This is a genomic window from Streptomyces sp. NPDC022910, from assembly GCF_055561075.1.
In genome coordinates, this window is record NZ_JBVHHL010000031.1 from 1 (window position 1) to 57671 (window position 57671).

At 69.3% G+C, this 57671-nt stretch carries 41 protein-coding genes and 5 pseudogenes (1 of these 46 running past the window's edge); 24 read left to right on the top strand and 22 right to left on the bottom strand.

What is annotated here, in order from left to right; genetic code table 11:
- The first annotated feature begins 19 nt into the window (after positions 1–19).
- Both ACZ3TS_RS26320 and ACZ3TS_RS26325 read left to right on the top strand, forming a co-directional pair.
- Positions 20–742, top strand: a complete 723-nt coding sequence (locus ACZ3TS_RS26320; protein ID WP_467622558.1) for a zeta toxin family protein — start codon at positions 20–22, stop codon at positions 740–742.
- Between the two features lie 77 nt (positions 743–819).
- Positions 820–2043 carry an RNA-guided endonuclease InsQ/TnpB family protein gene (locus ACZ3TS_RS26325; protein WP_467622410.1) on the top strand — a complete coding sequence of 408 codons (1224 nt, stop codon included), beginning with the start codon at positions 820–822 and terminating at the stop codon, positions 2041–2043.
- Between the two features lie 53 nt (positions 2044–2096).
- On the opposite strand, the gene ACZ3TS_RS26330 is transcribed toward ACZ3TS_RS26325, so the two are convergent.
- Entirely contained in the window at positions 2097–2372 is a 276-nt protein-coding gene (locus tag ACZ3TS_RS26330) for a hypothetical protein (RefSeq protein ID WP_467622412.1), read from the bottom strand.
- Positions 2373–2575: 203 nt separating this feature from the next.
- Here ACZ3TS_RS26330 and ACZ3TS_RS26335 point away from each other — a divergent pair, with 203 nt between their 5' ends.
- Entirely contained in the window at positions 2576–5242 is a 2667-nt protein-coding gene (locus ACZ3TS_RS26335; protein WP_467622561.1) for an ATP/GTP-binding protein, read from the top strand.
- An 81-nt stretch (positions 5243–5323) separates the two neighbouring features.
- Here the strand turns inward: ACZ3TS_RS26335 and ACZ3TS_RS26340 are convergent, their stop codons facing one another.
- From ACZ3TS_RS26340 to ACZ3TS_RS26350, 3 genes are all read right to left on the bottom strand, one after another.
- A complete protein-coding gene (locus tag ACZ3TS_RS26340; protein WP_467622415.1) occupies positions 5324–5707 on the bottom strand; it encodes a PIN domain-containing protein in 384 nt (127 codons plus the stop codon).
- Positions 5704–5958 (bottom strand): hypothetical protein, encoded by a 255-nt coding sequence (locus ACZ3TS_RS26345; protein ID WP_467622418.1) that lies wholly within the window; start codon positions 5956–5958, stop codon positions 5704–5706. The genes ACZ3TS_RS26340 and ACZ3TS_RS26345 overlap by 4 nt, the downstream gene beginning before the upstream one ends.
- A gap of 269 nt (positions 5959–6227) precedes the next feature.
- Entirely contained in the window at positions 6228–6884 is a 657-nt protein-coding gene (locus ACZ3TS_RS26350) for a TIGR02391 family protein (RefSeq protein WP_467622420.1), read from the bottom strand.
- A 254-nt stretch (positions 6885–7138) separates the two neighbouring features.
- On the opposite strand from ACZ3TS_RS26350, the gene ACZ3TS_RS26355 reads away from it, so the two are divergent.
- Positions 7139–8140 carry a hypothetical protein gene (locus ACZ3TS_RS26355; RefSeq protein WP_467622422.1) on the top strand — a complete coding sequence of 334 codons (1002 nt, stop codon included), beginning with the start codon at positions 7139–7141 and terminating at the stop codon, positions 8138–8140.
- A gap of 87 nt (positions 8141–8227) precedes the next feature.
- On the opposite strand, the gene ACZ3TS_RS26360 is transcribed toward ACZ3TS_RS26355, so the two are convergent.
- The 4 genes from ACZ3TS_RS26360 to ACZ3TS_RS26375 all read right to left on the bottom strand — a co-directional run bounded on the left by ACZ3TS_RS26360 (position 8228) and on the right by ACZ3TS_RS26375 (position 18453).
- Complete coding sequence (locus tag ACZ3TS_RS26360; RefSeq protein ID WP_467622425.1) at positions 8228–11602, bottom strand: DUF499 domain-containing protein; 3375 nt, start codon at positions 11600–11602, stop codon at positions 8228–8230.
- Positions 11603–11695: 93 nt separating this feature from the next.
- Positions 11696–14470, bottom strand: a complete 2775-nt coding sequence (locus ACZ3TS_RS26365; protein WP_467622428.1) for a DUF1156 domain-containing protein — start codon at positions 14468–14470, stop codon at positions 11696–11698.
- Positions 14467–18018: a helicase-related protein gene (locus ACZ3TS_RS26370; protein ID WP_467622430.1), complete on the bottom strand. Its 3552-nt coding sequence runs from the start codon at positions 18016–18018 to the stop codon at positions 14467–14469. Before ACZ3TS_RS26370 ends, ACZ3TS_RS26365 begins: the two co-directional genes overlap by 4 nt.
- 69 nt (positions 18019–18087) lie before the next feature.
- A complete protein-coding gene (locus ACZ3TS_RS26375; RefSeq protein WP_467622432.1) occupies positions 18088–18453 on the bottom strand; it encodes a hypothetical protein in 366 nt (121 codons plus the stop codon).
- Between the two features lie 114 nt (positions 18454–18567).
- On the opposite strand from ACZ3TS_RS26375, the gene ACZ3TS_RS26380 reads away from it, so the two are divergent.
- Complete coding sequence (locus ACZ3TS_RS26380; protein ID WP_467622434.1) at positions 18568–18873, top strand: hypothetical protein; 306 nt, start codon at positions 18568–18570, stop codon at positions 18871–18873.
- Between the two features lie 185 nt (positions 18874–19058).
- Positions 19059–19772 (top strand): DUF4145 domain-containing protein, encoded by a 714-nt coding sequence (locus ACZ3TS_RS26385; protein ID WP_467622437.1) that lies wholly within the window; start codon positions 19059–19061, stop codon positions 19770–19772.
- A 395-nt stretch (positions 19773–20167) separates the two neighbouring features.
- On the opposite strand, the gene ACZ3TS_RS26390 is transcribed toward ACZ3TS_RS26385, so the two are convergent.
- Positions 20168–21277 carry a hypothetical protein gene (locus tag ACZ3TS_RS26390; RefSeq protein ID WP_467622439.1) on the bottom strand — a complete coding sequence of 370 codons (1110 nt, stop codon included), beginning with the start codon at positions 21275–21277 and terminating at the stop codon, positions 20168–20170.
- Positions 21277–21405: a hypothetical protein gene (locus ACZ3TS_RS26395; protein WP_467622441.1), complete on the bottom strand. Its 129-nt coding sequence runs from the start codon at positions 21403–21405 to the stop codon at positions 21277–21279. The genes ACZ3TS_RS26390 and ACZ3TS_RS26395 overlap by 1 nt, the downstream gene beginning before the upstream one ends.
- Positions 21406–21864: 459 nt before the next feature.
- Here ACZ3TS_RS26395 and ACZ3TS_RS26400 point away from each other — a divergent pair, with 459 nt between their 5' ends.
- Positions 21865–22668, top strand: coding sequence for a Hachiman antiphage defense system protein HamA (locus ACZ3TS_RS26400; RefSeq protein WP_390858283.1), 804 nt, complete (start codon positions 21865–21867; stop codon positions 22666–22668).
- Positions 22665–26264: a DEAD/DEAH box helicase gene (locus ACZ3TS_RS26405; RefSeq protein ID WP_467622444.1), complete on the top strand. Its 3600-nt coding sequence runs from the start codon at positions 22665–22667 to the stop codon at positions 26262–26264. The genes ACZ3TS_RS26400 and ACZ3TS_RS26405 overlap by 4 nt, the downstream gene beginning before the upstream one ends.
- Positions 26265–26411: 147 nt before the next feature.
- On the opposite strand, the gene ACZ3TS_RS26410 is transcribed toward ACZ3TS_RS26405, so the two are convergent.
- Positions 26412–26798, bottom strand: a complete 387-nt coding sequence (locus ACZ3TS_RS26410) for a hypothetical protein (protein WP_467622447.1) — start codon at positions 26796–26798, stop codon at positions 26412–26414.
- A gap of 251 nt (positions 26799–27049) precedes the next feature.
- Here ACZ3TS_RS26410 and istA point away from each other — a divergent pair.
- A pseudogene (istA, locus tag ACZ3TS_RS26415) lies at positions 27050–27895 on the top strand (IS21 family transposase); the annotation flags it as partial.
- Between the two features lie 75 nt (positions 27896–27970).
- Here istA and ACZ3TS_RS26420 read toward each other — a convergent pair.
- The 6 genes and pseudogenes from ACZ3TS_RS26420 to ACZ3TS_RS26445 form a co-directional block, all read right to left on the bottom strand.
- A pseudogene (locus tag ACZ3TS_RS26420) lies at positions 27971–30295 on the bottom strand (SpoIIE family protein phosphatase); the annotation flags it as partial.
- A gap of 86 nt (positions 30296–30381) precedes the next feature.
- Complete coding sequence (locus ACZ3TS_RS26425; RefSeq protein WP_467622449.1) at positions 30382–32502, bottom strand: SpoIIE family protein phosphatase; 2121 nt, start codon at positions 32500–32502, stop codon at positions 30382–30384.
- Entirely contained in the window at positions 32402–32782 is a 381-nt protein-coding gene (locus ACZ3TS_RS26430) for a PAS domain-containing protein (protein ID WP_467622452.1), read from the bottom strand. Before ACZ3TS_RS26430 ends, ACZ3TS_RS26425 begins: the two co-directional genes overlap by 101 nt.
- A gap of 424 nt (positions 32783–33206) precedes the next feature.
- The gene (locus ACZ3TS_RS26435; RefSeq protein ID WP_467622454.1) at positions 33207–34391 is read right to left on the bottom strand and encodes a cytochrome P450; all 1185 of its coding nucleotides are present in this window, start codon (positions 34389–34391) and stop codon (positions 33207–33209) included.
- A 30-nt stretch (positions 34392–34421) separates the two neighbouring features.
- Entirely contained in the window at positions 34422–35777 is a 1356-nt protein-coding gene (locus tag ACZ3TS_RS26440) for an NAD(P)/FAD-dependent oxidoreductase (RefSeq protein ID WP_467622456.1), read from the bottom strand.
- The gene (locus ACZ3TS_RS26445) at positions 35767–35976 is read right to left on the bottom strand and encodes a ferredoxin (RefSeq protein ID WP_030176846.1); all 210 of its coding nucleotides are present in this window, start codon (positions 35974–35976) and stop codon (positions 35767–35769) included. The genes ACZ3TS_RS26440 and ACZ3TS_RS26445 overlap by 11 nt, the downstream gene beginning before the upstream one ends.
- 372 nt (positions 35977–36348) lie before the next feature.
- Here ACZ3TS_RS26445 and ACZ3TS_RS26450 point away from each other — a divergent pair, with 372 nt between their 5' ends.
- The 6 genes and pseudogenes from ACZ3TS_RS26450 to ACZ3TS_RS26475 all read left to right on the top strand — a co-directional run.
- Complete coding sequence (locus tag ACZ3TS_RS26450) at positions 36349–36786, top strand: hypothetical protein (RefSeq protein WP_467622458.1); 438 nt, start codon at positions 36349–36351, stop codon at positions 36784–36786.
- A gap of 344 nt (positions 36787–37130) precedes the next feature.
- A complete protein-coding gene (locus ACZ3TS_RS26455) occupies positions 37131–37550 on the top strand; it encodes an SsgA family sporulation/cell division regulator (RefSeq protein WP_467622461.1) in 420 nt (139 codons plus the stop codon).
- A 40-nt stretch (positions 37551–37590) separates the two neighbouring features.
- Positions 37591–37719: pseudogene (locus tag ACZ3TS_RS26460) on the top strand (NIPSNAP family protein); the annotation flags it as partial.
- Positions 37713–37922, top strand: coding sequence for an NIPSNAP family protein (locus ACZ3TS_RS26465; protein WP_467622563.1), 210 nt, complete (start codon positions 37713–37715; stop codon positions 37920–37922). The pseudogene ACZ3TS_RS26460 and the gene ACZ3TS_RS26465, both read left to right, overlap by 7 nt.
- A gap of 416 nt (positions 37923–38338) precedes the next feature.
- A complete protein-coding gene (locus ACZ3TS_RS26470; RefSeq protein ID WP_467622462.1) occupies positions 38339–38764 on the top strand; it encodes an SsgA family sporulation/cell division regulator in 426 nt (141 codons plus the stop codon).
- A gap of 721 nt (positions 38765–39485) precedes the next feature.
- A pseudogene (locus tag ACZ3TS_RS26475) lies at positions 39486–39911 on the top strand (RsbRD N-terminal domain-containing protein); the annotation flags it as partial.
- 188 nt (positions 39912–40099) lie between these two features.
- On the opposite strand, the gene ACZ3TS_RS26480 reads toward ACZ3TS_RS26475, so the two are convergent.
- Together ACZ3TS_RS26480 and ACZ3TS_RS26485 are read right to left on the bottom strand one after the other, a co-directional pair.
- Positions 40100–41608, bottom strand: coding sequence for an MFS transporter (locus tag ACZ3TS_RS26480; RefSeq protein WP_467622465.1), 1509 nt, complete (start codon positions 41606–41608; stop codon positions 40100–40102).
- A 400-nt stretch (positions 41609–42008) separates the two neighbouring features.
- Positions 42009–42662, bottom strand: a complete 654-nt coding sequence (locus ACZ3TS_RS26485; protein WP_467622467.1) for a TetR/AcrR family transcriptional regulator — start codon at positions 42660–42662, stop codon at positions 42009–42011.
- Positions 42663–42901: 239 nt separating this feature from the next.
- Between ACZ3TS_RS26485 and ACZ3TS_RS26490 the strand changes: the two genes are divergently transcribed.
- The 4 genes from ACZ3TS_RS26490 to ACZ3TS_RS26505 all read left to right on the top strand — a co-directional run bounded on the left by ACZ3TS_RS26490 (position 42902) and on the right by ACZ3TS_RS26505 (position 49018).
- Complete coding sequence (locus ACZ3TS_RS26490; RefSeq protein ID WP_467622469.1) at positions 42902–46117, top strand: bifunctional cytochrome P450/NADPH--P450 reductase; 3216 nt, start codon at positions 42902–42904, stop codon at positions 46115–46117.
- Between the two features lie 139 nt (positions 46118–46256).
- Positions 46257–47303, top strand: coding sequence for a zinc-binding dehydrogenase (locus ACZ3TS_RS26495; RefSeq protein ID WP_365294296.1), 1047 nt, complete (start codon positions 46257–46259; stop codon positions 47301–47303).
- A gap of 113 nt (positions 47304–47416) precedes the next feature.
- Positions 47417–48067, top strand: coding sequence for a TetR/AcrR family transcriptional regulator (locus ACZ3TS_RS26500; protein WP_467622472.1), 651 nt, complete (start codon positions 47417–47419; stop codon positions 48065–48067).
- A gap of 219 nt (positions 48068–48286) precedes the next feature.
- The gene (locus ACZ3TS_RS26505) at positions 48287–49018 is read left to right on the top strand and encodes an alpha/beta fold hydrolase (RefSeq protein WP_467622475.1); all 732 of its coding nucleotides are present in this window, start codon (positions 48287–48289) and stop codon (positions 49016–49018) included.
- 98 nt (positions 49019–49116) lie between these two features.
- Here ACZ3TS_RS26505 and ACZ3TS_RS26510 read toward each other — a convergent pair.
- Both ACZ3TS_RS26510 and ACZ3TS_RS26515 read right to left on the bottom strand, forming a co-directional pair.
- Positions 49117–49345: pseudogene (locus tag ACZ3TS_RS26510) on the bottom strand (IS5-like element IS4811 family transposase); the annotation flags it as partial.
- Between the two features lie 30 nt (positions 49346–49375).
- Entirely contained in the window at positions 49376–50011 is a 636-nt protein-coding gene (locus ACZ3TS_RS26515) for a TetR/AcrR family transcriptional regulator (protein ID WP_467622477.1), read from the bottom strand.
- 138 nt (positions 50012–50149) lie between these two features.
- Between ACZ3TS_RS26515 and ACZ3TS_RS26520 the strand changes: the two genes are divergently transcribed.
- The 5 genes from ACZ3TS_RS26520 to ACZ3TS_RS26540 are packed head-to-tail and all read left to right on the top strand — an operon-like array spanning position 50150 to position 56612.
- On the top strand, positions 50150–51295 hold the full coding sequence (locus ACZ3TS_RS26520; RefSeq protein ID WP_365294290.1) for a VOC family protein: 1146 nt from the start codon (positions 50150–50152) through the stop codon (positions 51293–51295).
- Positions 51292–52230, top strand: coding sequence for a fumarylacetoacetate hydrolase family protein (locus ACZ3TS_RS26525; protein WP_467622479.1), 939 nt, complete (start codon positions 51292–51294; stop codon positions 52228–52230). Before ACZ3TS_RS26520 ends, ACZ3TS_RS26525 begins: the two co-directional genes overlap by 4 nt.
- On the top strand, positions 52227–53846 hold the full coding sequence (gene mhpA / locus ACZ3TS_RS26530; protein ID WP_467622481.1) for a bifunctional 3-(3-hydroxy-phenyl)propionate/3-hydroxycinnamic acid hydroxylase MhpA: 1620 nt from the start codon (positions 52227–52229) through the stop codon (positions 53844–53846). The genes ACZ3TS_RS26525 and mhpA overlap by 4 nt, the downstream gene beginning before the upstream one ends.
- A gap of 16 nt (positions 53847–53862) precedes the next feature.
- The gene (locus tag ACZ3TS_RS26535; RefSeq protein ID WP_467622484.1) at positions 53863–55992 is read left to right on the top strand and encodes an acetoacetate--CoA ligase; all 2130 of its coding nucleotides are present in this window, start codon (positions 53863–53865) and stop codon (positions 55990–55992) included.
- Positions 55989–56612 carry a malonic semialdehyde reductase gene (locus tag ACZ3TS_RS26540; RefSeq protein ID WP_362161436.1) on the top strand — a complete coding sequence of 208 codons (624 nt, stop codon included), beginning with the start codon at positions 55989–55991 and terminating at the stop codon, positions 56610–56612. The genes ACZ3TS_RS26535 and ACZ3TS_RS26540 overlap by 4 nt, the downstream gene beginning before the upstream one ends.
- Positions 56613–56965: 353 nt before the next feature.
- Here ACZ3TS_RS26540 and ACZ3TS_RS26545 read toward each other — a convergent pair whose 3' ends face one another.
- A protein-coding gene (locus ACZ3TS_RS26545) for a PucR family transcriptional regulator (protein ID WP_467622487.1) crosses the window boundary here: on the bottom strand, positions 56966–57671 show its 3' portion. 575 nt of this gene lie beyond the right edge of the window; 706 of the gene's 1281 nt are visible here — the last part of the coding sequence; its start codon lies beyond the right edge, outside the window; it ends in the stop codon at positions 56966–56968.

The window sequence follows — 57671 nt, forward strand, 5'->3', positions numbered from 1 at the left end:
GGTTCACTACTGCTCATGGGTGTGCAATCTCCTGTCGTGCCCTCTCAGGTTAAACGTTCACAGAAGGGCGTCTCACCACAGGCTGACAGAGAGGGTGCGGGCACAGCGCGGCGACCTGCTCATCGAGGCCGCCCCGGGCAGCGCGGACGACGTCCTCTCCAGCGCGGTTGCCTGCTACGAGGCCGGCTACCCGGTGGAGCTGGTGGTGCTGGCCGTACGGGAGGCGGACAGCCGTCTGTTCACCGCCCTGCGTTACGCCCGCGCCCTGGAAGCCGGAATCACCGGACGGTTCACCTCCCGTGCTGGGCACGACCGCTGCTACCAGGGCGTCGCCGACGTCGTGGCGGCCGCCGAGACCCATCCGGCAATCACCGCCGTGACGGTGATCCGCCGCGACGGCAAGGCCCTGCTGCGCCAAGAGCAGCCCGCCACACCCGGACGGGCCTCGTGGGCGCTGGCCGCCGAACGAGCGCGCCCCTACACGGAGCAGGAAGCCGCCCAGTTCATCAGGCTCTACCAGGGGCTGCGGCGGGCCCTGCCCCAGCACCGTGCGGAACTGGACGACATCGCCGCCCTGGCCCGCCCGTTGATGCCCGCCCACCTGCAACCGTCACGGATCGGCGTGCACCGCCCCGCCGCACCGCTGCTGCCCACGCCGCGGCCCGGCTACCGGGACTCATTCGCAGCGCACCGGCGTTCACGCCGTGGTGAAGCGAATCTGGACCTGGCGATCGGAGCGTAGCCGAATCGTTTCCAGCGGAGCTGGATTCGGTTGATCCGTCCGGGGGGCTGTCAGTGACTGGTGTTAGCGTCCGGATCATGCAGCTTCGGTATGCCTTCCGCCTCGATCCGACACCGGGTCAGCGCGTCGCGCTGGCCAGGGCGTTCGGGTGTGCGCGGGTGGTGTACAACGACGCGATCGCGGCGCGGGAGCGTGCGCGGTCGGCAGGAGAGGCGTTTCCCACCGCAGCGGTGCTGTCGAAGACGCTGGTCACCGAAGCGAAGAAGACCCGTGAGCGGCACTGGCTGGACGAGGTGTCGGCTGTGGTGCTGCAGCAGTCGCTGCGGGATGCGGAGAACGCGTACCGGAACTTCTTCGCCTCCCTGAAGGGAGCCCGCAAAGCGGCGCGGGTGGGCGCGCCGCGCTTCAAGTCCAGGAAAGACGCCCGGCAGGCGATCCGGTTCACCCGGAACGCCCGCTGGAAGATCACCGAGGCAGGGCGACTGCTGCTGCCGAAGGTCGGCGAGGTGCGGGTGCGCTGGTCGCGTGTCCTGCCCTCGGTCCCGTCCAGTGTGACCGTGATCAAGGATGCGGCGGGCCGGTACTTTGCCTCCCTGGTCATCGACACCAACCCGGCCGTGGATCTGGAACGGATGCCCCACGCCGAGACGAGCATCGGCATCGACCTCGGGCTGAGTCACTTCGTCGTCCTGTCCGATGGCACGAAGATCGACAGCCCGAGGTTTCTGCGCCGTGCGGAGAAGAAGCTCAAAAAGGCCCAGCGGGAGCTGTCGCGCAAGCAGAAGGGATCGAAGAACCGCGAGAAGGCCCGCCTGAAGGTCGCCCGCGCTCACGCGCACGTGGCCGACGCGCGCCGCGAGTTCCATCACCAGCTCTCCACCCGGCTGATCCGCGAGAACCAAGCAATCGCCGCGGAAGACCTGGCCGTGAAAGCACTCGCGCGCACCCGACTGGCCAAGAGTGTGCATGATGCGGGCTGGTCCCAGTTCGTGAACATGCTCGCCTACAAGGCCGCCCGGTACGGGCGCACGTTCGTCAAGATCGGACGATTGGAGCCCACCAGCCAGGTGTGCTCCACCTGCGGCCACCCGAACGGACCCAAACCCCTCGACGTGCGGAAATGGACTTGCACGGCCTGCGGGAGCGTCCACGACCGCGACCACAACGCCGCGATCAACGTCCAACAGGCCGCCGGACTGGCGGTGACAGCCTGTGGAGCGCCGGTAAGACCAGAACCCGTTCTGGCGCAGCGCGATGAAGCAGGAAGCCACGGAAGCCCGCCCGATGCCCATGCCGCGTAGCGGCACGGCACCGAGCGAGCAGGCCAGAATCTCCCTTCTTGAGGGAGAGCAAGTCAAGACTCCAGCTGCCTCAGCCGCGCCGCATAGAGCGCGGCCAGGCGGTCCTCCTCCGCCGGGTCGGCGTCCTCGAGCCGCTGAAGGTCCTGGTAGGCGGCCGTCCGGTCGCCCGTCAACTGTGCAATCCGGTCCTCATCCGGCAGCGGCGTCCTGCGTTCGGCAGCGATCTGTTCGGTGTACCAGTGCACCACCTCCTGCACGATGTCGACGGCCCGCTGGGCCTCGCCCTTCTTCAGGCCGGAGAAGTCGGACTCGTCTGGTGTACCGGGCACGGCAACCCCCTTGATCTTGATCTTGAATGGGAGTGGCCATTGTCCTCCCCGCCTGCCACCGAACCAGTGGCCACCTGCGCAGCGTCGTACACGACGGGCCGAAAACCGTCGCCGAGGGAGTGGTGAGAGGAGGGGCGGACTCCCCAAGTGATGCCGGACAGGCATAGGTTGGGCTCTCAAGTGATCATCTTTCGGGGGTGGGTGTGACCGGCGGCCGGGATCTGAGGGCCCTGTTCAGCACGAACGACAGCAGCGTGACGGCCGTCGAGGCGTTCACCAACCGGGCCATGCAGTGGGAGGCGGTCGCGGCCGCACTCACTGAGCACCTCCAGCGCATCAGCGCCCCCGGCTTCACGGTCGAAGACCTCGAGGCGCCCCGTAACCACGTGCTCGTCTTCCACGGGGTCGGCGGCATCGGCAAGACGACCCTGTCCCGGAAGCTGGAGACGGCGCTCGCCGACGCAGGAAGCAGGCCCGCCCAGTGGGGCGAGCCCGGCTGGCCGGCTGACCGGATCCTGCCAGTGAGGATCGACCTCGCCCGCTCCGCCGGCACTGACTTCGAGCAGATCGTGCTGACGATCCGGGCGGCTCTTACTCGGATCGGGCGTCCACTGCCCGCCTTCGACCTGGCATTGCGCCGCTACTGGGAAGCGAACCATCCCGGCGAACCCCTGGAGGAGTATCTGCGCCGCGGCGGACTCGGCTCCCGGTTTGGGCAGGCGCTGCCGCAGCAGATGCAGTCCGCGCTCGCCGATGTCGCCCAGGCGCTCATGCTCCCCGGCACGGTCGGCTCGGTCGTCGGCCAGATCACCGGCTCACTCGTGCACGCGCTGCGCGAACGCCGCCAGACCGTACGGGCGCTGGCCAACTGCGCGCGGCTGGCGGATCTCCTCGAGGCCGAACCCGACCTGGACACGCTGTCCTTCTACCCGCACCTGCTGGCGTGGGAGCTCGCCCGCCTCCCCGAGGGCCGGCGCGTCGTCCCGGTCGTCCTGCTCGACACGTTCGAGGACATCGGCGACCGCACCCGCCGCGATCTGGAGAGGCTGATCCAGAGGACGGTGTGGCTCATGCCGAACGCCTTCTGGGTGATCACCGGACGCTCCCGCCTGCAGTGGTCCGATGCAGCCCTGCAGGGCCAGCTCGACTACACCGGCCCCGCCGCTTGGCCCGGACTCGTACTCCCGGCCGTGCCCGCTGCCCGCACCCCCGCACAGGCCGGCGCGGCACGGCAAGTCCTCATCGGCGACTTCTCCCCCGAGGACTGCGACGACTACCTCGCCCGCCGCCTGAAGCGCGACGGCCAGCCCCTCATCAGTGAGGACATCCGGCAGGTGATCACCGCCAGATCGCACGGCCTGCCGCTGTACCTCGATCTGTCGGTCGCGCGGTTCCTCGAACTGCGCCGCAGCGGCCACACGCCCCAACCGGCCGACTTCGACCACGATTTCCCAGCCCTGGTCTCCCGCACCCTGTCCGACCTCACCCCCGACGAACGGCACATTCTGCGCTCGGTGAGCCTGCTGGACGCCTTCGACGTGCCGCTCGCAACCCGGGCCGCCGGCCTCACCCACGAGGCTCCCGCACTGCGGCTGACCGAGCGGCCCTTCATCCGGGAAAATCCCTTCGGCCTGTGGCCGTTCCACCTCCACGGCCTGATCCGCTCCGCCGTACGCAACGCCGATGCCACCACCGACGACCGCTGGACCGACGGCGACTGGCACCAGGCCGCCCAGCGCGCCTTCACCGCCCTGGGCGAACAATGGCAGGCCGCCCCCGGCCCGGACCGGCTGCGGCTGATCGCGTGCCTGCGCCAAGGACTGCGCCTCGCCCGCGACCACCGACTGAACCTCGACTGGCTCACCGCCGCCGCATGGACGTACGTGAGCGACTCCGTATGGGAACCCCTCGCCCCGCCCGAGGCCGGCGCGGGACTCGACACGGCCGCCGACGCCCTGGTCGAACTGCTCAGCGCCCTCGCCCGTCGCCAGCACGAACACCGCACCCGCACCGTCGCCCGGCTGACGACCGTGCTCGACACCCGTCTCCTGCCTGCCGAACTCGAGGAGATGGCCCTGTACTACCGGGCCAAGGCCTACCGCGACATCGGACACGGCCAGGAATCACGCCGCGGATACCAGCAGGTCGCCGACGGCAACGGCCGCCTGGCTCCCGCTGCCCGGCGCGGCCTCGCCCAGGCTGCCCGGCTTGCCGGCGACTTCCCCGCCGCGCACGCTGCCGCACAGACCCTGGGATGGGAAGGACGCCACCAGCGCGTCCTGGGCGACCTGTGGTGGCTGCAGGGAGAACCGGAACGCGCGGCCGCCGCCTACCTCGCCGGGCGCACGGAAGCCGAACAGCATGCCAAATCCGGTGAAGCCGCACACAACCAAGCCCTGCGCGCCCTCGCCGTCGCCTTCTACGACCCCCGCCAGGCCGGCGACGAAATCGATCTGGCCCACCAGCTCCTCGCCAACCTCGACCTGCGCGCCACCACCATCAACGCGGCCATCGCCGCCCTGATCCGTGACGCCGGAAATCCCGCGCTCGACGACCGCATTCACACCCTGCGCGCCGAACTCGACATCGCCGGCCTCACCTCCATGATCCCCACCCTCGATCTCGCCGCGGCGTTCCACCAGGCCGTACTCGACGACCACGAGGCTCTTTCCGCCACCCTTTCCCGGCTGCGTGAACAGACCCAGAACGGCGACTACGCCTACTACCTGGACATCGCCCAGTACATGGCCGACCTGCCCCGGTCACAGGTGTCCGGCGCCCGCTGGCTCGACGGCGAACCAGCCACCCGTCAGCGGTGGCGCGCCCTGGTCACCGCCCGCCGCAACCACCTGGGCATCGACCAGCCGTGATCCGCGCGTCGCCGTCTCGTTTTCCATACCCGCCCTGACAACCGTCTGCGGTCGGCGCCGGGAGACCCGCCAGGCCGAAGGTCAGGTCGGGTTCAGTGGAGTAATGCCGGTGCCCGCGTACAGCTCGGGTTGCAGCGACAGGACAGTGAGTGGTTCCCCCGCCTTCACCGCGTGCCAGGCGATCGCTGCCGCGTGCGCCACCGGCCAGTCGACGTTTGTCCAGTCCATCGCATCCACCGCGTGCGCCGCGTGCGCCGCGGTGAACGGCACGTTCTCCGCGAACCGCAGGGTCGCCGCGTGCTTGCCGGCACCGGCGACCTGCCGTTCGGCGGCCAGTACGGACAGCGACGGGATGATGACCCGGCCAGTGCCGCGCGAGGCCTCGATGTAGAGGCCGGTGAAGAAGGGATCCGCGCGATACAGGGCGGCCAGAGCGGTGTGGTCGAGGACGGCCGTCAGGTTCATGCGGCGGCGCTGCCCTGGTGGGCGCGGATCTTCGCCCAGGCGTCCTGGCCGGCCTGCTGGACCTGCTCGGTGTACTCGATGCCGAGCTCACGGGCAGCTTCGAAGGCTCGCTGCTCCCGCTCGGCCGCTGTGAGCTCGCGGGTAGCGAGGTCCTCCAGCAGTTCCGTGATGGTGGTGCCGCGCTCCTCCGCGAGGATGCGCAGCCGGTCGCGCACTTCCTCGCTGGTTTTGATGCTTGTCGGCTTGCTCATAGAGCGATTCTACCGCCGGTAGACATGATGGGGATCACGTCTTCGAGCGCGCCGTCGGCGCAGCTGGGGCCCACCAGAGGCGGCTCCCGAATGGCGGGACGACCTGGAGACGGCATGGCTCCCCCATCGGCCCAGGGGCGGGATGTCAAAGGCTGATCCCGCCATGCGGCCGATTCCAGGTGCTGTCACCTGGGCGGGGCCGCGCCGTCCCTCCCGGCCTCCCCACGGGAGGGCCGACGGCTGCGCAGACCCCGCGCCGTGGGCGCCCTCTACACGCTTGCCGCGCCGATGCGGCGTTTGGCCCGCTCGACCTGGCGCAGCAGCAGGTCCGCGAACTGGATGATCTCTGCTGCCTCGATCGGGTCGTCGAAATCGACGGTGCGGTGGCTGGCGGGGTTCTTGTATGCGCCCATGGCGCCGGCGAACAGGTTGGCGGTAGCCGCCTGCTCCCCGCCCTCGGCTTCAACGTCGGCCAGCGCGCCGCCGACCTTGCCGTTCTCATGAGGTCGGAACGCCTCCCGCATCAGCTTTACTCCGACCAGAGAGTTGTCGAGTCCGGAGGCGTCGCGGACGGCGACCTCAACCGCCTTCATCGCGGCGAAGCACGCCGTCTCGTAATCACCCAAGTCGAAGTTGGTGCGCACCGTGTCTTCCAGGGCCGGGTGAAGCGGACCGGACAGCCGCTCGCGGGCCTCGAACCGCGTGATGCCCTGCGGGTCCTTCACCAAGTCCATGCCGTCGCCGGAGACTCGGCGGAACGCATCGGACTGGCTGGGTTCCCGGGACAGCAGCGCCTGCGCCTCCAGCCAGCACCAGGCGTCGGACAGCCGGTTCACGAGCGCGTCCGCATCCGGCTCTTCCTGGAACGCCTGCCGCGCGGAACTCATCGTGCCCACGTACTGCAAATATCCGGTGCCGCTGGCCAAGTGCCGCAGAAGAAGGAGCGCGACATCCCGCGTGGGCAACTGCCGGATCTGTTCTGCTGGAACCGGCGGTATGTACCTGAAGTTCATGGGGCCACACGCTACGACGCGGCACTGACACTCTTGGTCTGCTTTTCCGTGTCGTGTCGCCTTGACCTGATATGGGCTGGTGCCTTTGGATCAGCGCGGGCCTGTGAACGCCCGGCCGCGCGACGGATGACGCCCCCGCAAGCTCCGTTGCCGAGGACCGGCCAGAAGTGTCACCACCCACGGCATCGGATGCACAACCACGCAGACATAGCGCTGATCGACGGGGGCCGGCCGGCGCGGAACAGGCATCGATGAGCCACCAGACAGCTCTGGCCGCCACTGAGGACCGCCGTCGCTGCACGGGCGAATCCCATCAATCCCTGCACTCGCTGGTCAGCCCCGCCGGAGAAGCGCTGGCCATCCCCGCGGCGCGCCATCCGGAGCAGGCGGAGCTGGAGGCCGCCGTGTTCCTCGCCACCTGCAAGATCGGCGGAGTTTCGCAGGATCCCCTGGGGATCATCAGAGTCCGGCCAGAACCAGAGCTGCTCGGCATTCGGATGCTGGCCGAACCGTACGTGATCCGGTACTGGGCTGACATGCTGCTTCCCCGCTCGGTCGCGGACGACAGCAGTGACCCCCACAACCGTGTCTCCGGTGTAGCCGGCCTCCGCTATCGCCGCGAGCGGGGCGGCATCTGCCTGTACCGCCCGGGAACACCGGCCCGCATCCTGCTCACCGGCTTCAACCCCCGATGGTGGGAACGCGTCACCGACCTGCTGCGCGACGACTACCAACTCCTGCAAGACCACTCAAACTGGACCCCGGACGAACGAGCGACCCACACCGCAGCCAGCGCCTTCCCAGTAAAACCGGCGCCCATCTTCTCCCCTCTGCTGCGCCGCATCCGTGCTACCGCAGGACCGGGAGAGATCAACGCAACCGACGCATGGAGCTCCATGGGCGGCTTCCGGCTGGAGGCCACCGACGGCCCGCCCTGCCCCCATCTGGTCCGCCTTCTTGGTGACGGGCCGACCGGGCTGGGCTGGGAAGTCGATTACAAGACGTGCACCTGTCTGTGCGATCACATCCGCGGCGGCTGCAATATCGACTTCCGAGACCCGGCCACGGGCTACTTCCTGTACTACTCGAACGGGAAGTGGGGCCGCACCAACGACGACCGGCACCGCAGCTTCATGGCCGACGCGAACCGCGACGCCTTCACCCGCTGACCACTGAGCAGAGCACAGCAGCCACATATCGAGTCAACGGTTGGCCGGGTGACAGCGGTGGCCGCTGCCACCCAGCAGCACGGTGATCTACTCGGATTCGAATTCCGCCTGCAGTTTGAGGATGTTGGCGTTCTCCATCAGGGTGCGCACCTTGTCGTCGGGGTAGCCGTCGGGTCGCTTCGCGTGGATCTCGACCGTGATCTCGATCTCGGAACCGATCAGGTCCAGGTGCGGAAGGATCTCGATGGCGTACTTGCTGGCGTTCTTGCTGTACTGCTCCGGTGTCAGTACGGCACGCGCGAAGAACCGGGTGTTGGGGACCGCCGTTGGGCCGGTCGGCTTCTGGTCCTCCGCGCTCTGTCCATCTGGGCCGAGCGACCCGCCGGGTCCGCCGGCGCTCACGCTGCTGGTCGCCGTGTGTGCGGGGGTAGTCTCGTCGGCCGCCTGCGTCTTCGCCGCTGCTTGGGCGTCTGCTTCGCGCTGGCGCAGTGCCAGGTCGGGCCTGACCAGAAGGGTGGCATCGGTGATTTGGCCGAAGCGTGCGTTGCCGCCCGGCAGCACCAGCCCGGAGTACCGGCCGGTGGCCTCGTCGTAACCGGTGGCGAGTGCGAAGCCTTCCCGCTCCCAGTCGATCATGTGCAGGACGTCCTCGATGCCGCGGTCGAGTACGGAACGGTCCCGAAGCCGGTTCATGTAGGGGTAGCGGGTGTGCAGGTCCCACATGCGCTTCACGGTGATATGGCCGTCCTGCTGCCAGATGGAGGAGAGGGGGCCGGTGAGTTTCTGGTGCAGCAGCGCCGGCGCCTGCTCGACCCACAGCAGTGCCTCGCGCTTGAGGCGGTTGGCGGTGCGCACAGCGAGGTCCGGTTTGCCGGTCTCAACCTTGATGGCCTCCCACTGCACGGGCCGGGCGGGGTCTTCCCGCTGTTCGGGGATGAGTGCCCACTGGTACGTCAGGCTCAGCCGCAGTTCGACCTTTTCGTCGGTCTGGCTGCGGCGGGACTCGGCCTGGCGGCGCTGGCTCGCGGTCAGGTCGAGCTCGTCGGCCCGGCTCAGGACCTTCTGCCACCCCAGGTACTCCCGGGCAGCCTCCATGAGGCTGTCGAGTTCCTTCTGGTCCGGTGCGAGGAAGACGAGCATGTTCCGGCAGTTGCGCTGGGCGGAGCCGCGCGAGCCGAGTGCTTCGGCAGCGAAGCGCATGGCCGGGCTGTCGTCCTTGTTCCGGGCGTGCGGGTGCTGCGGGTGGAGGAGCACCAGCCGGGTCTCGGGGTCGTCCGGGATGTCGCTGCTGTGCTGCGGGGCGAGGTGCACGCCGGCGAAGTCGCCGGGGCGGCGCTGAGTGGGGGCCAGGCGTCGGACCAGTTCCGCCCACACGTCCTCGGGGCGTTCGACGAGGCGGTCGGCTTCGTCCTTCGCGATCCGGGTGACGCTGGCCTGGGTGTCGTACCAGTACCGGTTGCCTTCGGAGTAGAGGTAGGTGGAGCGGTCGGCGAGGGTGTTCAATGCGGTGCGGAAATTGCCCATGGTGTCACCGGGCATGGCCATGCCCAGGCGCACGTAGGGGTCGCTGAGGCCTTTGGTGGCGGCCTTCAAGGTGGCTGCCGAGCCCAAGAAGACGGTGCGGGCGATCCTCCGGGTGACCATGCGGTCACCGAGGTACGGCTTCTCCTTGTCGATCTGCAGCGGGGTGGAGTCGGTGCCGTCGACGTCGGTGTCGAGGATCGGCTTCCAGCGGTCCTCCAGGTACTGGGTGAGTTCGCTGGCGACGTGCTGGTCGGCGAGCGGGATGTCGCCGGGCATGATCATGGGGCTCTGGTTGCCGTCCCGCCACAGGGCGTGGATTACCGCGCTCATCAGCCGCAGGACACCGCGGGTGCGCTGGAAGCGCTCCAGGGTGGACCAGTCCTCGTACAGCCGGGCGAACAGCTCCGGGTGGATCGGATAGGCGGCCTTGATGCGCTTCTCATAGTCGGTGCTGTCCACGCCGGACGGGAAGTCCGCCTTGTGGTTGGCGTAGAAGCGGGTGAACACTCGGGCGGCCTTGTTGATCTCGACCTGGGCCTCGCCGCGCTGCGGCTCGAACAGCCGGCGGCGCACGATCTCGAACGACTCATCCGCGTTGGCCGGTCGCCACGGATCGGCCTTGCGGCGGATGATGTTCTGCAGCCGGTCTAGCGCATGCTGGCCGGCTGGGCCGCCAACCTCGGTGTCCTGGCCGGCGCCGGTGCCGTCGTCGGATGCCGGGATAGAAACGACGAGCTGGGCGCCGGAGACGGCTTCGACAGCCTCGGTGAGGTTCTGCGCGAAGGTGAAGTGCGTCTCGAACGAGCCCGCGGGCAGGTTCTCGGTGTCGTAGAGCTGCCGGGCGTAGGCGACCCACTCGTCGACGAGGATCAGACATGGGGCGTACGCGGCGAGCAAGTCTTGCAGGGCGGCGCCCGGATTGGTACCGGTACGGTCGGCCGCGGCGACCAGGTCGTACCCGGTCCGGCCGCCCAGCTGCCAGGCCAGCTCGCCCCACAGCGTGTTCACCCTCGTGCCGTCGACTTTGACCTCGGGCTGGCCAGGGCTGAGCGCAGTACCCACCAGCACGACGCGGCGCACCGGCTCGGAGGGAAGACCTCCGGGGTGGGCGTCGATGAGCTCATGCACCTCCTGCGGGAGCCGCTGCGGCTGCAGTCCCGGGCTGAACAGGTGGTACAGGGCGAGCATCGAGTGGGTCTTGCCGCCACCGAAGTTGGTCTGCAGGTTGACCGTGGGCGGCGCGTTGTGATCCCCCGCGATCCGACGCAGCGACTTGCCCAGCAGATCCCGCAGGCCCTCGGTGAGGTACGTGCGCTGGAAGAACTCCACCGGGTCGGTGTACTCCGGAGCGCCCTCACCCTGAGCGACCTGGGCGAGGTTAGCGGCGAATTCCGAGGCGTTGAAGTCGCCACGGGCCACATCCGCGTGCGGGACGAGCACCTCCCGCCACGGCTTGAGGCCCTCCGCGGGCACGCCGGGCGCCACGGTGATGTCGCGCGCGGCCCGGCGCGTCTCGGCCTCGATCATGGCGCGCTGGTGTTCCAGGCGGGAGCGGCGCACCTGGTCCACCAGGTCCTTGTGCGCGCCGACAGCCGTGAGGAGGCGTTCGGCGGTGTCCAGGGCGCGAGCGGTGTCGTCGGCATTGAACGGGGTGTTGTGGGCCCAGTTGTTGCGGACGTCGTTCAGCTCTCCGACGTAGTTGCGGGCCGCGGGGGGCAGCGCGTGCCGGAAATAGGAGGCCCAGTTCCGCAGGATCACCTGCATGAGGAACTGCGGGTCCTGCTTAGACAGGATCGAAAACCCCCCCTCACGGGCATGGGCAACAGCGTCGTCGAACCAGCCCTCGCCCTGCCGCCTCGTCATCTCCCGGTCGACCAGCGGCAGCAGCCCTTCCGGCAGCAGTTCGATCATGCGGCCGATCCGGTCGCGGTTACTCATCGCCATTGGCTAGTCATCCCTGCCCATCGTCTTCGTCGTATCACCGCACGCTGTGCGGCCGTCCCGCACAGCCCACCCCTCGCCTGGTGCACGTCAGAACAACAGGTCCTCCTCGTCGCCCTCGCTGCCACCGCCGAACACCAGCGACGCCTGCGTCGGCGCGGCGCCCTGCCTTTTAGCGGCGCGCGCCGCCGTCTGCAGATCCGGCCAGGAGCTCACGAGGTTGTTGAAGCGTCGGGCGCTGTCCGACCAGCCCTTGCGCTCGCAGATGTTGTAGAGCAGGTAGGCGAGTTCCTTGATCGCGTCGTCGTCGATTAGGGTCTGCGCGCGCGCCAGCAACGCTCCTGCCGCATCCACACCGCTTCCCGCTCCCTTGCCTTCCAGCACGCGGGTCAGGTGCATTGCCACCTCCCAGACGGAGATGCGGTGGTCCGCGACCGGATCGTAGAAGGCCGGCAGCTCCTCGGGACGGGGCATCACGGCTTTGCCCGCCCGCGCCTTAACCACACCCGCGTCCTCCAGGCCATGAACCGAGGTATTCAGCGCGTTCGCCAGCAACTCGGCCTCACCGAACGGCCCCTGCTCCCACTGGTACTGCTCGAACCACCTCACGCACCAACGGGTGTCCGTGTCGAAGTCACCCTCTTGTTCGGAGAGCACTCGCGCCAACTCGTCGTTGATAAGTGCAAGAGCATCGCGTACTCGCATGGCCGAGCCGTCCGGCTCGGTCACTTTCGCGTAACGGGAGAACACCGCCATCCCTGGGCCGATCGCGGCCTGCGCCAGGTCCACGGCCGGGATCGAGCTCTGCTGAAGGTCCCTGAGCGCGCCTGGCAGCTCCTCACGCAGCGCCGCGATGAAGCGACGGCGGTCAATGGAAACCGCCGTCGCCTTCCGAGGACGGCAGATCATCACGATGTAGGAAGCGAGAGCGTTCGCCCCCTGGCCAATCTGGCGGGTGCTGTTGGTCGCGTGCAATGGCCAGGTACCGACCACGCCAATGCCGGTGGTGATCATCGCCTCAAGCAGCGCGTCCCATGCCGAGGACGCCATCTCGCCGTCTTTGCCTTCCTCTTGCCGATGGGCGTAGACCACGACCATCGGCAGGTCTGAACGGGACGCTTCCTTGAGCGAGGAGAAGACCTCCACGAAGCCGTCGATGAAGTACTGACGTGCCTGCTCTTGGCCGCCATGACGGTATCGGTTAGCGATCAGTTCGTCGGTCTTGGGCGTGGCCATCGTGCCAAACAGGTCTGGATGAATCCCGGCGGCCGCGCGCCGCAGCCACACGTAGAAGTAGTCACTCAAGTCGGCATAAGGAATCTGCGCGAAGTACGGCGGATCCGTGGCGACGAGTGCGCCACCCGGGGAGACGAGTGATCCGGCCTTCCGGGCATCGACCTGCCGCACCACGCCAGGACGCGAGGCCCGAGGGAGAGCCTTGAGCCCGCTGATCACTGCACTAATTTGGCCCAGCCAACTGCCTCCGGCCCCGCTGAACGGGTTTACCTCAGCAAAATCCCACAGCATGGGGATTGCCTGGCGCCCAAACCCAGGCTGAATCTTGGTCGTGCCAGTCTTCGAATCTAGCTTCCAACGCGTCTGAGACGAATTCGCCATGGCGAGTTTGCTGACGCAGATCGCAAGCACAGAGGCAATGGCCGTCGCTTGTGCCTCGTCACCACCATCGCGTTGCACCCACGCAGGAACCTGAGCCACGGCGTCAGCGAAGGCCCCCAGCATGTGCAGCTGTCGAGGGGTGTAGATGTCAGCCTGCCGCCTAAGCCCGTACAACGGAGGACTGAACTGCTTCGTGTTGTCCGCGAAAAAATCCAACTCCGGAATTTCGTCAGGTATGTCGATGCTGGCAGCGTCCGCCGTACTGGGCGCGGGAACGAACCGGCGTCCTGACGAGTCCTCTACGGCGATCGCGAGCATCTGCAGCCCCAGATGTCCGCCAGCGCCTGCCTTGCGCAGATACTTCTCGTCGACATCGGTCGCGCATGCAGGGCACGTGAACTTCCCTCGGCCGCCGCGCTTTGTTGGCTCAGGGATCTTGTCAGCGTTGCCAGCGCCAATCTCAAAACGGATCCCCCGGCCGCTCACAATCGGCTTGAGCCACGCTTCACGGCCTCTCTGCTTGCTCAACCAAGGTGAGCTGTAGAGGGGGAGTGGGATGGCGCAGGCGGGGTTGGGGCAGGGCACGGTCCGGGCCCACAGCCACGCGACGACCTCACCGTTGTCGACCGGCTTGTACAGGTGGCCGACCTGCTCACGGACCTGCCGTTCTACCAGACCTGCGTAGTGCTCGACGTCTGCGAGGAAGCCAGCCAGCGGGTCGCCGGCGATGCCCTCGATGCCTCCGCCCGGTCCAGTGATCGCCGGCTTGCCGAGCACGCTTGGCACCAGCTGCGTTTCGACCCGGGTGACTAGTGCGGGGACGGGGTTGAGGTCGCTAGCGACGGTGGGGAAACCGAGTCGCTGGGCTTCGACCAGGGTGGAGCCGCCCCCGCAGAACGGGTCGAGGACAGTGGGCAGCTCACCGTCCTGTTCGGCCAGCGCGGCGCGGGCCCTTTTGAGCGCCTCCTGTGAAGGGGCGGTGCCGTTGTCCGGCACGAGCCCCTCGATGATGTCCAGGAGTTCGGCTCGGCGTGCCGCGTCTCCGGGGTCGTCGATCGTCGCGGCGAAGAGCAGGGCTCGCCAGGCCGGGGCGGGCATGGGTGCGAACCATTTGTGGATGTTCTTGATGGTGCCGACCTTGCGGTCCTTGTCGGCCTTGCTTGCCTTGCTGATGGCCTCCAGAGGCAGGGCCACCTCGATGAGCTTCCGCTTGCGCGGCGTGGTTCCGTTGTTGTGCGCGCCGCTCACAGCGGGGCTCCTCCTTTGTTCCAGGCGTCCTGCCAGTCCAGGACAATTCCTTCGGCCCTGAGGTCGCCGAACTCCGTGTCGGCGAAGGCGTCGACGAGGTAGCGCGGCTCGTCGTGTTCGGGGCCGTTGGGGTGGACGGCGACCAGGGCGAGGCGGTGGTGTTCGCCGCGGTTCTTAGCGACGAGGACTTCGTTGCGGCTGACGTAGAACTCGACGGCGCCGAGGCGGCGCCCCTTGACCTCGATATGGACGAGGTGACCGTCCGAGGTCAGAGAGCGAATGTCGTAGCCGGGGTTGTTGTGGGCCATCTCTTCGGGGTGGCGGCCCAGTAGCTTCTCGGCGTTGAGTACCGCAGCGATGGCCCGGCGGTCGGTCTCGTAGCCGTCGGCCGCGTGCAGGCGGGCAACGGTGTCCGGTTCTGCATTGCCGAGGGCGCGGGCGAGCCAGCCCACGGGTACCACCAGCGCGCAGCCGGAGACGAGCGGGGGCTTGGGTTGGAGGGCGGCGTCCTTGTCTAGGTCGGCCAGGCGTTGGGCGCGCCGGTGTTCGAGCTCTTCGGCCCAGTTTCGGGCCTTGTCCGGCTTGTGACGTACTCGCTTGCCCGCGGCGAGGTCCAGCTCCAGCTTTCCGGCCTGCGCGTGCCAGTAGTTGATCTCTTGCTTGAGGCGCTGTTCGACTTGGCTGCGGGTGCGTTCGATGACAGGGAGGAGGCGTTCGCGAACTTGGAGCAGGTGGTCGGGGAGGGCTTGGCGGACGGCCCAGTCCAGGGCTGTGACTTCGCCACCTTGGTGGAGCCAGGCCTGGTCGAGGAGGGCTCGCGCTGCGTTCGCTTCGGCGGGGGTCGGCGGCCGGTAGTCCAGGTAGGGAGCGGGGCCAGCGTCGCGGGCGGTTCCGTCGGGCAGGAGTTCGGTGAAGGCAAAGCTGCGGTCCACGGGGTGGCGGTGGCCGTCCACGACCTCCTGTTCGAGGGCGACGAGGAGGCGGGGCTGTTCGCCTGCGTCGGCGGCGTCGACGAGTATGGCGCCGCGGGCGAGGAGGCTGGCGTGCTGGTCGATGACGTGGTCGAGGGTGGTGTCGAAGAGGGGGTGGCCGGGGGCGAGGAGGTCGGCGCGTGGCTTGCCGGGCAGGCTGATGCGGTCGCGGTCGAAGCAGACGCGCTCGTACTTGCGTTGTACGAAGCCGCCGAGGGCCGTATGTCGCTGGGCGGTGCGGAGGGCGACGGGGACGTGGGTGATCTCGAAGCGTCCGGCCTCGCGGGGCATGAGCCGGCCGCCGGCCCGGGCGAACGCGTCGCGGAAAAACGCCTGGATGTAGTGCGGGTGCAGGCGGCGGGCCTGCGCTTCCTCCATGCGCAGGCGGATCTTGTTGATGTCCTCCATGCCCATGACCTGGGCGTCCAGGGCGAGGCCCTTGATCAGTTCGACGGCGCGTTCGCCGACGCGGGCGTCGATGACCTCCTCGAGCTGGGCGCGGACTTCGGGGCGGTCCCCGTAGCGGATGGCGCGGACCAGTAGGTCGCGGAGCGGCTCGCCGTCGAAGATCTCGCCGAGGACGTTGTAGACCTTGCCGTCGTACGCCCGGTTCTGCTGCTCGATCTTGTCGAGGAGGCGTTGGAAGACCTGGCCTTCGCGGGTGTTGTCGGCGACGAGGTTCCATAGGTGGCAGACCTCGGTCTGGCCGATGCGGTGGATGCGGCCGAAGCGCTGTTCGATGCGGTTGGGGTTCCAGGGCAGGTCGTAGTTGACCATCAGGTGGGCGCGCTGGAGGTTCAGGCCTTCCCCGGCGGCGTCGGTGGCGACCAGCACACGGACGTCGGGGTCCTGGTTGAACTGGTCGCGGATGGCCCGGCGCTTCTCGCGCGGGGTCCCGCCGTGAATGGCCGCGACCGCGTCGGCGCGGCCGATGAGGGCGCGGATCTTGCGCTGGAGGTAGTCGAGCGTGTCGCGGTGTTCGGTGAAGATGATGATCTTGCGGTGGCGGCCGTCCGCGTCTCGCATGTGCTCGTCGTCCTGGAGCAGGGCGGACAGCTCCCGCCATTTGCGGTCCTCGCCGAGTGCGAGCACGCGGGTGGCCAGCCGTTCCAGCTCGGTGAGGCTTTGGATCTCGATGTCCAGTTCGGCGGCGGTGAGCGCGGCGGAGGCGGAGTCGACGACCTGCTCCTCCAGTTCTTCCAATTCGGAGCCGGTCAGGTCGTCGAGCTCCGCGTCCAGAGTCTCCTCGTCCACAGCGGCCGCCAGCGCGGTGGGGAACGGTGTCCCGTCGGCCAGGCCTGGTGCTGTAGCGGCTTCGAGTTCGGCGGCCTGTTTGGCGGCGAGCATCTCGTCGCGGCGGGCTTCCAACCGCCGGCGGCGGCGTTCGAGGGACTTCCAGATCGCCTCCGGGCTGGAGGCCAGGCGTCGCTGCAGGACAGTCAGCGCGAAGCCGACCCGGTTGCCCCGCTGGCCGTCGAGCCGCTCGGCGCGGTTCATCTCTTCGCGGACGTACTGGGTGACGCGCTCGTACAGCTCTTGCTCGGGCGGGGACAGCTCGTAGGGGACTGTGTAGGCGCGGCGCTGCGGGAAGAGCTTCTTCCCGTCGAAGGTGAGCAGGTCCTCTTTGATCATGCGTCGCATGAGCCCTGTGGCGTCGTGCTGGTGTACGCCGTCGCGGTACTTGCCGGCGAAGCGGTCGTCGTCCAGCAGGGCCATGAACAGCTGGAAGTCTTCCTCTTTGCCCGCGTGCGGGGTCGCGGTCATCAGTAGGAGGTGTCGGGTGAGCCGGCCGAGGAGCTTGCCGAGCGTGTAGCGCTTGGTGGTCTTCAGTTCCGTGCCGAAGTAGTGCGCGCTCATCCGGTGGGCCTCGTCCACCACGACCAGATCCCAGGACGATTCGGCCAAAGCTTGCTGCAGGTCGTCGGAGCGGGACAGGGCGTCCATCCGCGCGATCAGGCGCGGATGGCGGTCGAAGACGTTGCCGTCGATGGTGGCGTCCACCATCTGCTTGGAGAGCAGTTCGAAGTCCAGGCCGAACTTCTCGGTGAGCTCGTCCTGCCACTGCTCCACCAGGCCGCCGGGAGCCACGATCAGGCAGCGTTCCAGGTCGCCGCGCAGGGCGAGTTCCTTGATGTACAGCCCGGCCATGATGGTCTTGCCAGCGCCAGGGTCGTCCGCGAGCAGGAACCGCAGCGGTGTGCGGGGCAGCAGCTCGTTGTAGACGGCCTGGATCTGGTGGGGCAGCGGATCGAGGACGCTGGTGGACACCGCCATCATGGCGTCGCCGCGGGCGGCCATCCGGATGCGCAGTGCCTCGGCGGCCACGCGGAACAGTTCGGCGTCCGCGTCGAATCCGCGCCGCCCGTCTTCTGCCTGACTCGCGGTGAGCTGGGGCTCCTGGTCGCGGTAGAGGATGGTCTCCTCGACGGTGCCGTCCGCACGGCGGTAGGTCACCCGTGCCGCGGTGTTGCCGAACATCTGCAACGCCACCACCGTGACCTCGGCGCCCGGGGCCAGGCCGCCGACCACCGTGCCCGGGGTCAGCTCCTCAAGCCGCAGGTGGGTGGCGCTCGTCATCTTCTCCCCCTCCTCAACATCATGAAGTGCACCGTAGCCACCGCCGCCGACAATCCCCGATGGCTGCTGCTATGCGGCCGTGTAGAGACCACGCTCGATGCGGACCACCAAGCCGTCCTTGAGTAGGCCGTCCATATAGACCGAGACACCGCTGGCCTTGGAGGACTTTCCCGCGTCGGTCAGAGCTGCGGCGATGTCCTGCAAGGTCATGGGCTGTGATGCGGCCTTGAGGATGGCCACAATCGCCCGCGCCTTCGTCAGCGAGCCCAGGTCCACGCCCTGGTCTGTGGACGCGTCAGCTGCCGCGGCTGCCCGCTGCAGTGCCTTCTGCTGGGCCTGGAGGCCCTCGATCCGAGCGGTGAGTCGCACAAGGTCGTGCTGAGCCGCCTTCAGCTCGGCGGTGACCTGCGCCAAGTCTTCGTCGAGTCGCTCCATGACGCGAACATTAGCATCCTTCATTCAAGATATCTAAACTTTCTAAAAGCTCGCCGGTGGATGTACGCCGCGGGGAGGCGGGCGGCAGCATCGTTGGTTCGAAGCCTGCGGATGTTGCCGACTACGTTCGCTCTCGTCGTCCCTCACCGGGGCCACCGCCTCATCCAGGTGCACCCGCAGCCCGCGGACCTTGGACTGGATGTCCACGACGGAGCCGACCGGCGCGGCGCCGCGCTGGGTGAAGTCGAAGCGTGCCCGTTCGCCGCGGCCGCACAGCCACGCGGCGGCTACAACATCGACTTCCGCGAACCGGCCACGGGTTACTTCGTGTACTACTCGAACGGGAAGTGGGGCCGCACCAACGACGAGCGGCACCGCAGCTTCTTGGTCGACGCGAACCGCGACGCCTTCACCCGCTGATGGCGCACCGGCACTCAATGGGGGCGTGGCACCCGTCGGCGCGGCTGGCGGGCTGGACCAGTGTCCTCTGACAGTCGAGCTTGACCGTGTGCCAGGCGAGTTTGACCGTCTAGCTCAGAGCTTGGTGGTGAACCGGGACGGGAAAACTTGCTGCCGGATCCCCGGCGGTCCGCTATCCCTGGACCATGACCAGACTCACCGTTGACCAGAACGGCCTCGTCCCCCCGGGCCTGTGCCCGAACTGCCACCTCCACACCGGCTTCTATGTCAGAGACCGCGGCCTCAGCACCTACGTCTGGCCGCATGTCCAGACCGACCACCCGTCTGTCGAGCATCACCTCAAATACGGGATCCGCACCTGGCTGCGGCAGATCGTCGCCAACTGCGGGCACTGCCACAAGACCGTGGTCCTGCATCAGCTGATCCGCTTCCACGAAGACGGGAAGACCGGCGAGGCGCTCCGGGTGATCCAGGCCTGGCCGGAGCGGCACCCGCGCGAGCTACACACCTCCGCCCCGAACGCGGTGCGCGACCTGTTCGCGGAGGGCGCGCGGGCGGAGGTCGCCGAGGCATACCGGGCGGCGGGGGCGATGTATCGGGCTGCCGTCGAGGAACTCTGCAAGGACCTCGGCGCCGAGGGCAGCAACCTCGCCAACAAGATCAATGACCTGGTCAACCGGGGCGTCACCCGCGAGATCGTGGAGGACCTCCACGAGGCCCGCTTCCTCGGCAACTGGAGCCTGCACGACGGCCTGGAGTTCTCCGCCGAGGAGGTCGCCGACGTCGCCGACCTGATCGCCGAGGCCGTCCACATCCTCTACGTACAGCCCGAGGAGCGACGGGCGATGCGCGACGCCCGCAAGGCACGGCGCGATGCCTTCGCTGCTGGGACCCCGTAGCCGATCGGGCCCAGGGTGCGGGGAGAAAGGGAAATGATCATTATCCTTCCCTCTCCCGACGCCGTCTCGGAATGACGGGGCCAAATCCGGGGATTCCCGGCCCCAGCCGGTGAGCAAGCCGGACGGACGCTCACTCGCCTGCTCAGTCGTGAGGCAGCCGATGCCCGGACCGGAATGTGGTCGCGGAAGCTGGCTCGCGTGCCCGGTGGCCCGGGTCCCGGAATGACAGCCCTGACCCGGGCGTCGTAAGACGCGGAGGAACGCTGTGATCTTTTACGCTCTCCACACCGGTCGAGATCACTTGACAATCGGTCAAGATTGCATGTCAGAAGACACCAGGGCGTACAGAAGCATGGGCGTGGAAGCTCCGTCTTCCCTGCTCACGGATCGCCCATCTACCTGCGGAAATGAGGTGTGAGGCTCACGATCTCCGCGTCCTCGGGTAGGTCCAGGAGCTGCTTGCGCGGCCGCGGGAGCAACACGTTTGGGCCGCCGGGCAGCAGGCCCCTGTTGCGCAGGAACTGGGCGCGGCCACGGCACCAGGAGGAGCAGAACTCCCGGAGCCGGCGTCCGGACGTCGGGCAGGGCTGGGTGCACACCAGGCAGTGGCCCTGATCGGCGACGGGCGCCAGGCGCTGCAGGAGCTTCCGGACGCGGTCTTCCTCCTCCTGGTCGTACGGTTCGACGTCGGCGGTGCAGCCTTCGAGCAGCTCTGTGAACGCGGTGCGGAAGGCCAAGACGTCGCGGCGGCAGGCCCCGAGCAGCTCCAGGTACTCCTCTACCGGCCAGGTGGCCAGTGTGCCGGAGCGCGAGAGGTACAGGCCGACGGTGTCGACGCGGTACGGGTCGTCGGTGTCGAGCAGCAGGTAGCCGGTCAGCTGCCACGCTTCGGCCTGGCGGAGCGTGCGCGTGTTCCGGGTGCTCTTGAAGTCGAGCAGCAGCCCGTCGATGGCCAGGTCGGCGTCCGCGGCGATCCGGTCGGTGGGGAACGTGGGCGCGGGGGTGCAGTCCTCCGGCCGGGTGCGGGCCCGCAGGTCGTTCAAGGGGCCGTCGGCGGCCTTGTAGAGCTGGGCGACAACGTCGGCCACCATGTCGCGGTGCGGCAGCTGCAGCAGCCGCTCGAGGGTGAAGGCGCCGGGGTCCTCGCGGGCGGTGATGGCCAGCGGGGTGAAGGCGAACCCGATCGAGGTGCGGTAGTTGACCTGGTACCAGGCCGCCGCGATCAACATCCGGGCCAAGTCCTCCTCTTCGTCAAGGGCCCGGTCCATCGGCAGTTCGCGGTTGTCGAGCTGCAGACGCAGCGCCGTCTCCTTCAGCCGCTCAGCGAGTTCTTCGCCGACGTTCCGCATCTGCTGCCGTGCGTCGGAGTCGTAGGGGCTGATGAGCAGGATGCCGGCGCGGGCGACATGGTCGACGGGCTCGGCAGCGGTGAACGCCAGGCGCAGCCGGTAGTCGATTGCGGTGCTGACATTGCCGGCCTCCGTGCCGACACCCGGTCCCGGCATCAGGATGTGGCTGCTGTGGTCCCGAGCCGGAAGTTCTTACGCAGCGGGTGGGCGCCGGCCGACAGTTCACGGTCCAGGAACCGGCGCAGCGGGGTGCGCGGACAGTGGATCCCGGAAGTCAGGCTCATGAGGTCACCGCCTTGGGTAACGAGCGCCGCCAAGGCGCGGTTGAGTCGTGATGAACCGGGACGGTACGCAGCAGGACTGACAAACCGTCACCCGCAGGAGGTAGCCGGTAGTATCCGCAGATCAGCAGTTCACTCGATCGGGGGAACGGGGGGCTGAATACGACTGAGAGCGCAGCGGCGATACGCGTGGTCACGCTGCACCTCACAGCCGCACAGCGTCACAGGCCATGGCGTGTACCTGGAACAGAGGGTGAGCCTCACATCTGGCAGGCCAATCCCGCCCAAGCCCGCCAAGCATCAAGTCGCCACTACGACTTGGGTGTTGCCAGTCAGGTGAGCGGGACACCGCCGAGGAAGATGCGGCCGGCGGCGCCGTAGCGCAGGACGTTGTTGGGGTGAGAACGCGGCTGCAGGTCCCATACGTGACAATGAGGCAGGGGAGGACGACGGAGTTCGGGGGTGCCCGTGTTCGATAAGTGGCTGGACCAACAGCCGGTGGACCAGCCGGAAGGCAATCTGTCTTACGAAGCCCTCGTCCGGTCCGACCGCCTCGGTGACGAGGAACTGCTGGCACAGCTCGGCCACGATGTGGCCCGCAACTACCTCAACCCCGATGAACTCGCGCTCGTATTCGACGACCTCGGTGCCCCGGAGGTCGCCGACTACCTGCGAACCAACAAGTTCCCGGCCGACATCAAGGTCCGACACGGCGACTTCGGTGAGATCGTCACCGCTGGCCTGTACCGGCGGATGCGTCGCTGGTGCGTGCCAATCCTGAAACTGCGCTACAAGCAAACCCCGAACCAGGCCGTTCAGGGCACGGACGTGCTTGCGTTCCGGTTCCGCCAGACGCCGCCGGTGATCGCCGTACCCGAGGTAAAGACCCGCGCCTACCGCGATCGAAAGATGAGCCAGGAGGCGTACGACAGCCTGGAGAAGGTCCTCGTCCGCCTCGACGAGTCCCTCCACTTTGCTCTGGCCCGCTGCTCCGAGCGAGGCCACCAGTTCCTCGTCCGGCATCTCGCTGGCCTGCTGCGCAACCCCGGCCAGCGGGTCGTGGAACGCCACATGGTCTTCGTCCACGATGACCACACCTGGAAGGACGACATCGTCACCATGCTCGCCGGCCTGGTGACCCAGCCGACCGAGCTGACAGTCGTCAAGATCAACGGACTGAAGGACTTCGTGGCCCGCGTCTACCAGGCCGCCGAAACCGGCGCCGCCCCCCGCCGCACCGAGACCGGCAAGGACACCGCGGCATGAAGGACTACGACGGCGTCGTACGCCGACTTGGCGAGGAGGTCCTCGCCGACGGCGAAGCCGGCCCCGGTCTGCGCGCCCAGCTGCGCTCACAAGTCCTAGGCGACCAGATCAGCCTTGAGGGCGCGCCCATTGCCTACACCTACGACGTCGACGGCATGGAGCGAGGTCTGACGCTCGCCCGGCTTGGTCAGCTCACCCGCACGCCACGTGAACGCCGCGCGGATCCCGGCCCATTGACGGAGATCGCCGAGGCGTACGCGGACCTCGCGGAGCGGTACGACACTGCGCACCCTCGGCGCGTGGAACTGCTGGCGATCGCCGCGACGATGTGGAGCCTGGCCGGCTACCAGGCCAACGCCTCCACCCTCGCGGCAGCCTTCACCGATGAGGTCCGGCTCCTGTTCACCCGGGGCGAAGTCGAGGTGGTCCAGACGCCGGTGACGGCCGCGCCGTACCGGATCGCCGAACTGGCCGGCGCGGTGCTGCGCCGCGACCTCGACGAGGTCGCGCGCCTGGGACAGCAGAGCGCCGACGACCTTCCCGCCCTGGGTCGGCAACTTGTCGGGGAGAGCGCCGAAGGGCGAGCCGATGCGGCGGACGCCGCCGTACTCGCCGCTTACGGGCTCAGCGGGCGCGCCGCCCGCAATCTCGCCTTGTTGTGGCGCACCGGCAACCGCGCGGCCGGCCGCGCGGCCGTCACCGACCTGCGCAAGGCCGCCTCCGTCCTGCTGGACGCCTCGGTGGCCGACACCTGGACCCTGATCGATTCCCTCGCCCACGTCGCCGAGGACATCGTCGCTACCTCCCCCTGGCTGCTGCTGCGCCGCGCATCCACCTGGGGTCGCCTGTGGGAGCACTACCTCAAGGCCCTGATCGTCGCTGAACGGCCCGTCATCCAGGTGTGGCCCTCCCAACGAGCGGCCCTCGACGCCGGCCTGGTCGACGCCGCCGCACGCAGCATGGCGGTGACCATGCCCACCTCGGCGGGCAAGACCCACATCGCCGAATGGGCCATCCTCCACGCCCTCGCCCCCCGACCCGGCGACGAAAACCGCTGGTGGCTCATGCCCCGGCTCGCCGTCTACGTCGTCCCCAGCCGTGCTCTGGCCGCCCAGGTTGAACGGCACCTGACCGAGAGCCTCGACCTGCTCGGCCTGCGGGTCTCCTCCCTCTTCGGCGGCACCGAACACGTCCGCTACGAGACGCAGCTCCTGGACTTCACCGACGTCCTCGTCGTCACCAGCGAGAAGTTCGACCTGCTGCTGCGCAACATGCCCGAGCTGACCGCGCGCCTCGCCCTGGTCCTGGTCGACGAGGGCCACACCATCGACCGCTCCGAACGCGGGCTGCGCCTGGAGATGCTGCTGACCCGTGTCCGCCGCACCGCCCCCGCCGCGCGCCTGCTGTTGCTGTCCGCGGTCCTGCCCAACGGCGAGGACCTGGCCCGCTGGCTCGACCCGGGCGCGAAGGCAGCCAATCTTGCCGCCATCGACTGGTCGCCCTCCCGGCTGAGGATGGGAGTCTTCTCCTGGCGCGGCCGCGACGCCGACGGACAACAGGGCGCCATCGACTACGGCAACGGCGGCAACGGCGAGTTCTTCCTTCCGCGCGTCCTGACCCGGCACCGTAAACGGGTCAAGCTCTTCCCCGAGGCGCCCAAAGACGTCGCCGCAGCTCTGGCCCTGCACTTCGACCGGCTCGGCCCGGTCCTCATCGCCCAGCCCACCAAGATCAAGGCCCGCGCCGCCGCCAAGGCCCTGGGCGAAGCCCTGGACAAGGAGGGCGCACCGAAACTCGGCATGGCCGACGGCTCCTTCGACGCCGAGGTCGCACAGCGGCGCCTGGAAGCCTCCGCCGAGATCGGCCGACACCTCGGCACCGGCCACGAACTGGCCACCATGGTCCTCAGGGGCTACGCCTACCACCACGCCGAGGTCCCCCAGGCCGTCCGCCACTGCCTCGAGCGCGCCTACCGCACCGGCGCGCTGCGCGTCCTGTGCGCCACCAGCACCCTGTCGCAGGGGATGAACCTGCCCACCAAGACCGTCCTCGTCCCCGACACCTGGCGTGGCCAGAACGAGCGGGTCAGCGTCCGCGACTTCTGGAACACCGCCGGCCGGGCCGGCCGCGCCGGCCGGGAAACCGAGGGCCACGTCGTCCTGATCGCCAAAGACGCAAACGCCGCCCGGGAACTGCGCCGCCGCTACCTCGACCGCAACAAGATCGAACCGGTCGTCTCCACCCTCGGATGGCTCTACTACAAACTGGTCACCGCACGCCTTGGCCGGGCACCCCAGCAGGGCGAAGACCTCACCCTGCTCGACGTGCCCGACCCCACGGACGGACAACTGGCCGCATGGGCCGAGGGCCTGGACATCCAACTCCTGGCGCTGCTCGCCGAGGAGATCGTCGACACGCCCGACCAGCACCTCCTCGAGCAGGCCGCCCAGCTGCTTCTCGGCGACACCCTGGCCAGCCACCAACTCGGCGCACAGCAGTGGTCCCTGGCCCCCCTGGCACGCTTCTCCGCGCGCCGTGTCGCCGCCATCGCCCAGCGCCTGCCCGACCGCCCAGCGCGCGCCGCGATCGTCCGCTCCGGCCTGAGCGTCCAGGGCGGCCTCGATGCCCTCGCCGCCGTCGAGCAGATCCACACCGTGCTCGACGCCAACCCCGCCCTGTACGACGCCGACAACTGGCACCTCCTGCAACGCCTCGTCCTGACCTTCGCCATCAGCGTCCAGGAAGTCCAGCGCAGCATCCGCGAGAAGAAGGTTGCCGCCTCCGCCCTCGTCCCCTTGGCCACCGACTGGATCGCCGGCATCCCGGCAACAGACCTTCACCACACCCACCACGGGAACCTGCTCACCCGCGACATCACCGCGACGACCAGCGCAATCGACAGGATCATCGTCCAGGACCTCGCCTGGGTCGTCTCCGCGATCCTCCAGCTGCTCGAACTGCGGCGCGGCATCCCTGCCGAGGGCAGCCTGGCCGCCCTCCCAGCCATGATCAAATACGGAGTCGGCACCCCTGCGGCCTGCTACGCCTCCAGTATCGGCATCCACGACCGCGCCACCGCAACCGCCCTCGCCGCCCACTGCCCGTATCCGGAGCCCTCCTTCGGGCAGTTCCTCGACTGGCTCAGCCAGCTCACCGCCGACGAGATCACCACGCTCACCGATCCCGACACTGCCCGTCTCCTCATCCGCAGCACCGAGCGCCGCAGCCCCCGCACCGCCCAGGCCGCCATCCTCAGCGGCCACGGAACTTTCACCTGTCCCCTGCGCGGCGCTCGCCATGCCGGCACCACCGCGTACCTCGCTCAGCTGACCGCACGCACGCCCCTCGACCTCGTCCGCGACCACAGCAACCAGGCTGACCCCAACGCGATCCAGGTCCGGCACCAGGGCGTCTTCCTCGGATGGGTCGCCCGGGAGATTGCCCGCCCGCTCGCCCTCGCCCTCGACGACGACGCCGCGCCCCACGTCCACGCGCAGCTGACCACCGACGCCCGCCTGATCGCAGAGCAGATGGGCCCCGACCAGCTCCACGTCCACGACGTGCTCACCCTGACCATCACGCTCACCCCGCAGTGACCTCTCGCCCCAAACGGCGAAGCACTGCACGGAGTAGGCTCCGCCCGGGCGGGCGACCGGCCAAGAGGCGAGAGCGAGGAAATGCAGAGCACCAGGACGCGGGTGCCGTCGGTCTCGCAGACACGTCAGGGCTCTATCCAGGCTTCGTTACTGCACGTGCCGCCAGACGGTCGTGCCGCGCTCGCGGGCGAGCTCGGCCAGCGGGAGCTTTTCATCGTCCCGGGCCGCGAAGACCACGCACAGATCGTGCGGCTTGCCGGCCAGCCATTCATCCCGTCGGCGAAGGGCGTCCGGATCGGTGTTGTCCACCGTTGCCGCGTACGTCATGGTGTCGACGTGGTGGGGTGCCGACAGGTCAGCGGGTCGGACGGCCGCTGCCCATTCCTCGACCATCTGATCGGCTGCCGTCTCGTGGGCGTGCAGGAAGTACAGCGGGTGTTCAGGGCCGACTGACTGCGCCGTGTCGTGCCACACGTCCATGAGCACGTTCTCCAGGGCCTGCCGATCGGAGAACTCAGGCGACGTGGCAACCACCACCCACACCGTACGAAGGTGGCTTTTGCCCAGCCGGACGATGGATGTCTCCGGCAGGGCGACTCGCAGGCGGGCGAGGACAACGGGTGCGCGCCGGGCCAGTAGGTCACGTGCATGCGCTGACAGCGGCCGTGACAAACTCCCCATAGGCGGCCATTTACGGCCCCACTGATGGCCAACGGTTTCCCCGTGGACGGCCAGATATCTCCCCGCTCACAAGATCCAGATCCTGGTCGGCGAGAGTCGGGCGGGTGAAGAACAGCAGGGAGATCATGGAAATCCTTGAGGCCTACGACCTCACGGGCAGTTACCGCGCGGCGGCCGAGTTGGCCGGGTGCGACCACCACACGGTGGCCCGTTATGTGAAGATGCGCGCGGCCGGGCAGCACCCTCAGGCCCGTCGGCACCGGGACCGGGCGATCGACGCGTACCTGCCCAAGATCGAGGAGCTGGTGGTCCGCTCCAACGGCCGGGTCCGCGCCGATGTGGTGCACCGGCGGATCACCGCGATGGGCTTCACCGGTGGGGAACGCACCACCCGCCGCACGGTCGCCGAGGCCAAGGCCCAGTTCCGGGCCGGTCAGCGCAGGGTCTACCGGCCCTGGATCACCGAGCCGGGACTGTGGTTGCAATGGGACTGGGGCGAGGGCCCGCAGATCGGTGGCCGCCGTACCTCGCTGTGGTGCGCGTGGCTGGCCTGGTCCCGCTTCCGGGTCGTGATACCGGTCTGGGACAAGACGCTGCCGACAATCACCGCCTGCCTGGACACCACCCTGCGCAGGCTCGGCGGAGTGCCGGCCTATGCGCTGACCGACAACGAGAAGACGGTCACCACCGACCACATCGCCGGGATCGCGGTGCGCAACCCCGAGATTGTCGAGGTCGGCCGCCACTACGGCATGACGATACGCACCTGCCTGCCGGCGGACCCGGAGACCAAGGGCGGCTCGGAGGCGACCGTGCGCATCGCCAAGGCCGACCTGGTTCCCAAAGACGTCAACCTCCTTGAGGAATACCGCAGTTTCGCGGTCCTGGAGGCGGCCTGCCGGACCTTCTGCGAGGAGGTCAACGCCCGCCCGCACCGCGAGACCAGGCGTGTGATTCTGGCCATGGCGGCAGCCCCAGCGCTCGGCGAGTCGGGCGACGAGGAACAGGCCGCGTCCGCCCTCGTCGGTGTTGCGGGCGCGGCGCAGGCGGGGCTGGGTGCTGTTGGAGTCGGTGACTTCGCAGATCAGGACGTTGTGGCGGATCAGTCGCAGCTCCGCCGGTGGGTGACCGTAGCGGATCGCGTTGGTGACCAGCTCGCTGACGATGAGTTCGGTGGTGAAGAGTAGGTCGTCCAGCCCCCACAGGGTGAGTTGGCGGGTGGCCCATTCCCGGGCCTGGGAGACGGCTGCCGGATCGGCCGGGATCTGCCAGTGAGCGGTGTCCTCGGCTGGTACGGCGCGGGTGCGAGCCAGTAGCAGGGTCGCGTCGTCACGCGCTTCTTCGTCCACCAGGTCGGCGACGATTGCCCGGCCGGTCTCGTCCAGTGTGCGGTTCGAGCGGTTGGAGGTGGTGAGCGCATGGGTCAGCCGTCGGAGCCCTCCATCGGTGTCGTCGTCCGCCCTTCGATCGACCAGGCCGTCGGTGTAGAGGGCGAGAACGCTGCCTGGCTCGAGGTCGATCGTGGTGGTCTCGTACGGCATGCCGCTGACGGCGAGTGGTGGTCCGGGGACAATGTCGACTGTTTCGGCGGTCCCGTCGGGCCGGACCAGGACGGGTGGCGGGTGTCCGGCACTGGCCATGGCGCAGCGTCGGGTGACCGGGTCGTAGACCGCGTACAGGCAGGTGGCGCCGACGGTGTCGTGTTCGTCGGACGGTGCTTCGGCAGCAAGGCGCTGGACCAGGTCCGCGATACGGGTGAGCACCTCGTCCGGTTCCAGTTCGAGGTCTGCGAGTGTCTGGATGGCGGCGCGCAGGCGGCCCATGGTGGCGCTTGCGGGTATGCCGTGGCCGACCACGTCTCCGGCGACGAGGGCCAGCCGGAGGGAGGGCAGGGCGATGGCGTCGTACCAGTCGCCGTTGGTGCCCGCTCCCCCGCTTGCGGGCCGGTAGGTGCCGGCGGTCTCGGCTGCCGGTGTGTCGGTCATGGCCGGGGGAAGCAGGCTCTGCTGCAGGGCCATGGCCGCCCGGTGCTCGCGTGTGTAGCGGCGGGCGTTGTCGATGGCGAGTGCTCCCAGTGAGGCGATCTGCTGCATCAGGTCCGTCTCGTCCTCGGTGAAGGGTTCGGACAGGCCGGTGCGCCAGACCACGATCGCGCCGAGGGTGAGGCCGCGGGCGTACAGGGGGGCCGCCATCACCGCATGGGCGTCGTGCGGGATGAGGTGTTGGGCCAGGTGCGGGCCGCCGAGCAGGGCGGCGAAGTCGTCCCGGCTGCAGACGACTGCCTTGCCGTGCTGGAAGCTGCGCAGGAGGGGGTGGTCGGACAGCGGTGGGACGGGGTTGCCGCGCTCGATACCGGCCGGCCACGCCGCCCTGGCAGGCGCCAGGGCGGCGTTGCGCAGATGCAGATCTCCGCCGCCCAGCCGCTCGGCGGGCTCGTCACCGTCGAAGACGGACTGCGCGAGGTCGACTGCGGCGAGTTCGCCGAAGGCGGGTACGAGTACGTCCGCAAGGTCCTGCGCCGTGCGCACGACGTCCAGGGAGCCTCCCACCCGCTCGGCGACCTCGCGGGCGAGATCCAGCTGTCGGCGGGCGCGCAGCTCGGTGTCGTCGATGTACAGGGCTGCGACCCCGGTGGGACGTCCGCGCGCGTCCTCCAGGCGGAAGGCGGACAGTGACAGCGCGTGCCGCCGCGCCGGACCGTGCCGCAGGCTCACTTGCCGGCTCCTGTGGACCACCGGAACCCCCGTCTCGAGCACCTGGCGCAGTACCTCCTCGAGGTTCTCGGCGTCCTCGGCGCACAGCACGTCGCACAGCCGGGCGCCGGGCTGTACCGGACGGCCGTCGAGAGCGTCTGGCGTGGCATTCGTCTGCACGGTGGTGAGGTCCGTGTCGTGCAGAGCGATGGTGATCCGGTGCTGTGCGGACAGGGCCCGCAGGAGCGCCGCGCCGTGCTGATGGTCGGCGACGTGACGGGTGGCCGCCGCCAGCACGAGGAGCTCCGCCGAGGTGCCCAGCCTTGTGGTCCGGAAAGTGACGTCGACAGTGTGGCCGCACCGGTGCCACAGCCGTACCTGGCCGAACGCCGGCACGTGCGTGGCCCCGCCCAGGTCGTCCGGGAGGTCGGCCACCAGTTCCCGCACGGGGCGGCCGTGGACATCGTCGGCGGGGAACCCCGTCAGGTCCTCTGCTGTCCCGGTCCACCCCACCACCACGCCTCGATCGTCGAGCACCGCGGCTGCCAGGCCGTCCAAGGCGGACACCCTGCCGCCGGGACGGGCACCGGAGGCGCTCATCGCTGCTGAGGAGGCGCCGGCCGGGGCGGCGTTTTCACCGTTCACTGGGTGGTCCATGTCTCTGGTTTCCTGGTGAGAGCCTGCTGCTACGGGAGACCGGCATGCGCGGACGTTCGCTGTTGGCCGCCCTCCACGGCCGGCGCTCACCGGGCACCGGCCGTGGAGGGCAGGTCCTGTTCGGCCCAGACGACCTTGCCGTCCGTTGCGGAGCGGGAGCCCCACCGGCGCGAGAGCTGCGCAACCAGGTGGAGGCCGCGGCCGTGCTCGTCGAGCGTGTGGGGATGGCGGGGGCGTGGCTGGCCGGTGTTGCTGTCGGAGACTTCGCATGTCAGCACCCGGTGCTGGATGAGCCGTAGGCGGCTCGGGCCGTCGCCGTGGCGGATGGCATTGGTGACCAGCTCGCTGACGATCGACTCCACGGGCGTCACGAGTGGCTCCAGACCCCATTCCCTGAGCTGACGGGCGGCCAGGCGCCGGGCTGTCGCGACGGTGACCGGTTCGTTCGGCAGATCCCAGGAGGCGACCTGAGCGGGCTCGATCGCGCGGGTCCGGGCAAGGAGCAAGGTGACATCGTCGGCCGGTGTGTGACTGCGCGAGGTCTCCATCACTCGCGCGCACATGTCCTCCAGGGACGCGCCTGGCTGTGCCAGGGCGGCGCCCAGGCGGTCCAGGCCGACGTCGATGTCCTCGTCCCGGGACTCCACCAGCCCGTCGGAGTAGAGAGCGATCACACTTCCCTCGGGCAGTTCCAGTTCAGCGGACTGGAAGGGAACCAGGCCGAGACCAAGGCCGAGCGGGGCTCCGGCGGGCAGGTCGGGGACGGTGACCTGGCCCTGTTCGCCGACGATCAGGGGCGGCGGATGTCCAGCCCGCGCCATCGTGCACCGCCGGGTGACCGGGTCGTAGACGGCGTACAGACAGGTGGCGCCCACCACCGCGGGGGCCTGGCCGGAGTCATCGGAGTCCTCGTCGTTCAACCGTCGGACCGTGTCGTCGAGGTGTGCCAGCAGTTCGTCGGGAGGCAGGTCCAGGTCGGCCAAGGTGCGCACGGCGGTGCGCAGCCTGCCCATGGTCGCCGCGGCGTTGATGCCGTGCCCGACCACGTCGCCAACGACGAGGGCCACCCGGGCGCCGGACAGCTCGATCACGTCGAACCAGTCACCCCCCACGCCGTGGTCCATGTCGGCCGGCACATAGCGCGAGGCGACCTCGACGGCTGCACCGCCCTGCACCCGGTGGGGCAGCAGGTCGCGTTGCAGCGTGAGGGCGGCGGTGCGTTCACGGGCGTACTGGAGCGCGTTGTCCAGGCAGAGCGCCGCGCGGGTGACCAGCTCCTCGGCGAGGAGCAGGTCGTCCTCCTGGAACGGCGTCTGCTCCACGGAACGGCCGAACAGCGCCAGTCCCAGCACGCAGCGCCGCGCACGGATGGGTACCACCATCAAGGAGTGGACGCCGCTGTCACGCACCTTCTGAGCCCGCACCGGATCGTGATCGACCCAGGGACCTGAACGGGTGTCCAGCACCGGCTCCAGATAGGACCGGCCCGTGCGCACGGCGGCGGAGAACGGCGAGTCCGGGTGGGCGTGGACCACCTCTTCACGCACCCACGGCAGCTCCAGGACACCCAGGTCGACGGAGGCCACACCGGCGCGGCGCATCGACTGCGGACGGCCACTCGCTGTGGTGATCCGTGCCGACGGTTCGACGCCGAACGGAACGGACTCCACCAGATCGACGAGGGCGTGGTCGGCCAGCAGCGGCACGGCCAGCTCGGCCAGTTCCTGCCCGGTCCGCATCACGTCGAGGGTGCTGCCGATGTGCGTGCTGGCCTCACTGAGGATGGCGAGGCGCTCACGCGCACGCCTGTTCCCGGTCACGTCCACGGTCATGGAACACACGCCCAGGGGCGTGCCGTCCGCGCCCTGGAGGCAGAAGAACGAGGCCGAGAACGCATGCTCACGGCGCCGATCCGCAGGCGGCCACGCCCGGTACTCGTGCACCGTCGTGGTCCCGCTCTGCAGCACCTGCCGCATCACCACCTCGAGGGCTTCGGCCTCGATGGCGGGCAGCGAGTCCTTCAGGCCGCGCCCGAAGCGTCGGTGACGAGGCACGCCGTCGTGACGTTCCATGGCGTCATTCGCCCAGACACAGCGCAGCCGCGTGTCATAGACGACGATGCCGATCGGGGCTCGGGCAAGGAGGGATTCCCGCACCGGCCCTCCGGTCGCGCCCGAGGACAGGGACCCTATCTCGGTCACGGACACCAGCCACCGGTTGCCCGTGTCCTGCCCCCACAACAACGAGACCCGCAGCGTCACCCTGAGCGTGCGGCCGTCGCGGTGGCGGATCGCTGCCCTCGGGGGGCGGCAGCACGTGTACGGCGGACCGGCCCACCACCTCCCCGGCCGCATACCCCACAAGCTGCTGCGCTGCCTGTGTCCACCCCACCACCGTGCCCTCGGCGTCGACGACCGCTATCGCGGCGTCGGGCATCTCACGGGGGCACGCCGGCTCGGCGAGGGCGGTCTGGTCGGTATACGTCATCGCGGTTCATCCCATCGGTGCGGAGGTGAAGAGAGCGTCGGCACGAGGCGCGGCGGCTCTGTGTGCAGCGGTGGTGAACGGCGTTGTCCGGTTGAGCGGCACACGTGGGGCATGTGTCTGGATGCGACATTCTGCCCACTTCTGATGAAATGGTCAGATGTAATCCTTTCATCGTCAAGCCCGTCGTCGGTACTGATTGAACGATCAGGAGTGTGGGACGAAAATCTGCAAGCCCGGGATGATCGGGCTCAGCGCCTCGCCGCCGCGCCTTCGACTCAGGCTCTAGCTGCAGCGCAGGCAAGCCTGGGACGGCACGGACGGGAGGCTCCCCCACATGCTTGGCATCTCCGCGGGCGAAGCCCGCGGCAGCGTACGGCGTCCTCTTCCCGCCGTAGCCCGACGAGGAGGCCGTGCCCTCTCGGCTTCACAGGTGGATGGGCAGGTGGCGAGGTCCGCGGAGCATCGCGTTCTGCCGGTACGGGGGCGGGTCTTCGACCAGGCGGGCGCTGCCGAGACGGGGAAGCAGGGCGCCGAGCGCGGCATACGCCTCGACGCGGGCCAGGGGTCCGCCGTAGCAGGCGTGGATGCCGCTGCCGAAGCCGAGGTGCTGGTTGTCCGGGCGGGCGGGGTCGAACCGGTCGGGATCGCGGAACCGCATCGGGTCGCGGTTGCCCGAGGCCAACACCAGAACGACGGACGCGCCTGCGGGGACGAGGGTGCCGGCGATGTCGATGTCGGCGTGCGGGATGCGCTCGCGCATGTGGACCGGGGGCTCGTAGCGCAGCAGCTCCTCCACCGCTCGCGGGAGCAACTCCGGTTCCCGGCGCAGCCGGTCCAGCTGCTCGGGCTGGCGCAGGAGGGTGAGGGCGCCGTTGGTGATGAGGTTGACCGTGGTCTCGTGTCCGGCGATGAGGAGCAGTACGGCGGTTTCCGCGAGTTCCTCGTCGGTGAGCCGCAGAGCCGGGTCCGGCTCGTTAACGAAGGCGGAGAGCATGTCGTCGCCCGGCTTGCCGCGGCGTCGCTCGGCCAGGTTCAACAGGTAGCCGCCCATCTCCATCCGTGCCTGGTCGCCGGCCTTGTCCGGCTCGGTGGAGTCGTCGTCGGGCCTGACGTCGGCGGCGGCGACGAGCGCGTCGGACCAGGCCCGGAAGAGGGGTTCGTCCTCGTGCGGCACCCCGAGCAGGCGGCAGATCACGGTGACGGGCAGCGGATAGGCGAAGTCGTCGACGATGTCGATCTGCCGGCCCGCCTCGAACGGCTCCAGCAGTTCCCGGGTGATCCGGTCGATCTCGCCGCGCATGCCGTCGACCCGGCCAGGGCTGTGCGGGGGCCCGAACGGCCGCATGGCGAGGGTGCGCAGCCTGTGGTGTTCGGGGTCGTCGAGCCGCAGGAACGGCGGCTTGGGGGTTGCCTCGCCGCGGGTGCGGGGATCGGCACTCATCCGTGGGTCGTGGAGCAGCGCGGCGATGTGGTGGTAGGTGCCGATCAGGTGGCTGCCGTCGGCCTGCGGCACCACGGGACCGGCCTCGCGAAGTTCCGCGTACAACGGGTAGGGGTTAGGACGGCTGGCGTAGTCGGTGATCCGTGCCAGCAAGGTCGCGGAGTCCATGACGGCTCCTCGCAGGGGGCGTGATGGGGGCTACACCACCGTCAGCCGACGGTCGGGCAGGTGACCGGTGAGTGCGACGGTCGGGCCGTGGGACAGCACGGAGGGGGCCGGTACGGCGGAGGGGATCGGGACGTCGGCCGCGATCGCACGGTCCTGCGCGCCGGGCGGCGGCGGGAACGGAGCGGCGGTCTCGATCAGGTGCCGGTAGTAATCGAGCGCCTTGGCCATGTCGACGGTGACCGCTGCGGTGACCCTTCCCTGGTAGCCGTAGACCATCGCCAGACGGCGGGCCTCCAGGGAGCCCTGGGCGATGACCACGTGGTCGGAGTAGGTGGGCACGCCCACCGACTTGATGTTGAGCCCGAACTGGGTCGACCAGAAGACCGGGATGGCCAGGTGCGGGCGCTGCAGCGGCCCGGGGTTGACCATGTTGTGGGCCGCCACCTCGGCCTGCTCGACCGCGTTGCCCCAGTGCTCCAGCGACAGCATCTGGTAGCCGAACAGCGGGTGGGGGAAGCGGGAGACGTCACCGGCCACGAAGACATCGTCGGTGACGATCCCGTACATGTTGAAGGCCCGGCAGCCTGCGTCGCAGGCAATGCCGCGCGGGCCCGCCGCCAGCCCCGACTCCGCCAGCCACTCCACATTGCGGATCGCCCCCAGGGCCACGACGCACACGTCCGCCTCGACGCGGCTGCCGTCGGACAGCTGCGCGCCCGTGAAGCTGCCGTTGCCGTTCAAGGCGGTGACCGTCACCCCGGTGCGCAGGTCCACGCCGTGGTTGCGCTGCATGACGGCCGCGAGCTTGGACAGGGTGCCGCCGAGCGCGCCCACCAGGGGGGCGGGACCGCGTTCGGCGACGGTCACCTCAAGCCCCAGTTCCCGGCAGGCCGAGGCGATCTCCGAGCCGGTGAAGCCTCCGCCGATCACCAGCACCCGCTCCGGCCTCGCGGCCAGCCGCTCGGCCAGCCCCGCGCCGTCCTCACGCGTGCGCAGGGTGAACACCCCATCCAGGGCCCCTTCCTCCGGGGTGGGCCAGGGCCGCGCACGGGTCCCGGTGGCGATCAGCAGCCGGTCGTAGGGCAGGGACTCACCGCCTTCGAGCGACACCCGTTTCGCCAGCAGGTCCACACCGGTGGCGCGCACGCCGAGGCGCCACTCGGCACCCGGATCCCGCCGCATCGGCAGCTCGAGGGTGTCCGCCGTCGCCTGGCCCAGCAGCACCTGCTTGGACAGCGGCGGCCGGTCGTAGGGCGCATGGGGCTCGTCCCCCACCACCGTCAGTGAACCCGTGAACCCTTCCTCGCGCAGCGCCTCGGCTGCTCTCAGCCCGGCCAGCGACGCGCCGACGATGACGATGCGGCCGTCTTTCAAATCACCGGGCACCGGTGCTCACCTCTTCCCCCAGGAGGATCGCCTGCACCGGACACGCGGCCGCGGCCTGGCGCACACGCTCCACCTGATCGTCGGGCACGGCCGTGGCGTACAGCAGCCCCTCCTCGCCGTGCAGCTCGAACACCTCCGGCGCGAGGAACACACACTGCGCATAGCCCTGGCAGCGTGTGAGGTCGACAACGGTCCGCATCTCCACCACTTCTTCCTCCGCTGTCACACCCCCCTCCTCTCCAGCATGGGGCCAGAGCCGAGTCCCTGCATGCCTTGTGATCGAGAGCTGGTATTCGGGCCGGAAGGGTGAGGGGGAAGGAGTTGAACTCCCGGCGACGACGCCCCAGTTACCGAGAAGCGTTCAGGTGCGTCTCCTTCGACCAGGTGGCCCGGGTGACCCGAGTCACTGTCACCACCCTCCCATTTCCGTACGTCGTATGGTTATCCTGGCGGGGCGATTCCATACAGCGTATGGAACTGCTTGACGGACAACGCCACACAACGCCAGGCGCCTCACATCGCCTGCACAAGCAGCCGTTGATGCAGATCGCACCAACCGGAAGGAAAGATCATGAAGAAGCTCACGAAGCGGATTGCTGTCGCCGTTTCCTCCGTGGCGGTCGCGGGTGTCGCCGTTGTCGGTGCCGGGGGCACCGCTTCGGCCGCGACTCCCGCCTCTGTGCACGTCCAGCGGTCGGCCGAGGTCAACCTCACCGACTACCGCTGGGACCACGGCGTGGGTTACCTGATCGAGCAGGGCTACTGCTGGGACGGAGAGCATGGCTGGCACCACGACGACCATGTTGCCGGCTCCCTCTGGCACAGCCGCGACGGTCGCTGCTACCGCTGGGACGATGAGCGGCGCGAGTGGAAGTCCGACAGGTCCTACCGGCTCGACTGGAACCGCTACGAGAGCGACGGCCGGGGCTGGGACCACCATGACCGGAACCGCCGTGACCGGGGCTACCTCGGCTGGGACCAGTACGACCGGAACCACGGTGACCGGTAGGACGGGTCCCGCCTGTACCCCTGAGCGCAGGCCGTCCCCCTCGCCTTGATGCCTGTCGGCGGCAGGGATGCGACCGCTGGTCACGGATCAGCGGTCCCCTGCCCGCCGCCCGGACGGGTGATCGAGCGAGGGCCTGCTCCCTGCTCCCCTCTGAACCTGCCTGCGGCACCACCTCGTGCCACAGGCGCGCGTCGCCCAACTGCCGCGACGCCACGACCCGCGCGGTCCGCCGATGCTGTCCGGCACCCGGGCCCTGCTGAACACCTCCTGATTCGATGCGTGCTTGTCGCCACGAGCGCCGGGGCGCAGCCGAGGCAAGGGGGGTGCCCTTGGAGTGAATGCCCATGGAGTCCTCGAGGACCGTGGTCCGGGCGGTGACCGCGCAGCTCGTCGTCTCGCGCGCCTACTCACAGCCCTTGTGCATGCGGCTGCGGTACGAGCCTGCTGATCCCTACGTCGTCCGTGCCGCCTTTTTCGTCCACAGCGACGAGCCGGTCGAATGGGTCCTGGGGCGGGATCTTCTGGCTGACGGTCTGGAGGGTTCCGCAGGTCACGCGGACGTCCGGATCTGGTCGGCCGCAGGGCGGGGTGACGAGTCGATCTACATCGCCCTCGGTTCTTCCGGAGGCACCGCCTTGCTCGAGGTCCCCGTGCGGGACATCTCGTCCTTCCTTCAGGACACCCAGGCTCTGGTGCCTCGGGGGACCGAGTCCGGACTCATCGACTGGGACGCCGAACTGGCACACCTCCTCCCCCGAGGCTGACCGCCGACCATCCATGCTCACAAGTAAAGGAACCAGTGTCATGCCCCAGTACCAGCTTCGCGTCTACACCCTGCGCAGCTCCGACGCGCTCGCCGCCTACGAGAAGATCTGGGCGCACCACATTCCCGGTATGGCCAAGCACCGGATCACCACCCACGGCGTCTGGACGGTGCCCGCGGCGCCCGGAAGCGACACCCCCCGGCTCTCTACGCCCTCGTTTCCTACAAGGACGCCGACGACGTGCGGGAACGGCTGGAGGCATACCTGTCGAGTCCTGAATTCCGCGCGGACATGGAGGGATTCGACATCAGCCAGATCGTCGGCCTCGACGAGACCCTCCTGACGCCCACCGTGGACTCACCCTTGCGCTGACGGGTCAGCCTGCGACGAGTGACGCGGCCGGAAGGGCCGGTATCCGGCGGCCCTGCGATGGTGGTTCGGGTGTCGTCGATGGCGAACCACCAGTGGTGGCCCTTGCCGGCATCGACACCGACCCATGAGCAGGGCACCTGTGTGGTCATGTGCGTCTCGTCCGGATTCGGAGAGCATGCCGTTCCGGTCCAAGGACGGCTCTACCCCGCGTGACCCGGCCCCGGCAACCGCGGCCGGCGTCGAGGTGGGGACCGGGGCGCCCTTGCGACGGCACGAAGAACTGCTCCTGCGGGTGTCCTCGTGCCGATAGCCACCGGCCCCTCGCAGTAACCCCGTCCGTGCAGCCCCTTTGAATCCGGCGACAGCCCTTTCGACGGCCCTCCCCCGATGACTCGGAGCACCAGGAGTAAGACCCCATGAAATCATTGAGAACTGTGATCCAGGGGCTGCCTGTGAAGCTTGTCGGCGTTCATGCGACGTCCTTGCCCATGATCATGAATCTGCGGTACGAGCCGAGTGATCCCTATGTGGTCCATGCCGCATTCACCACCGGTGTCAACAGCGACGAGCCGGTGGAATGGATCATCGGGCGGGATTTGCTGATCGACGGCCTGGAGGGTCCCGCCGACGAGGGGGACGTTCGCGTATGGCCCGCCGGCGAGGAGGGCCGCCGCGACGTGTACATCCTCCTCAACCCGCCGTCCGGTACGGCCCTGCTCAAGGCCCCAGCGCAGGAGTTCAAGGCGTTCCTGCGGGAAACGGAGGCAGTGGTGCCCCGAGGGGCCGAGCTCGGCCACAGCGACTTCGACCGCTTGCTGGCGCACCTCCTCGCCGAAGGGTGAGTCCTGGCATGGTGCGACCTGAGGCAGGCACACGGACGTCTGCGCCTCGGAGTTCACCGCCAGGGTGAGTGGATGTCCGCAGTCGTGGCGCCGAGGGCGGCCAGGCCGAAGCCGGCCTCGGTCAGGACGTTCACCGCGACTCCGCGGCCGACCCGCCCCGGTGAGACCAGCCGCCACGCGACAACCCGCTACCTGCGTAGCATCGCCCACCTTCCCGCCCCCCGTCGCTCGCCACTCATCGGCAGGCTCTGCCGCAGGGACGGAGCGGTCAGCCGGAGTGCTGGCCGAGCCTGCTGAACTGCTCGACTCGTGGACGGCTACTGGGACGGGCGCTGCCCGAGGAAGAGATCGCGCTTGCGTGAGCGGCATCAACGCCGACCGTGCGCACGCTGGGCCCAGCTCCCCTGACCCTGACGCGCCGTACACCCCGGTGCAGCGTAACGTCGTCTTGTGGACTCCCCCGCGGACAGCCCGGTGTCCCGTGCCACGCGTGAGGTCAGCCTGCGGGCGGACCGGCTGATCCATGACGTCGAGCGGTACCTGTAGCGTGGAGTCCCCGAGGTCTGGGAAGACCCCCACGTAGCCCGCATGACGGCACAGAACGTCACCGAACACGTTCTCGCGGCATTGGCCGGCCTGGTACACGGCACCGAGCCGGACCAGATCGAAACGCCGGCCGCAGACCCGGACCGCGCGCCGCCTTGCTCGGCACGGGACACCCGTCAGCGTGATGCTGCGGTCCTTCCGGCTGGGGCAAGGTGTCATGCTCGACCGGCTACTCGAAGAGATGCCCCAGCTGACCGACGACGCCCAATTGATCAGTGCGGCGACGCGAAAGCTGATCGCGTCGATGGGCGGGTACGTCGATCGCATGTCGGAGCAGGGTGTGGCGGTCTACCAGCGGGAACGGGACCGGCGGCTGCAGTGGCGGCTGTCGTTGGCGAACGAGGCGGGCAGGCGCATCGGCACCACGTTGGACATCGCCCGCACAGCCCAAGAGCTGGCGGACCTCGCCACCGAGGATTTCGCCGACCTCGTCACGGTCGACCTGCTCGACTCCGTGCTGGGTCGAGGCCGGGTGCTACCGGAGTCGGTGACCTCGCAGACCAGAACGCTGTGGCGGATCAGCCGCGGCTCCTCCGGCTGACGGCAGAGCCGCCCCGGCGACCCGGACCGCGGTGCTGCCGTAACGACCGCGGACGTCAGACCCACTTGCTCACGACCGTTCCTTCGTCCAGCATCGGCCGTGGCCGGCTCAGAGCAAGCTCGTCGGGCACGCCCTCTGAGCGTCCGGCCCGGTGGTACAGGGTGGATCCTTGGGCGGTACCTGGCCGCCTACATGTGCACGACAGGTGCGGCGTTCTCGCTCTGCCGGGGCACACCCCGGCGGTAGAGGAAGGCGGTGACGACCAGGCCGGTGAGGAAGACGGCCGCCGACCACCGGTAGGCCGTGGAATAGCCCGCGAGGCCGGCCTGGGCCAGGACGCCCGGGTCCTTGGGATCGCGGCCGGAGAGGTAGCCGGTGGCAGCGTCGGATGCCATCGTGCTGAGCAAGGCGATACCGATGGAACCGCCTATCTGCTGCAGCGTGTTGACGGCGGCCGACGCGACGCCGGCATCGGTTGCCGCCACGCCGGAGGTCGCCAGGCTCATGGCGGGCGCGATGACCGTGCCGAGCCCTATGCCGACGAGCACCAGCTGCGGCAGTACCTGCGTCACGTAGCCGCTGTTCAGGTCCAGCCTGGTCATCCAGATCAGCCCGGCGGCCGCAATGGCCATGCCGAGCGGGACCACCGGCTTTGGTCCTGTGCGCGCCACCAGGACGTTGTTGGCCACAGCGGAGGCGGACGACGAGGCCACGATCAGGGGCAGGAAGGCGAAGCCGGTGTTCAGAGCGCTGTAGCCGAGGCTCTGCTGCAGGTAGTAGGTCAGGAACAGGAACACGCCGAACATGCCAGCGCCGGTAACGAACAGGGCGGCGAACGACGCCCCGCGATTACGGTCCAGCAGGACTCGCAGGGGCAGCAGCGGATACGCCGCCCTGCTCTGCCACCACACGAAGACGGAAACCAGTGCGGCGCCGGCCGCCAGCATGCCCCAGGTCGCCGACGAACCCCAGCCGCGGGTTTCGGCGTTCGAGAACCCGTAGACCAGGCAGAACAGTCCGATGGAGGCCAACAGGGTGCCGGGGACGTCGAGCCTGGAGGACGTGTCGCGCGGGGTGCGGTGCAGCAGGGCCGCCCCACCGACGAACGCCACCACCGCGAAGATCACGTTGACGTACATGGTCCAGCGCCAGTCCAGGTACTGGGTCAGCACGCCGCCGAGAATCAGGCCGATGGCTCCGCCGGCCCCGGCGACCGAGCCCGCGACGGTGAAGGCTTTGGCCCGTTCGCGCGGATCGGTGAAGGTGGTCATCAGGACCGACAGGGCGGACGGGGCCAGCAGTGCGGCGAACAGGCCCTGCACGGCGCGCGCGATGACGAGCACGGCGAAGCCGTTCGCCGCGCCTGCCACCACGGAAGCGGCCGCGAAGCCGACCAGACCCACCAGGAAGGTCACCTTCTGACCGGCCAGGTCCGCGATGCGGCCGCCGAGCAGCAGCAGGCTGCCGAAGGCCAGCGCGTAGGCGGTGACCACCCACTGCCGGTCGGCGTCCGAGAAGCCCAGGTCGTGCTGGGCGGACGGCAGGGCGATGTTCACGATGGTGCCGTCGAGGACACCCATCAGCATGGACAGCGAAACGACCAGCAGAACCCACCAGCGCCGCTGGTGCGACAGGTCGGGCACATTCACGGGTGCGGTCTCGGCGCCGCGGGCAGCGGCGGTGGCGTTCTGGGACATGGGGGCGGCCCTCCGAACAGCGGATGGGGATGGCGGAAGAGAGAGAAGAACGGAACGGATCGAGATCAGGTACGGCTCATCCGGCACGGGGCGCCACCTCGCGCTCAGGCGGCAGTGGGCGGCATGGCCGCCTCGGTGAACGGATGGCGCGGGTAATGCGGCTCGACGAGGCCGGCGATCTCACGCTTCGGGAGGGAGATCGGGAACAAGCCGACGACCCTGGTCATTCCACGGTCACGCGTCGGTGCAGCTGCCGTGCGGAGGCTGTGGAGCCACCCCGCCGGGCGGTGTACCCCGATGTGACGGGGGGTGGCTCCCGCAGGTCGAAGCCTGAGATCGCCCGTCTGCGGACGCGGCTCAGGGGCCGGCGCCTGGGGCGAAGCGCCTCAGGAGGATTGACTCAAAGGCCGGCGCCCCGGCCTTCACGATCGCCGGTGAGCCGGCTTTCCAGACCCGTGATCAGCGTGTCCATCACGAGGCGGAACATGTGGTCCTGGTCAGGGGCTTCAGGAACTACGTCCGCAGAGCCAGGATCTGCATCTCCTTCCCCGTCCTCACCGTCGTCAAAGCCGGAGGGCTTGAGGGTCGACCACTGGTGGAGCGAGCCGTTGAGTTCGGCGGCGAGGACACCGATGACGACGGCGGCGATCAGCGCGGCGATCTCCGGGGCCTTCGACCGCGGTACGCCGGCGGCCGCCACGATCGTGGTGAGCGCGGTCCAGAAGGGGTCGTCGGGCTGGATGAAGTCGGGCTGGTGGCTGAACGAGTAGGCCATCAGCTTGGGGTGACGGTGTGCCAGGGTCCGGAAGTCCGTTGCGAGCAGACGGATGCGCTCCTGCCAGGGGGCGTCCTCGAGCGTCACGGTGCGGAACTGGGCTCCGACCATTCTCGTCACGCCGCGCAGCACCGCTTCCTTGTTCGGCACGTGGTGGTACAGCGACATCGGGTTCGCGTCGAGCACGGTCGCAAGCTTGCGCATGGTGAGCGCCTCGACACCGTCCGCGTCGATCAGCCGCAGGGCGGCGGCATAGATCCCGGCCTCGGTCAGAGGCACGTCTCTCTTCCTTGTGCCCCGCGGGGGACGCCTCGGTTTTTCCATACCACGTACGATATCAGTTCCATACACCGTATGGGACTGATCGTCGCCACAACGGTCGCACCTCCGTCCGAGTTGCACCTTGCTTTCCGTACCGCGTATGGTTCTATTCCATACGGCGTATGTTTCCGTACGGCGCCACGGCATCGACCTGCGCAGCGCGCCCTTGCCCACCCCTCCACGCAGAGGAGCAAGACATGACCACGCACTCCGCGAACGACCTTCGCCCCATCCGGTCCCCGCACGGGATCCCGATTCTGGGCCAGCCGCAGATACCCGACACTAACCCGGTGGCGTACTTCGCCGAGCAGTCCAAGCAGTTCCCCGAGGGCATCTATAGCGTGGACCTCGCCGGCCAGGAGAACGTCTTCGTCTACGACCCGGACCTGATCACCGAGGTCTCCGACGAGACCCGTTTCGGCAAGTCGATCTTCGCGCCGCTGACTCACGTCCGGGACTACACCGGCACCGGCCTGTTCACGGCCGCCGACGACGAAGAGGTCTGGGGTATGGCGCACCGGATCCTCATGCCGGCGTTCAGCCAGCGGGCCATGAAGGGCTACTTCGGCCAGATGCTGGAGATCGCCCAGAACCTGGTCGGCAAGTGGGAGAGCCGAGAGGGCCAGCCGGTCAAGATCACCGACGACTACACCCGGCTCACCCTGGACACCATCGCCCTGTCCGGGTTCGGCTACCGGTTCGACTCCTTCGAGAAGGAGCAGCTGCACCCCTTCCTCCAAGCGATCCTCGAAGCGCTGACCGAGTCGATGCGGCGCACGCAGGAGCTGCCGTCGATGACCGCGCTGCGGGTGGACGACGACAAGCGGTACCACGAGAACATCCAGCTGATGCGGGACCTGGTCGAAAATGTGATCAAGGAGCGCCGTCAGGGGAAGTCCAGCGGTGAGGACGACCTGCTGGGCCTGATGCTGGAGGCCACCGACCCGGAGACCGGCAAGCCGCTGGACGACGACAACGTCCGCGACCAGGTCGTGACCTTCCTGATCGCCGGCCACGAGACCACCAGCGGTCTGCTGGCGTTCGCCACGTACTCGCTGATGCGCAACCCGCACGTGCTGGCCCAAGCCTACGCCGAGGTGGACCGGATGCTGCCAGGCGACACGGTGCCGGACTACGACACCATCATGAAGATGGACGTCATCCCGCGGATCCTGGAGGAGACCCTGCGCCTGTGGGCTCCCATCCCGCAGATCATGAAGGCCCCGATCGAGGACACCGTCATCGGCGGCCAGTACGAACTCAAGGCGGGCACGAAGGTGAACCTGCTGATGGGGCCGCTCCACACGCACCCCAAGGCGTGGGACCGCCCCGAGGAGTTCGACATCGACCGCTGGCTGCCGGAGAACCGCGCCCAGCACCACCAGCACGCCTACAAGCCGTTCGGCAACGGCCGTCGTGCCTGCATCGGCCGGCAGTTCGCGCTCACCGAGGCCAAGCTGGCCCTGGCGCTGGTGCTGCAGAAGTTCAAGTTCTCCGACACCACCGACTACAAGATGGACGTCCGCGAGGCGCTGACCCGCAAGCCCGGCGACTTCGAACTGGTGGTGCGCCAGCGTCAGGAGCACGAGCGGGCCGTCTTCAGCGTCGCAGCCCTGGACAGCGACGAGGCCCACGAGCAGGCGCAGGTCAGCGGTGTCGGCGTGAACCTGACCGTCGCCTACGGCTCCAGCCTCGGCTCCTGCGAGGACCTGGCCCGCACCATCGCCGACCGCAGCGAGCGCTCCGGCTTCGGCACCACCCTGGTGAGCCTGGACGAACTGGGCGACAACCTGCCCACCGAGGGCCTGCTCGCCGTCGTCGCCGCCAGCTACAACGGCAAGGCCCCCGACAACGCCCAGCGCTTCGACAACCTGCTCGCCGCCGGGCTGCCCGAGGGCTCGCTGAAGGATGTGCGGTTCGCGCTGCTGGGGGCCGGCAACACCCAATGGGTGGCCACCTACCAGGCATTCCCCAAGCGGATCGAGGAAGGTCTGCTGGCCGCCGGAGCCACCCCGATCGTGGAGCGCGGCGTCGCGGACGCCGCCGGTGACTTCGACGGCATGGCCACGCGCTGGATGGACAACCTGTGGGCCACCCTGGCCGAGGAGTACGCCGCCGACACCTCCCAGGCCAGCGGCCCGCGCTACCAGGTACAGCTGCTCACCGAGTCCGACGTGCGCCCCGCCATCGTCTCCGAGCAGGCGTACCCGCTCACGGTGGTGGCCAACGAGGAGCTGGTGGCGGACGCCACCGGCCTCTGGGACTTCAGCATCGAGCCGCCGCGCCCGTCCGCGAAGTCCATCACCGTCGAGCTGCCCGAGGGCGTCACCTACGACACCGGCAACCACCTGGCCGTCTTCGCCAAGAACGAACTCGCCCTGGTGGAGCGCGCACTGAAGCGGCTCGGCGTCGACTACGACCAGGTGCTCCGGCTCGACATGCCGACCGGTGGCCGCACGCACCTGCCGGTGGGCACCCCGGTCACCGCCGGCATCCTGCTCACCGAGTTCCTGGAGCTCCAGGACGTGGCCACCCGCTCCCAGATCCAGACGCTCGCCGAGCACACCGAGTGCCCGTGGACCCGGCCGCAGCTCCAGGCGTACACCGCCGACACCCAGGAGGCCGAGGAGCGCTACCAGAAGGAGATCCTCGGCAAGCGCATCTCGGTGCTGAACCTGCTGGAGCGCTTCCCGGCCGTCGAACTGCCGCTGGCGGTCTTCCTGGAGATGACGGGCCCGATCCGCCCGCGCTTCTACTCCATCTCCTCCGCCCCGTCGGCCAACCCCCGCCATGTGCGCCTGACCGTCGGCCTGCTGGAAGGTCCGGCCCTGTCCGGCGACGGCCAGTACCGCGGCACCTGCTCCGCCTACATTGCGGCTCTCGAGCCCGGGGACGTCGTCTACGGCTACGTCCGCGTCCCCTCCCCCACCTTCGCACCGCCCGCCGACCCCGCCACCCCGCTGATCCTCATCGGCCCCGGCACCGGCATCGCACCGCTGCGCGGATTCCTGGAGGAGCGGGCGACGCAGCACGCGAACGGCACCCAGGTGGGCGTGTCGCAGGTGTTCGTCGGCTGCCGCCACCCGGAGCACGACTACTTCTACCGCCAGGAGATGCAGGACTGGGAGCAGACGGGGATCGCACAGATCCACACCGCCTTCTCCGCGGTGACCGGCCACCCGGCCCGGTTCGTGCAGAACGCCATCGCGAACGCCGCCGACACCGTCTGGCAGGCCATCCAGGACGGCGCGTACATCTACGTCTGCGGCGACGGCCGCCGCATGGCACCCGCTGTCCGCGAGGCACTCGCGGCCATCCACCGCCAGAAGACCGGCAGCGACGACGCGACCGCCCAGCAGTGGCTCGCCCAGCTGGAGGCGGACGAGCGCTACCAGCAGGACGTCTTCGCCTGATCCCCCAAGACGCCGGGAGGCGTGCGGCCCCGTCCTGCCACTCCCCGCACGCCTCCCGGCCACCACAAGCCATGCAGAGACCCTGTGGCACCGATGTCCCGAACCGTCGGGCGGTGCCGCTCACAGAAAGCAGATCGTCATGGACACCATGCTCGCCGGACGCTTCCACCTGGACAGCAAGAAGTTCGCCGTGGAAGAGGTCCCCATCCCCGTACCCGGTCCGGGCGAGGTCCTCGTCGAGGTGAAGGCCGCCGGCGTCTGCCTCTCGGACGTCCACCTGCTCGACGGCTCCCTCGTCCCGCTGTTCGCCACCTCCGACACGGTCACCGTCGGCCACGAGGTCTCCGGCGTCATCCACACACTCGGCCCCGACCTCAAGCGCGGGCTGCCGGTCGGCACCCGCGTCACCCTGGAGGCCGGCAAGACCTGCGGCACGTGCGCCGGATGCGTGCGCCGCCGGCCCTGCACCCAGATGCTGACCGCCGGCATCGACTACGACGGCGGCTGGGCCGAGTACGTGGTCGTCCGCGAGGACACCCTCATCCCCATCCCCGACAGTCTCCCCTTCGACCAGGCGGCGATCATCCCCGACGCGGTCTCCACCCCCTACGCCGCCGTCGTCGCCACCGCGGGCGTCCGTCCGGCCCAGTCCGTCGGCGTCTGGGGCGTGGGCGGCGTCGGCGCACACAACGTACGCCTCGCCCGCCTGGTCGGCGCCGCCCCGATCATCGCCGTCGACCCGCTGCCCAGCGCCCGCGAGCGCGCGCTGGCCTTCGGCGCGGACCTCGCGCTGGACCCGGCGGCCCCCGACTTCGCCGACCAGGTCCGCGCGGCCACCGGCGGACGGGGCCTGGACTTCGCCTTCGACTGCGCCGGTGTGCCCGCCGTCCGCGACCAGGCCGCCTCCGTGCTCGGCCTGGGCGGCTCGCTGATCCTGGTGGGCATCACCCCCCGGCCGCTGACCATCACCGAGGGCCTGACCTTCAACTACCTGCAGAAGCAGGTCCGCGGCCACTACGGCGGCAGCCCCGAGTCCGTCTCCGAACTGGTGCAGCTGACCGCGGCCGGCCGTCTCGACCTGGCCCCCTCCATCACCGACCACATCCCGCTGATCGACGCGGCCAACGCGGTCAGCCGTCTGGAGAACAAGATCGGCGACCCGATCCGCCTCATCCTCGTCCCCTGACGCCCGTCAGCAGGACACCAAGCCACCCTGGGCAGGGGTGAGTGGGCGCCGGTGCGTGAGGGAGCACCGGCGCCCACGGTTTCCCGCCAGCGAGAACTCGTGGAGATGGAGCCATGCACACGACCGACGCCCCGCGCCGCACCCCGCAGCGCAGCGACGCTCGCTCTTATCGCAGTCGCATCCTCGCCGTTGCTCGGCAGAAACTGCGGGACGACCCCGACGCGAGTCTCGACAGCATCTCTGAGGCGGCCGGCGTCGCCCGGCGCACCCTCTACGGACACTTCGCCAACCGGCAAGCGCTGATCGCCGAGTTGACACAGGAAGCAGCCCAGGCGCTTCAGCCTGCTCTCGCCGCAACCCGTATCCCCAGTGCTGATCCGCTGGAGGCAATGGCGCGGATGGCCCTGACGGCATGGGCGGTGGGCGACCACTACCGCATGCTCATCTCCTTCGGCCGCCGCCATCGGGGACAGGAGGCGATCCGCGCTACCCTGGCACCGGCCCGCGAAGAGGCCATCGCGACCATACGACGTGGCCAGCATGCCGGCGTGTTCGCAGATCACGTGCCCGCGCCTGTCCTCGCCCAGGCGCTGGAAGCCCTGATGCTGGCCCTCGCCGAGGAAAACTCCGCCTCCACCTGGGCGGACCCCACGGGTGAGGCCGCGGCGACCGCGTTCCTCGTCGCCGCCGGCGTAGCACCGCAGATCGCCTCGCGCCGGGTTCGAGCCGTGTTGCGTGAGCAAGCGGCTCTGATGCGGCTATGACATGGCGGAAGACCGCCTGGCTGCGGTGGGCGAGCGGGCCCGGCGATCCGGACGGACAGCCCACAGCCGTTACCGCACGCTGCACGGTCAGTGCCACTCGGTCCCGTCCACGTCGGCGCCAAGGCGCGTGCCTGTGGCACGAGGCATCGGCGTCTTAAGCCCTCCCCGTGTCGCTATTTCGCTTCTGTCCGAAAGTTTCACCCTTGTAGGAGTTCATTCATGCCCGCCATTCTGATCCACGGCGTACCCGACACCCACCATGTGTGGGACGGCGTGCGCGAGGACCTGACCCGCAGCGACGTGGAGGCTTGGGACCTTCCCGGTTTCGGTTCGCCGCGACCCGAGGGCTTCCACTGCACCAAGGAGGAGTACGTCTCCTGGCTCATCGAGCGGTTGGAGGCAATCGGCGAGCCGGTCGACCTGGTCGGCCATGACTGGGGCTGCCTCCTCACCGCACGCCTGGCGTCCGTACGGCCGGATCTGATCCGCACGTGGGCCGGCAGCAACGGTCCGGTCAGCGCCGAGTACGTCTGGCATCCGCTGGCCAAGCTGTGGCAGGACCCGGTCGCCGGCGACCGCTGGGCCAAGGAGTACGACGCCACCGCGTTCGCCAAGGACCTGACCGACAACCTCCAGATCCCGGCTGAGCTGGCCGAACAGACGGCCGGCCGCGTGGACGAGACCATGCGCGACAGCATTCTCAAGCTGTACCGTTCCGCATTGACGGTCGGTGCGGAGTGGGAACCGGATCTGGCGGACCTGGACAAACCGGCCCTGGTGTTCTGGGGGGCGTTCGACCCCGTCTGCCCCGTCGAGTTCGGCGAGAAGATGGCTGCGTCCGTGCGCGCCACCCGTTTTCTGAGGCTGGACAGCAGCCACTGGACGCCGATCCAGAAGCCGGCCGAGGTCGCCGCCGCGCTCGAGGAACACTGGAGCACCTCCAGGGGGTGACCAAGCGCGCCCGTCGGTGCGCGTCGGGCGGCGCTGGCGCCGTGCCGCCCGACGCGCACGGGAGGGCTCCCGCACCGCCGCGCATACCGCAGAGCAGGCGGGCGCTCGCGCCGCAGACGGCGGGGCCTCGTTGTGGCCACGGTCCCCGAATGCTGGATGTGCCGTTCGTGGTCTCTCGCATGACGGCGGGCGTTCGCATGAGGGTAGGGCGTTCATCGTCCAGGCCCGGGAGCGTTCGACGACCCAGCAACGGGGCAACAGGCCGAACCCTGATGTGTCCTTCAGGCGGCCGAGGGTCTCGACGGTGAGATCGAAATGCTTCTTTGCCAACGGCGGCGCCACAAACGCGCCGGACCCTCAGGCGAGATCGGGCAGCGGGCGCCGGGTGACCTCGTGCGCGTCCTCCGGGGAAAGGCCCAGCATGCGCAGGACCATCGCGGCCAGGTCGGAGGCGGCCTCGTCGCCGTCGAGCTCGGGGCGGTCCAGCCGCAGCGCCACCAGGGACAGCAGGGTCCCGCCCAGAGCGGACAGGGCCGTGGTCGGGTCGGTGCCGGTGAAGCGGCCCGAGGCGATGCCGCGCTGCAGATCACGAAGCGCTCGTGGGGACAGGCCGCGATCGGAGTGGACGTGGGCCAGGCCGCGGTCGCGCAGGATCCGCATGAGTTCGGGGTGTGAGTCCGCCATCCGTGCGGCGAGGCGGAAACCCGCGGCGACGAGCTCGGCGGGGTCGTCGATGCCCTGCACGCGCTCGTCGATGACCTGGCCGAACTCCTCCAGGGCGTCCGTCACCGCGGCGTCGAACAGCTCCGTCTTGGACTCGAAGTGGTTGTAGAACGAGCCGAAACCGACGTCCGCGCGCTCGGCGATGGCCTGGATGCTGGCGCTGGTGTCCCCGGTCTCCGCGAGGATCTGCCGGGCTGCGCGGACGAGGGCCTGACGGGTTTCGGAGCGGCGCCGTTCGAAACGGTTGCGGGGCGGGGCTGACGTCGGCATACCACTGAGTCTAACAACCGTGTCGATGACATCGCCACGTCTGACGATTCCATCAATTCTTCGGTTCTGCTCTATTGACGACGAGTAATGGCAGAGTTGATGATTTCCTCATTACGGCAGTGTTGCTTGGAGGGCACGATGTCCCACATCTCCGTCAACAAGGGCGGTCCTCTGACGCCCCACCAAGATCTCCACAGCGAGCTGGGCGCCCTGCGCGGCGAGCACCCCGGGCGGTCCCGGAATCCCGTGATCAAGGTGGCGGACCTGGCCTGGCTGGAGTTCGAGAAGCCGGACCTGGACCGGGCCGAGGTGTTCGCCCGCGACTTCGGGTTCGCGACCGCCGCCCGCACCGAGCGGGAACTGTGGCTGCGGGGCACCTTCGCGGGCTCCCCGTGCATGGTCATCCGGCGTGGGCAGGCGTCCCGCTTCACAGGGCCGGCGTTCCGCGCCGCCGAGCGGGCCGACCTCGACCGGCTGGCCCGCACGACCGGCAGTGACGTCCGTGACATCGACGTACCCGGTGGCGGACAGGCGGTCGCCCTGCTCGACCCTTCCGGTTTCCCGGTCCGGGTCGTGCACTGCGCCGAGCAGCTGCCCGCGCTGCCCGAGCAGCCGCCGCTGCTCCTCAACACCGGCACGGAACCCCGCCGTACGAACACCACCCAGCGCCCGCCCCGCGAGCCCTCGCGCATCCAGCGGCTCGGTCACGTGGTGCTGGAGACCCGGGTGTTCACGCGGGCCCTGGACTGGTACCTGGACACCCTCGGGATGATCGTGTCCGACTTCCTGTTCCTGGACGGGCAGCGCGAGCGCGGGCCGACCATGGCGTTCATCCGCTGCGACCAGGGCAGCGTCCCCGTGGACCACCACACCCTCGCCCTGCACCTGGGGCCCGGCACCGGCTACGTCCACTCCGCCTACCAGGTCACCGATCTCGACGCGATCGCCACCGGCGGTGAGTACCTGGCCGAGCGCGGCTACCGGCGCAGCTGGGGCATCGGCCGGCACATCCAGGGCAGCCAGCTCTTCGACTACTGGCGCGACCCCGACCGCTTCATGCTGGAGCACTTCGCCGACGGCGACCTGTTCTCCTGCGACCTCGAACCCGGCTGGGCGCCCATGTCGGCGAGCGGCCTGGCCCAGTGGGGCCCGCCCGTCACCCGCGACTTCCTGGGCACCAACCCCTCCCCCGCCAAGCTCCGCGAGGTCATGACGGCCCTGCGCGACGACAACGAACTCGACCCCGCACGCCTGCTGGGCCTGATGAAAGCGATGAGCTCATGAGCACCAACGTTCTGCGCACAACCGGCGGCTGGTGGGTCGTCCGGGACGCACACGCCGTCCGCATCGAGACCAAGGCGGTCACCACCGCCGAGCTGCTCGCCGACCGGGACGCGGTCCGCGAGGCCGCTGCCTCCGGCGACAGCGGTACGCCCGTGGCCGACCTGGTGCCGCTGCCTCCGGTCACCGCCCCCTGCCGGGTGGTCGCTCAGATGGTCAACTACCGCAGCCATGCCAAGGATTCGGGCTTCAGCGGCGACGTCCCGCCCACCTTCTTCCGCAAGGCGTCCGGCTCGGTCAGCGGCCCCCATGACACGATCGTTCGCCCGGCGCACGTGAACTTCCTCGACTACGAGGTGGAACTCGGCCTCGTCATGGGCGCGCCGCTGCCCGTGGGCACCGTCCTGGAGGAGCGGGACCTGCCTTCGTACGTCGCCGGGCTCGTCCTCACCAACGACGTCAGCGCCCGCGACGTCCAGCTGACCAAGACCCAGTTCTACGAGAGCAAGTCCTACCCGACCTTCACCCCGACGGGGCCGTACCTGGCCCTGCTGGAGCCCGAGGACTTCGCCCGCCTGATCGACCTGCGGCTCCGGCTGAACGTCAACGGCGTACCGCGCCAGGACCGCACTCTTGCCGACATGATCGTACGACCGGCGCAGGCTCTCACCCTGCTCGCCCGCTTCCAGACTCTCGACCCGGGCGACCTGCTGCTCACCGGCACACCCGGCGGTACAGCCCTGAAGGCCCCGCCCAAGGCGGCCGAGAAGATCGCCGCCCTGCTGCCACCCGCACTGAAGTGGAAGGCATTCTTCAAGGGCCAGGCCAAGAACCCCAAGTACCTGCACAGCGGTGACCTCATCACCGCCACGATCGCCACCCCGGATGGACGCATCGACCTCGGCGAGCAGCGGACCCCCGTTACGGACGCCGTATGAAGGCCGCATCCCGGCGACCGGTGGTGATCATCGGTGGGGGACCCGTCGGGGTCACGGCAGCCCTCCTGCTCGCCCGGCACGGAGTGCCCAGCTTGATCCTCGAACGCCACCGGGACATCTACCCCCTGCCCCGCGCAGTCGTCGTGGACGACGAGATCCGCCGGATCCTGCAGAGCGTCGGTGTCCACGAGAAATTCGCCGCTCTGGCCCGCCCGGCGCCCGGACTGCGGCTGCTGGACGCCCGGCGCCGAGTGATCGCCGAATTCCCGCGGGTCATGGACGGACTCCACGGCTTCCCGCAGTTGAGCATGTTCAACCAGCCCGAGCTGGAACGCCTGCTGCGGGACGCCTTGGCGCGCCGCCCGGAATGCGAGCTGTGGAGCGGGGTGGAGGTCGTCTCCGTCACCCAGTCCGACACGCCGAACACCGGCGCACCCGACGATCCGACGGGTGCCGTCCGGGTCACCTTCCGGCGTGGCGGCAGTGACGAGGAGGAGCACCTGTGGGCCGATGCCGTCCTCGGTTGCGACGGTGCGGGCAGTCTCACCCGTGAGGCCATCGGCGCCGTCTGGGAGGATCTGCACTTCCAGGAGAGCTGGCGGGTCATCGACGTGCGCACCAGCCGGTCGGTGCGGACCTGGGAAGGCGCCGAGCAGATCTGCTGCCCTACCCGGCCGGCCACCTTCATGCGCGTCAGCGAGGACCGCTACCGCTGGGAGTTCCGGCTGGCCGACGACGAGAACCTGGACGGCCCGGACGGATGGGAGCGCCTGCGTGAACTGGTCGCCCCCTGGGTGGACCTGCCGGCCTCGCAGGGCGACGACTTCGAGGTGATACGGCAGGCGCAGTACACCTTCCAGGCCCGTCTCGCCGACCGGTGGCGCACGGGGCATGTCTTCCTGCTGGGCGACGCCGCCCACCTGACCCCGCCCTTCGTCGGGCAGGGTCTGTGCTCCGGCCTGCGCGATGCCTACAACCTCACCTGGAAGCTCGCCCGCGTGCTCCGACAGGGTGCACCCGAGGACCTGCTGGACACCTACGAGCTTGAGCGCAAGCCGCACGCCCGCCATGCGATCCGCGTGGCGGTGGCCGTCGGCTGGGCCATGACCGGCGGACAGGACCGCGCTGCGGCGTTCCGCCGGGCCGTGGTGGGCGCGGTCTGTCGCATCCCCGGCGTGACCGAGGCGGTGAGCCGTGACCTCAGCCCCGCCCTGGCCGCCGGCCCACTCGTACGGCGCCGCCCCAGGCTGACCGGCCGCGTGCTGGCCGGCACCTTCTGCCCCCAGCCCTGGGTACGGCATGACGGTGGGCGAGTGCGCCTCGATGACGTCCTCGGGGACTCCTTCGCCGTCCTCACCGCCGTGCCGCCCACGGCGCAGATGACGGCAGTGGCCACGGCACTGGACGCCCAGACGATCCACGTCGACGACCTGGACGACGACGGCACGCTGGCCCGCTGGCTGGCACACGGCCGGGCCGACGCCGTCCTGCTGCGCCCCGACCGCGTCGTGACGGACACCGTCCCGGCCGGCACCGGCGACTTCACGGACACCGTCGCCTGGGCCGCCCTGCTGCACACGGCCCGCCGTACCGCCGACGCCCGGCCCGTCCCCTGACCAGGAGCACCACACCATGACCACCCCGCACCTCGCGCCGTCTCCGGAACCCTTCTTCACTCCCGACCCGAACTCGGCCGCGCACAGCCGCATCGCGGACTTCGCCCGCTGGGCCGCCCGGCACCAGAGCGCCGAAGGCATCCAGGACCCCGGCGACTACCAGGCCCTGCACCACTGGTCCGTCACCGACCTGGAAGGGTTCTGGGCGGCGGTGTGGGAGTACTTCGACATCGACGCGGAGACTCCCTACGAGCGAGTGCTGGCCGAGGAGACCATGCCCGGCGCCCGCTGGTTCGCCGGCGCCACCCTCAACTACACCCATCACGCCCTGCGCAACCTGCACCCGGACGCCCCCGCGATCACCGCACTGGACGAGACAGGAGCCGGCTACGAGATCACCGGCCGACAGCTCCGCGCCCAGGTCGCCTCCGTCGCGGCCACCTTGCGCGACCTGGGCGTCGGACAAGGCGACCGGGTGGTCGGCTACCTGCCCAACACCCCCCACGCCGTCATCGCCTTCCTCGCCACCGCCAGCCTGGGCGCGGTGTGGTCCGTGTGCGGCCAGGACTACGCCCCCAAGGCGGCAGCCGACCGCTTCGCACAACTGAAACCGACCGTTCTCATCACCGCGGACGGCTACCTCTTCAACGACACCCGCCACGACCGCCGCGCAGCCTCCCTCGACCTCGCCGACGCCCTTCCGTCCCTGAAGGCCACGGTCCTCGTCGACCACCTCGGCCTCACCTGGCCCGAGACCCAGCACACCGGCCTGACGGTGCCCTGGGAAGACGCCGCCACCCGCACCGAATACCTCACCCTCACGCCGGTTCCGTTCGACCACCCGCTGTGGATCGTCTTCTCCTCCGGCACCACCGGCCTGCCCAAAGGCATCGTCCACGGGCACGGAGGCGTCCTGCTGGAACACCTCAAGACCCTCGGCCTGCACTGCGACCTGGGCGTCGGAGACCGCCTGCTCTGGTACACCACCACCCACTGGATGATGTGGAACCTGATCGTCTCCACCCTGCTGACCGGCGCCACCACCTGCACCTACGACGGCAGCCCCGCCCCGGTGGCACGCCCGGACGTCCTGTGGGAGCTGGCGGCCCGCCACAAGGTCACCGTCTTCGGCACCAGCCCCCAATACCTGCTGGCCATGGCCAAACTGGGCATCAACCCCGCCGTGCACGACCTTTCGGCGATCCGCGTCATCGGCTGCACCGGCTCCGCCCTGCCCGCCTCCGCCTATCCCTGGGTCCGCGACCACGTCGGCGCAGGCGTCCAACTGGCCTCCACCAGCGGCGGCACCGACATCGTCTCCGGCTTCGCCGGCAGCTCCCCCACCACCCCGGTGTGGGCGGGCGAGCTGTCGGCCCCCAACCTCGGCGTGGCGCTCGCGGCGTACGACAGCGCGGGACGGCCGGTCGTCGATGAGGTCGGCGAACTGGTCGTCACGCGCCCGATGCCGTCGATGCCCTTGTACTTCTGGAACGACCCCGACGAAAGCCGCTACCGCGACGCCTACTTCACCGCCTACCCGGGCGTGTGGCGGCACGGCGACTGGATCACCCACACCTCCCACGGATCGGTGATCGTGCACGGCCGCTCCGACGCCACCCTCAACCGCAACGGCGTACGCCTGGGAAGCGCCGACATCCACGACATCGTCGAACGCCTCCCCGAGATCACCGAGGCCCTCGTCATCGGTGCGGAGGAACCCGACGGCGGCTACTGGATGCCGCTCTTCGTGGTCCTCGCCGACGGGGTCGGTCTGGACGAGTCCGTGTGCGAGAAGATCCGCGACGCCATCCGCACCGGCGCCTCGCCCCGCCACGTCCCGGACGAGATCCTCGCCGTGCCGGCCATCCCGCACACGAAGACCGGCAAGAAGCTCGAGGTTCCCGTCAAACGCCTACTCCAAGGCGCCCCCGCCGGGCAGGTCCTCAACCCCGCGGCGGTCGACAACCCCGAACTCATCGACTTCTACGCCAGCTTGGGCGTGGAGCGGAGCACGCGGTCCACACCTCACATGACCTCGGCCAGGGACTTGGCTCCACAGACCCTGTCCCGCCCGAGTGGCGCTGGGGCGGAGACCCCGCCCCGGCACCACACCATCCGCAACACCGAAGTAAGAGAGAAACCGTGAGCATCACCGACCAGGTACCGCAGGCCCTCGACGTCCTTGACGACGCCGGGCAGAAGCTGCTGTTCACCGAGGCCCGCACCGCGAACACCTTCGCCGAGGTTGCCGTCACCGACGACGAACTCGCCATGATCTGGGAACTCGCACGCTGGTCGCCCAGCGCCGCCAACGGCCAGCCGCTGCGGGTGCTCTTCGTGCGCACCCGCGAGGGCAAGGAGCGACTGGTCCGGCATCTCGACGAGGGCAACAGGGCCAAGACGCTTCAGGCGCCGGCCGTGGCCGTCCTGGCTTACGACGTCGACTTCCACGAGCAGATGCCGACGGTCTTCCCGGCCCGCGGCGAGATGCTGCGAGCGGCGTTCGCCGACCAGACCGAGAAGCGCGAGGTCCTCGCGGCCTACAACTCGGCGCTGCAGACGGGGGTGTTCCTGCTCGCGGTGCGCGCGGCGGGCCTCGCGGCCGGTCCCATGGCGGGCTTCGATCGAGCCGGCGTGGACGGGGAGTTCTTCGCCGGCACCAGCTGGCGCTCGCATCTGGTGGTCAACATCGGTCACCCCGGTGCCGACCCGTGGTTCCCGCGCCTGCCCCGCGTGTCCGTCGAGGACGCCGTCGCCTGGGCCTGACGGCACTGCCGCCGCCTGGTCGCGTAGGACCCGGAGTCCGAGCGATCCGAGCCGGCCGGGGTAGAGGTGAGAGGTGCCATGCCGTGGGCGCCGGTGCTCTCCCGAGCACCGGCGCCCGTTTCCCGCCCGAGGCGGCTGTGACGGACGCTTGGGACGCGACCGTCCGAGTCCTGGCCACCCTGGCGCCCGGTTGCGAGCTGCCGATCCGCGCGAGCTGGAGAGCCTGAAGGACGCCACTCGCGCCGACCGCGCCGCTACGGCGAGATGGTCCGCGTGGCCTTGGTCGCCGCCACCACGAACATGCCGCCCGGCCCGCAAGGCCACTTGGTCCCCTCGTGCGATCACCACGCAGGTCAGCCACTGGCCGACGTGCCGTTTTCCCAGGCAGCCGTGATTTCGAGCGCTACGCGCAGTTCCAGTGAGCCGCCGGCTGCGGTGGGTGCTGGCAGCAGTTCCTCCGCACGTTTGACGCGGTAGGTGACGGTGTTGCGGGCGATGTGCAGACGTTCGGCCGCGGTGCGGAGGCTGCGCTCTTCGGCGAGGTAGATGCGCAGGGTTTCGCGCAGCTCCCGCAGCCGGGCTCCCTCGGAGGCCAGCGGCCCGAGCACCTCCTGTACGAACCAGCGGGCGTGTTCGGAGTCGGCCGTGACGAGGGCCGCAAGGCGGATGTCCTGGTAGTCGCAGAGGCAGGAATCCGTACTGTGCAAGGCCATCCGTTGTGCCTGCAGCGCTCCGAGATGGCTGCGGCGCATGCCGCGAGGCCCTGGCGCGGGCGGGCCGAGTGCCGCACGCACCCCCGTCGGCTCGGGCAGGGAGCTGCGCAGGTGCCGGACGGGGTGTTCGGCGTTCTCGCCGGTGACGGCGAACCACGCCCACACACTGTTCCCATGGGCCGGGATGATGAGCGTCCTGGACGCTTCCAGGGCTCGGGCCATGCTGGAGGCCGCGTGGTACAGCCGTTCCGCGGCAGGCGCCGCGGTGGCGGTGTCGTCGCCCCACAACACCGCGGCCACATGGGTGCGGGACAGGTCGTACCGCAGACGGCTCGCGGCGGTCTCC

What these genes read in the sequence shown, in the direction of transcription:
- ACZ3TS_RS26325 (WP_467622410.1), top strand. Translation starts at nt 820, where the DNA reads ATGCAGCTTCGGTATGCCTTCCGCCTCGATCCGACACCGGGTCAGCGC.
- ACZ3TS_RS26340 (WP_467622415.1), bottom strand. Translation starts at nt 5,707, where the DNA reads ATGAACCTGACGGCCGTCCTCGACCACACCGCTCTGGCCGCCCTGTAT.
- ACZ3TS_RS26345 (WP_467622418.1), bottom strand. Translation starts at nt 5,958, where the DNA reads ATGAGCAAGCCGACAAGCATCAAAACCAGCGAGGAAGTGCGCGACCGG.
- ACZ3TS_RS26360 (WP_467622425.1), bottom strand. Translation starts at nt 11,602, where the DNA reads ATGAGTAACCGCGACCGGATCGGCCGCATGATCGAACTGCTGCCGGAA.
- ACZ3TS_RS26370 (WP_467622430.1), bottom strand. Translation starts at nt 18,018, where the DNA reads ATGACGAGCGCCACCCACCTGCGGCTTGAGGAGCTGACCCCGGGCACG.
- ACZ3TS_RS26375 (WP_467622432.1), bottom strand. Translation starts at nt 18,453, where the DNA reads ATGGAGCGACTCGACGAAGACTTGGCGCAGGTCACCGCCGAGCTGAAG.
- ACZ3TS_RS26385 (WP_467622437.1), top strand. Translation starts at nt 19,059, where the DNA reads ATGACCAGACTCACCGTTGACCAGAACGGCCTCGTCCCCCCGGGCCTG.
- ACZ3TS_RS26390 (WP_467622439.1), bottom strand. Translation starts at nt 21,277, where the DNA reads ATGCCGGGACCGGGTGTCGGCACGGAGGCCGGCAATGTCAGCACCGCA.
- ACZ3TS_RS26395 (WP_467622441.1), bottom strand. Translation starts at nt 21,405, where the DNA reads ATGAGCCTGACTTCCGGGATCCACTGTCCGCGCACCCCGCTGCGCCGG.
- ACZ3TS_RS26405 (WP_467622444.1), top strand. Translation starts at nt 22,665, where the DNA reads ATGAAGGACTACGACGGCGTCGTACGCCGACTTGGCGAGGAGGTCCTC.
- ACZ3TS_RS26430 (WP_467622452.1), bottom strand. Translation starts at nt 32,782, where the DNA reads ATGACGTATACCGACCAGACCGCCCTCGCCGAGCCGGCGTGCCCCCGT.
- ACZ3TS_RS26435 (WP_467622454.1), bottom strand. Translation starts at nt 34,391, where the DNA reads ATGGACTCCGCGACCTTGCTGGCACGGATCACCGACTACGCCAGCCGT.
- ACZ3TS_RS26445 (WP_030176846.1), bottom strand. Translation starts at nt 35,976, where the DNA reads ATGCGGACCGTTGTCGACCTCACACGCTGCCAGGGCTATGCGCAGTGT.
- ACZ3TS_RS26450 (WP_467622458.1), top strand. Translation starts at nt 36,349, where the DNA reads ATGAAGAAGCTCACGAAGCGGATTGCTGTCGCCGTTTCCTCCGTGGCG.
- ACZ3TS_RS26455 (WP_467622461.1), top strand. Translation starts at nt 37,131, where the DNA reads ATGGAGTCCTCGAGGACCGTGGTCCGGGCGGTGACCGCGCAGCTCGTC.
- ACZ3TS_RS26470 (WP_467622462.1), top strand. Translation starts at nt 38,339, where the DNA reads ATGAAATCATTGAGAACTGTGATCCAGGGGCTGCCTGTGAAGCTTGTC.
- ACZ3TS_RS26480 (WP_467622465.1), bottom strand. Translation starts at nt 41,608, where the DNA reads ATGTCCCAGAACGCCACCGCCGCTGCCCGCGGCGCCGAGACCGCACCC.
- ACZ3TS_RS26490 (WP_467622469.1), top strand. Translation starts at nt 42,902, where the DNA reads ATGACCACGCACTCCGCGAACGACCTTCGCCCCATCCGGTCCCCGCAC.
- ACZ3TS_RS26495 (WP_365294296.1), top strand. Translation starts at nt 46,257, where the DNA reads ATGGACACCATGCTCGCCGGACGCTTCCACCTGGACAGCAAGAAGTTC.
- ACZ3TS_RS26500 (WP_467622472.1), top strand. Translation starts at nt 47,417, where the DNA reads ATGCACACGACCGACGCCCCGCGCCGCACCCCGCAGCGCAGCGACGCT.
- ACZ3TS_RS26505 (WP_467622475.1), top strand. Translation starts at nt 48,287, where the DNA reads ATGCCCGCCATTCTGATCCACGGCGTACCCGACACCCACCATGTGTGG.
- ACZ3TS_RS26515 (WP_467622477.1), bottom strand. Translation starts at nt 50,011, where the DNA reads ATGCCGACGTCAGCCCCGCCCCGCAACCGTTTCGAACGGCGCCGCTCC.
- ACZ3TS_RS26520 (WP_365294290.1), top strand. Translation starts at nt 50,150, where the DNA reads ATGTCCCACATCTCCGTCAACAAGGGCGGTCCTCTGACGCCCCACCAA.
- ACZ3TS_RS26525 (WP_467622479.1), top strand. Translation starts at nt 51,292, where the DNA reads ATGAGCACCAACGTTCTGCGCACAACCGGCGGCTGGTGGGTCGTCCGG.
- mhpA (WP_467622481.1), top strand. Translation starts at nt 52,227, where the DNA reads ATGAAGGCCGCATCCCGGCGACCGGTGGTGATCATCGGTGGGGGACCC.
- ACZ3TS_RS26535 (WP_467622484.1), top strand. Translation starts at nt 53,863, where the DNA reads ATGACCACCCCGCACCTCGCGCCGTCTCCGGAACCCTTCTTCACTCCC.